Genomic DNA, 57671 nt, shown 5'->3' with positions numbered 1-57671 from the left:
ACCGCCACCCAAATGAAAGGATTCGATAAGGGACTCATTTGGACCGTCAGGCGAGTGTCCGACCGGGCGGCCAGGGCGTGCCCCATCTGGGCCAAACAGAGGGTGGTAAATACCAGCGTTTTCCAGGTGGCAGGGTCACGGGGATAGCCCGCCGCGTGGGTATGCTGGTAGGCCCAACCCATGAGGGCGATCGCCAAAATCGCCAGCAAAATGCCCACCCGCACCATGTAAGACCCTAACCCTCGCGCAAAAATGCTCTCGCGCGGATTATTAGGCGGACGCTGCATGACGTTGGGTTCGCCCGGTTCCATCGCCAGGGCCAGGGCGGGCACCCCGTCCGTCACCAGGTTCATCCACAAAATTTGCAGGGGCGACAGAGGCACGCCACCCAACCCGATCAGGGGCGCGGCGGCAATGGTCAGCACTTCGCCGATGTTGCTGCCCAAAATGTATTTGATGAAGCGGCGAATGTTGTCGTAGACCACCCGCCCTTCTTCCGTCGCGGCGACGATGGTGGTGAAGTTGTCGTCGAGCAGCAGCATGTCGCTGGCTTCTTTGCTGACATCGGTGCCCGTGATGCCCATGGCAATGCCGATGTCGGCTTGTTTTAGCGCCGGGGCATCGTTGACGCCGTCTCCCGTCATGGCGACGAATTCGCCTTGCTTTTGGAGCGCTTGGACGATGCGGAGTTTGTGCTCCGGGGCGACTCGGGCGTACACGCTCACGTGGGGCACGGTCGCTTCCAATTCAGCGGCAGAAAGATGGGTCAGGTCGCGCCCGGTGAGAATGGTGTCGCCCGGTTGGGCGATGCCCAGGTCGTTGGCGATCGCCTGCGCGGTGAGCTGATGGTCGCCCGTAATCATGACTGGACGAATGCCCGCTCGGCGACAGGCTTGCACCGCTGCCCGCACTTCCGGACGCGGCGCGTCTAACATGCCGACCAGTCCTAACCACGTCAGCGCGGCTTCTTCGGCGGCCAAATCTTTGACGGGCAGGGCGTTTAACGGCTTCATGGCTAAGCCCAGCACCCGCAGGCCACCCGCCGCCAGGTCATTGTTGTGGGCCAAGATCTGGTCGCGCCTGGCGGGCGTCAGCGGCTCGACGCCCGCCGCCGTCTGCACCGACTGGCACTGCTCCAGCACCAGCTCTGGCGAGCCCTTGGTGAACATCACCGCTTCATCCACCGGACAGGTGCCGTCCTCACAGGGCCGGATGACCACGCTCATCCGCTTGCGCTCTGAACTGAAGGGAATTTCGTCGATGCGATCGCAGCTCAGGTTCAGCTTATTGGCGTAAAATCCGCCTTTGCCCGCCAGCGCCAGCAACGCCCCCTCCGTCGGGTCACCCAAAATCGTCCACACGCTGCCGGAACGGTGCAGGGTGGCATCGTTGCAAAAGGCACTCGCCATTAGCAGCATTTCTAACCCGGGGGTGGCCTCGATATCCACCGCCTGTCCGTGTGCCAAAATTCGACCTTCAGGTGCGTAGCCTTCCCCCGTGACGTCATACTGGGCGTCCAGAGTTTGCACCCGCTGCACCACCATCTTGTTTTGGGTCAGGGTGCCCGTCTTGTCAGAACAAATGGTGGTGACGGAGCCCAGGGTTTCGACGGCGGGCAATTTGCGAATCAGGGCGTGGCGGCGCACCATGCGCTGGGTACCCAAGGCCAGGGTCACGGTAATGACGGCAGGCAGCCCCTCGGGCACCACCGCCACCGCCATACTCAGGGAGACTTCCAGCAGCTCATCAAATAGGCTTAAATCTCCCGTGCGGAACAGGCCCACGGCCACGACCAAGGCCACCAGCACGAGCGAGCCCGTTACAAGGACGTTCCCCAGTTGCGCCATTCGCTGCTGCAGCGGGGTCGGCTCTACGACCACCGATTGAATCATCGTGGCGATGCGGCCCAGCTCCGTTTGCATGCCCGTTTGGGTGATGAGCACGGTGCCGCGCCCCTGCAACACTTCGGTGCCCTGGAAGACGAGGTTGACGCGATCGCCCAGGGCCGCTTCTTCCGGCAGTTTGGCTTCGGGCTGCTTCATCACCGCTTCGGCTTCCCCCGTGAGGGCCGCCTCCCGGATCTGCAAATTAGCCGCATTCAACAACCGACCGTCCGCCGGTACCTGAACCCCGGCTTCCAGCAGCACAATATCCCCTGGCACCAACTCTTTGGCGTCGATCTCTTGCTCCCGTTCTTGCCGCAGCACGCGCACGCGGGGTGAGGTCATGTTTTTGAGGGCGGCCAGGGCTTTTTCGGCTTTGCTCTCTTGCAAATACCCCAGCCCGCCATTCAGCAGCACGATCGCAAAAATCGCGATCGCATCCTTAGGAAAGCCGCCTTCCTGCAAGTCCAGCACGAGCGACACCAGAGCCACCGCAATCAACATCAGCAGCATGATGTTTTTGAACTGGTCCCACAAAATTGCCAGCGGGCGGCGCGTGGCCCCTTCCTGCAGCTCGTTTAAGCCGTAGATCTGTTGGCGGCGCTCCACTTCGCGGGTGCTCAGTCCTTGAGGACTGCTCTCCAAAAGTGTGACCGCCTGATGGGGCGTCAAGGTCTGCCAGTGAGTAGACACCGGCCCAGCGATCGCGCCGACCGGAGAAGCATCGACTTCAGAATCAGTGAGAGGGCTTTGAACCACGACGATGGTATACCTCAAAAATAGAGTGTTACGATCAAAGAGTACTTAGACAATCATAGTAGCACTAAAAAATAGTGCTGGCCGCAAAATAATTCCTATGCCTCCTTTTGTGCCGCGATCGCTCCCCTGCCGTGAAGCCGAACTCGACATCGTTTCCAGCCTGTTACAACAGGACAGTGATTTTGTGGTGACGGGAGTCCCTGGCATTGGGCGGCGATCGCTCATCCGAGAGGCCGCCAAGCAGGTCGGCTGTCGCTGCCTCGAAATTGACTTTCTGCGATGTCGTAACGCCGGACAGTTTCTGCGGTTTCTGGCCGATGCCCTCACCCAGACCTTTGCCGAGCCTGACGAACTCGCCCAGATTCAACAATGGAGTCTCAACCAACCCCTGACCCTCGACCAAACCCTGGCCGCCCAAGCGCGACTGGTGTGGCCGCCGAATCCGGGTAAAGAATGGCCCTTATTCGCAGGCCTCCTGACCTTGCCGCAATCCTTAGCCGAGTGGCTGAACTGTCAGGTCGTAATCGTGTTTCACAATTTCCCCCACATCCGCTCATGGGATCGGCGCGGCAAGTGGGAAACCTACCTGCGGCAAGAAATTCAGCAGCAAAATCGGGTCAGCTATGCCCTAATTGCCACCGTGGCCGACCCCTGGATGCTCGCCAGTCAGCTGCCGGTGATTGCCTTGTCTCCCCTCGCCGACGATGAACTGCACCCCTGGATTACCGAGAGCATGGGGACAGCAGGGCTGAAGTTTGATTCTGAGAGTCAGGCGTTGGAACTGTACTTGAGTTACGTGCAGGGACATCTGAAAGATGCGATTACGCTGGCCCAGCGCATCTGGCTAGATTGCGCCGCGATCGCCCCCCAACCCCCCACCGGCCTGATCCAGGCCCATCAAGTCCACAGCAGTATGCTCTCTCTCATCCAAGACATGAGCGGCACCTTTGAAGTGCTGCTGCTGCTGCTGCCCCCTACCCAGGCCCGCGTGCTCGAAAGTCTGGCCCTTGATCCCACCGACAGCCCCCAAGCCAGTGCCTACATCAAAAAGCACCAGCTCTCTCGGGGCGGCGGCTTGCAAGGTGCCCTCAACAGCCTGGAACAAAAAGGACTGATCTACGGCCCCCAATTTAGTTATCGCATTGCCTTGCCCCTGCTCAACTTTTGGCTGAAGCAACGGTTGCGGTAAAGACAGCGCTTCAATCGACTGAACTTAAAACTAGAAGGGCTGATTATACTGAGCTCGTCTACCTAATCACCCCAGCAGGGGAGTGATGTGGAATGCGTCAGTCCAATAAATATTTATGCAGCTTGTTTTTTGTCAAAGGAAATGTATTGAGGTTACTTGTAAATGAAACTTGAAGAAGTAGTCCCTTGGGGCAGAACATTAGAAGAATACAAGTCGATGTTTAGTCTATCAGAAACAGATTTAAACGCGAAAATTCTTGGATGCGGCGATGGCCCAGCTAGCTTCAATGCTGAAATGACTGAGCTAGGACACTCTGTTGTGTCTATCGATCCGGTTTATCAATTTTCTGCTGAACAAATTGAGCAGCGTGTTCGAGCTACTTACGAGCCAGTCATTTCGCAGGTGAAGCAAAATTCTAAAAACTATATATGGAAGAACTTCCAAGATGCTGATGAGCTTGGCAAGGCGCGTCTCAACGCAATGGAGAAATTTTTATTAGACTATGAATCCGGGAAAAATGCAAGACGGTATTTATATCAGTCTTTGCCAAGCCTAGAGTTTGTTGATGACCAATTTGAATTATGCGTATGCTCTCATTTACTCTTCTTGTATTCAGAACAGTTATCGCTTGATTTTCATGTTACTTCGATTCATGAACTTCTGAGAATCGCCCCAGAGGTTCGGATTTTCCCCTTACTCAAACTTGATGGTGAGCCATCCTTGTACCTTGAATTAATTTTGAAAGATTTATCAAATAAGGGTTACAGAGCACAAGTTCAATCTGTTGCTTACGAGTTTCAAAAGGACGGGAATCAAATGTTGAGAATTAGTCGTTAAGCGATCACCGCATAACAAACCCCTTGCAACGGACGGTCGGAAATCACTGGTGGTGACGCAAAAGTTTCTAACCGCCGCTGAAGGAGAACGTTATGCGACTAGACTACCGGTGAGGCTATAGTTTGAAGCTAATCTGTTAGGTTTGAGGATTCAGACAAAACTTCTTCGTTCAGTTTTCCCAGCTTGGCAACAAGATAAGTTTTGATCACGTCTAGCTGCCGTGTTTTTTCGACAATTTCTTCAATCTTGCGCTCAACAATTTTGATTTGACCTCGCTTCGAGATTGCATCACTTCCCCATTCATTAAGCAATTGTTTAATTTCATTAAGTGTAAATCCTAGTCCTTTGCCTTGAACAATCATCAGGAGTCGTTCCACTGTTTCTGAGTTATATTCCTTATAAAGTCTTGTTCCTGCACGTCGATCGCTTGCAGCAATTAGTCCCATTTTCTCGTAAAAACGAATTGTGTCTTTTGATAGCCCTGTTTTCTTAGACAGTTCACCGATCAGCATAGGGTATCCATGAGCTTTTATACTCCACTTGACTGTGGAGTATACTCCATAGTTTACGCTGCTGGATATCAGCACTTAGACTTCTGGTAGGGATATCCAAAAATGAGTAAAACTGTTTTGATTACAGGCGCTTCAAGTGGCATTGGCGAGGCAACCGGAAAGTATTTCCTTCAGAAGGGCTGGAATGTGTCAGCCACGATGAGATCGCCCATGAATGCAGGAGATTGGACGAAAGCAGAGAAGGTGATTTGTCCACGTTTGGATGTCACATCTTCTGAGACGATTGAGATTGCAGTTCATGAGACGCTCGTGCAGTTTGGGCGAATTGATGCACTTGTCAATAATGCAGGATATGCACTTATGGGACCGCTTGAAGGCGTGACGTCTGAGCAATTAGAGCGCCAATTTAAAACCAATGTCTTTGGCTTGGTATCTACGATTCAAAAAGTTCTCCCAGTTATGCGCCGACAAGGGAAAGGTTCAATTATCAATGTGGCCTCTATTGGGGGTCGCCTCGCTTTTCCGCTTGCGTCCTCTTACCATGCGACTAAATGGGCTGTAGAAGGTCTTTCTGAGGCTTTGCGTTATGAATTGCGTCGTTTCAATATTCAAGTCAAGATTATTGAGCCAGGTGGAATTAGAACTAACTTCATCAATCATGGTTCAGCTTGGACAAATCACTCAAACTATGCCAATTTAGTTGAGCGCGTGAAGCAGTTCAGTGAAGGATTAAATGATTCGCTGCCTGGTCCTGAAGGAGTTGCTAGAACCATTTATAAGGCTGCAAACGATCGCTCACAGAGATTGCGATATTCTCCACATGGAGAAGCCTTTTTGCTCATGCACAAAATTCTTCCTGACTCATTGTGGCGATCGCTGGTTGCACATATGATGTTTGGAAGCAATAAGTAGACCTTGCGTGACTAAACGCCGCATAACAACCCGGCTGGAGCGGACGGAAAGGACATCTCGGCAAGGATGCGAAAATCTAAGCATCCGCTCAACCGGAACGTTAGCTTTCTCTTTTATAAGGGTGGCAGAAAGGAGCTATTTGGAAACTGAAAACCAGTAAAGGAAACAGACACTTGCACGCAATTTAGGCATAAGTTAGCTTGGGGCAGAAATAGTTTCTGAGGTATAGGATTCTATGAGTATTGATGCCAGTAGTAATCGCCCCCATTCAGAAACGGTTTATTTAGAGTTGTCAGACGGCCAATCTCACAAATTCTATGAAGTGACTGTAGCTCAGGCAGAGGTGACGATCCGCTACGGTCGGATTGGCACGTCAGGACAGTTGTCCAGCACGGCTTATGAAACGACTGAAAAAGCGCAAGCCGAAGCAACAAAGAAAATCAATGAAAAGTTGAGAAAAGGCTATGTGCAAGTTTCATCGGGAGACGATCGCCCAATCTCGTCAGAGCAGTTGCTTACCGATCCACGGCACTACTGGGTTTACGGAAGCGCGTGGTTCGCTGCGGATGGGCAGGGTGGCTGGGAAGAGGTGAACGAGGAGACTCGTCGCCAGAGCCAGTCGTGGCGGTTTCGGGAGACGACCCGAACCGAAGAGTACGTTGAGCTGTACGACCAGTCCCGCCGGGTGAAGGTTCGACTGACGGCAGTAGCCATGCTCGTCCGATGGGATCGCGATGGAACCGACGCCAGGTGGGAGGAGTATCACAAAGGACAATGGCAGGAACCCAGCCGCGATCGCCCTGCTTCCGAATCTCCAACGGACAGTGAAATCAGCCTGAGTCAGGAGCCAACCAGTCCACCAGTCGCTGCGCCGCCACTGCCAGCGATTGATCCAACCATTCCTGTCCCCAGCATTGAGCTTTTGAATCAGTCTCCGCTCTATCCGCCTCGCGTTGCGCGAAACCTTCTTCCTGCCGTCAAGCATCAGCTAGGGTTTAGTTTCCGCGAGTTGCAGTATTGCAACTACAGCATCCCTTTACCGCGATCGCTCACATGTATTCAGATGGTTGGCACCTTTCACGATCTGGCGTGTGGCGGTTTTACCATTCGGTTATCGGCAAACCAGGGTCGAGAGACAGTTTACATCTATGGGTTTGACTTTCAACCTAATCAAAGACAAATGATGCAATGGTCTGCTGTCGGGAGCGTAAAGCGGGAAGAACGGCTCGAACTTCCTAGTGCAATTGCGTCAGGTCAAATCTTTCACTATGTTCTGGTGCTAACCCCAGCGAGAGACATCGTTTTTTATTTGAATAATCAACCGTTCTCCTACCCTCTCGAACCATCTGGCCCACCGGATACGTTGCACCTAAACTACGACACCACTGGCTTACACCTGCAACAGTTCAGAGTATTAGGAGCACCAACGGTTGAAAAACAGATTTCTCGTTCAAGTCCAGCGGTCGTTACTCCAGTGCCCCCTCCGGACCAACGCCCACCAGTACCCCAAGCAACAACCGATATGCCGCCGTTTTTGGTGGATTTGCCATCTCAGTTTGAGCCGTTGCGATCGTTCCTCCAACAAAATTTAGTGCCTTATGTCCAAATTCAGGTTGGAGAAAAAGTTGGCAACATGGACTATTACGACAGAGGCCCTGGCGACCCGCTGACGGTATGGCGGAGTAAGATTGGCGGCAACCCTTATTTCCCTAAGACTGCAGAGTATCCCATTGATCCAGGGACGGGTAAAGCGATGCCTCTAGTGATGCAAATTAACTGTGCTGAAGTTCCACCGATTGCTGGGTTTGATTTTCCTCAAGCGGGCATTTTACAATTTTATCTGGGGTTTGAACCCGCTGATGCAAGCGCAACCCCTGGCAAATATCGGGTTCTCTATTTTCCAGAGATATCGACCAATCCCAGTGACTTAATGACAGATTTCAGCTTTATTGAAAGCGAAACGACGATCCGGGAGTTTTATCCTGAAGTTTATCCAATTGCCTTCTCTCCGAGTCGAGATTTGTTTTGGGAGTCACGGTACGGCGAAGAGTTTAGTCGTCCTGAAGAACTTAAACAACTGTGTAGAACCTTTGACGAATGGCTGTGGGATTACCTGCATGACAGCGAAACCCGCATTCGAGGCAATAAACTGGGTGGATATGTGGACCTTCATGCCGACACTGATGAAATCGCCGCGTCTACGAATGGCAGACTGCTACTGGAGTTGGGCTATCCAGACTCTGACGAATCTTTTCTCTTTTTCATTCCCGATGAGCAACTCAGCGATCGCAATTTTAGTGAAGTCGAGTTTTATCATGTGTGCGATTAAGCCACGCAAGATTAGAGTGCGCCAAGAAAAAAGACATCCACTCGCTAGACAGGCATCGGAGGGATTTCGACAAACCACTTTTCTAAATCTGGCAATCGGCGCAGTTTCTGTTCGAGTTGCCTCATGGCCTTTTGGGTGAGTTTGACGCCGTTATGATAAGTCTGTGCAACCAGATTAACGGTGGGATGATGCCCTTTAAAAGTCAGCGATTCAGCAAAGCCGATAACGGTTTCGACTGAGTCCAAGAGGCTGCCGCGCCAATGCTGTTCGAGCCAACCAAAGGTGCGCTCCACAGGATTATATTTGCTGTGATAGGGCGGATAGTAGACCAATTGAATGGTGAGTTGCTCTCGTTGAGCCAGCGCCACTAATCGCGCCATCAATTGGGTGCGTCGGGAGTGATTTTCAGGACCATTGTCAGCATTCATCACCCACCGACGGATGTGGGGCAATCGCGCTTTGACCTGTTGCACCAATTTTCCAAGCAATCCACGATGGCATCGGCGGTCAGTTTGGATCTCACGAAGCTGAGCCAAAGCTCATGCGTCGTCGGCAGAAAAATGCCGAAGGGGGTCAGTGTGTCAGTGGGCTGGAAATCATGGTCAGTCGCGGGGATGAGCACGCGATTTTTCCCCCCTCGGTCATAATCGCCGATTTTGACCGTCGCTTTAGCATCTATCGAGAGCCGCAAGGTGTGTTCATCCTCATCGGGGGCCTGATTGACTCGATTGACTGCCGCAAAAATCGCCTCGGTTTCGGCAATCACTTTCTGAGGTTTGGTTTTAGCCACGCGCTGGAGACGATAACCTAACTGATTCAACCGTTGCCGGATCACTTCCTCCGTGGGTAACTCAGCATCCTGGTAGCCGTTTTGAGCGATCAGTTGACGGCGCACGGCGGCGGCACTGAGACGGGTATAGAGTCGCTGACTGGTTAAGGACGGGTCGGCCTGAGTTTGCGGTTCCGCAATGGCCCGGATGTCATCCAGCAACTGCGGTAAACGGGCCTCGGTCGGTTTCCGTCCCCGTTTGCTCAAAGGCATCACGGATGGGACTGTGGGCCAGTTCCTGCCAACCTTTGCGAATCGTGCCTCGGTTCCATCCCAATTCCCGTTCCGCTTACGCTTGACCACCTGGGCCTAAGGCTTGGACGACTTGCGCCATAAATTGAAGGCGCTCAGTGCCTTTGAGACATTTGGCAGTGTCTTGGAAAATCCCTCTCAGAGGGTCGGTTAGTTCTAGAGCAGTACCTGACATCATCACCCGAAGACGCTCAATACAGGTTTCCGATCTGAACGGATGATTAATAGCGGCCAGCAATTCCACCATTTCAGTCATTCCCAACTTGAGTTGGATTCAAACCCAGACCCTTGCCAACGTCCAACTCGCCAACCAACTACAACGAGAACGAGGACTCGATGCTGGCGAATTGTAGTGAGCTCAACCAAATGCGATGGGGAAAAGCAGTATCGTTGCAAGCTACTCAAGATTAAGGTTGCCCCATGAGCCCTTTGAATATGGTTGTCGAGCAACTGGTGGCCCAAAATGCCTCGCTACCCGAAGGCGTCGCCGAGCTGACGGAATTGTTGGAAATTCTGCAACTGCTGATTCGAGAACCCTCCGTAGTGGGGAGCGAAGACTCCTTCTTTCGGGTGCTGCGGCGCGAGCTAGAAGAAGTTGGGGCTGAGGTTACCTACTATCACGGCGTCTTAGTCGCCCAGGGCGATCGCCCCCACGACCTGATGCTGTCGGCCCACATCGATCGCCACGGCCTCCTCTGCACCGGCCCCAACGAGTTTCAATACGCAGCGTTTATCGCGGGCAACCAAAGCGAACTCACGGGGGATTCGGTCTCTGAACAAATGCTCAACACCATTGAGCATCGCTTTCAAGGGCAACGGGTGCAGGCTCATCTCCCCTACACTGGCACCTACATCGGCCAGGGACACATCACCCGCTCCTATATTTGCCCAGAGCGCAAAAACTTGATCTTTGAAGTCGATGGCCTAGAGCACCTGCAACCGGGAACCCCGATCGCCTTTCTCGATCGCCTGCAATTTAACGATGGCTACATCTCCGCCCAGTTGGATAACGTGCTGAGTGCCGCGATCATCCTCTTTCTATTTCGCTGTGGCTTTGCGGGTACGGCCCTCTTCACCGCCCAAGAAGAATCGGGTCGCAGTTGGCGCTATGCCCTGTCCTGGTTTCAGCGGCAGCAACTCACTACCCAGCGATTAGTCGCCCTCGATACCAGCCCTTACCACGATCGCGCCGCCGCCGATCAGCAGTTAGTCACCTTGCGTCGCAAGGATGCCAGCGCTGACTTTGCCACAGGCATCACCCAAGAACTCGCCGATCGCTGCACCCAGCTTGACATCCCCTACAGCTACAAAGACGATTACATCACCGCCCAAAACCGCACCCGCACCAAACCCTACTCTCTGGGCCGCACCGAAATGGGTCGCTTAACTGCCGCCACCGACGGAGCCATCAGTGGCACTACCCTGCAAGTGCCTACTACGGAATACCATACCCCCAATGAAACCGCCTCCCTGGCCTCGGTCGGGGCCATGATTCGGCTCTTACAAACCTATATTTGAGTGGCTCTGAGGGACTAAACGCGCGATCGCCCCTCACTCACTATCCATCAACAAAGAAGACAACCCTCTGGACAAGGAATCGTCACAGCGGGGCAGCAAGAGCGATCGCGCTGATTCGCGAGTTATCATGCCGCCTAATTGTCAGCTCTAAAAATTAGTGCTATTGTCGGAGAAATTTATCTGAGCCATCGGCCTAGTTTGGTCTATGACCAAAGCGGAGGACCCATCTTTGGGGCAAACCTTGCAGTTGCAAGGGGGCGAACTCTCACGCCCAGCCCGTCAGCTAACTTCGTCGGCCTTGAGAGGAGACGTGTGATCTCCTGGTATCTGGCTCAATCGTCTCACTATCCAGGAGATTCCCATGGGAAGCTTTGCCGCTGTTTCATCCCTCAGCGTCTTTGTCGGCGTCCTCGTCTGCATCATGACCGAGCGCTTGCAGCTGACGATCGCCGCCATGCTGGGCGCTATGCTGTTGCTCTTTCTCAACGTGCTCACCCTCACCGAAGCCGTTGACTACATTGCTCAAAGCTACGCCACCCTGGCCCTCTTTTTTGGGGTCATGGTGATGGTGCGCGCCTTCGAACCGACAGGTATCTTCGAATATTTGGCTACGCAAATAGTGCACATGTCGGGCGGCCAGGGCAAGCGCTTGCTGCTGGGCATTGTGGTCATCACCACCCCCATTTGCGCGGTGTTGCCCAACGCCACCACCGTCATGCTGCTGGCTCCCCTATTGCCTCCCATTGCGACGGAACTGGGGGTGAACTTTGTGCCGCTGCTGATTTTGCTCGTGTTTGCCGCCAACAGTGCCGGACTGCTGACCCTGGTGGGCGATCCGGCAACCTTTATCGTCGGCGATGCCATCAACATCAGCTTTTTGGACTATCTAAAATCGCTGAGTTTGGGAGGCGCGATCGCGGTGGGGGCGATCGTGGTGCTGCTGCCTGTCCTGTTCCCCAGCATTTGGCACAAGCAGCTGGATAACTTAGCGCAACTGCCCCAGCCCCGCGTCAACCATCCCCGCATGTTGATTTTGGGGGGCATCATTGTGGCGCTAGTGCTAACCCTCTTCGTCGTGGGCGAAACCTTACCCGTGCCGATTTCGCCCGCCACCGGAGCCCTCACCGGGGCGGCCTTATGCTTGCTCATTACCCACCACAGCCGCATCGATACAATCCAAAACATTCTGCGAGATTTAGACTGGAGCACCCTGCTGTTTTTTATGAGCGTGTTTGTGCTGATCGGCAGCCTGGAAAAAACAGGTGTGCTGAGTGCCGCTTCCGGCGTACTAGCGCTCATTCTGGGACGCAACATCGCCCTAGGCTCCATTCTGTTGTTGTTGCTGGTGGGCGGACTGTCGAGCTTGGTGCCCAACATTCCCCTCGTGGTTGCCATGGTGCCCCTGCTCAAGGAATATCTCGTCAACGTGGGGTTAGCGACGCCCGATATTCTCGACCCCAATTTTGCCGGGAGTCTGCCCCTTGAGGTACTGCCGCTCTTTTACGCCATGATGTTTGGCGCGACGTTAGGCGGCAATGGCACACTCATTGGTGCCTCGTCTAACATCGTGGCGGCTGGCGTTGCCGAGCAGCATGGTCAGCGCATCTCGTTTCAGACCTTTTTGCAATACAGTCTGCCGATTACGGCCCTACAGCTAGTTACAGTGGCGCTATTCGTTTTTGTTCGATTTTTAAGGCCGATGATGTGAGGAGGGAAGTTGCCCAGTGGATGGGTCGCTACTGGAACGACTTAGAAGCGCCGACGGTGGCCTGAACAGTTGCGATCGCGCTCAGTGCATTTGGATGATCAGTGCTGTGTAAACCCCCTGCCTTAAAGACCCCTGAGCATTTTCAATTCAGGCAGTGTCATCTCCTAACGCTTAGCCCGAAGTCCAAGGCAGTGTAGTCCGTCATCAACTGCGATTAACTGCAAGGTGAATACCCACGCTTGCCAGCCGCGACCCATCAGCCCTTTTCCTGAGATGGGGAAAAGGCTGTCTGGTTACGATTGCTGCGCCACCCCTTGGCTTTGCAAAAAGTCGCGAATGCTCTGACTCCATAGGGTCTCATCCACCGTGACGAGCAGGCTGTGCCCCGTATTCGGAAAGACCACCAGTTCTTTGGCACCGGGCAGATTGTCGTAAATTTCATCAATTTCTTCCAGGGTCGTCCAGCGGTCATTTTCCCCCTGGAGGATGAGGGTCGGCATCGACATGGACTGGGCATAGTTGACCGGATTATGGAAGAAACCATTGACGCCGTGCTGCACGCTGCCCCAAAACACCAACAGCTCCGCCACGCCCGTGGTGGGAAAATCTTGGGCTTTCATGCGGGTTTTCACCGCTTTCATGAAATGGGCAAAGGGCATTTCTAAAATAGTGGCGTCGGGCTGAAGGCCATCATCCACCGCTTTCATGACGGCGACGCTACCCGCTGACACCCCGTACAGCACGTAGGGACGGGGCAAGCCAATCTGTTCAGCATGGGCCATAGCGGCGGCCACATCTGCCGCTTCGCGCAGGCCCATGGTGGCGCTGTTGCCACTGGACCCACCCTGGCCGCGAAAATCGACCATTAGGGTGTGATAGCCCATTTGGTGAAATTTGCCAGCGGGCCACATGAGCTGGTGGGCTTTGTTGCCGCCATTGCCCGGAAACAGCAGCACCGTGCCCTGGGACTCACCATAGTAGGGAATGCGCCAGGCTTCGAGCCATTCGGTGTCGTTGATGGCAATGCGCTCGGTGGCGTAGTCGAGGCCAAACTCAGCCGGATTACTGGCATTTTCGGGCTTGGGGGCAAAGGCTAATCCCGGCAGCATGGAATCGTTGTAGTGGGTCAGGGTGTACGCGCCAAAATAGGCTAGCCCGTTGACCAAAACCAACAGCACCGCGACAAAAAACAAGATATAAACCCGAGTTTTGCGACTCAGTAGCCCCGCTAACAGAAACGCCACCAAGCCAATGCCCGCAAGCCACAGGGCCATCGTCATCAGCGGCAGTTGACTGATGGCAAATTGACCCTGGGGACGCAGCCACAGGAAGGCCAAAAACCCTAGCAGTAAAGCGCCCCACGAGCAAAAACCGATTTGCAGGAAGACCAGACGGGTTTTAGAACGGGAGCGGATCATGGCACTGTATCTGCACACTAGAGAGGGTCGAGGCGCTGGGCTTTGAGCAAGAGGGAGTTAACGACCACCGTGACGGAACTGAAGGCCATCAGTCCGCCAGCGACGGCGGGACTGAGGCTGACACCATAGGCGGGCAGGAAAACGCCCGCAGCGGCGGGAATGCCAATGAGGTTGTACGCAAAGGCCCAGGCGAGATTTTGCCGAATTTTAGCAACAGTTGCTTGTCCCAAACGCAAAGATTCTAAAATTCCGGTGAGCCGATCGCTCATCAACACTACCCCAGCGGATTCTGCCGCAATATCTGTCCCTGAACTGAGGCTGATGCCGACATCGGCCTGGGCCAAGGCGGGGGCGTCGTTAATGCCATCGCCCACCAGCGCCACGCGATGGCCTTGGGCTTGCAGCGCCGCGATCGCTTGTGACTTATCCATGGGCAGCACTTCGGCGGTAACTTGGGTGGCCGGAATGCCGACGGCGGCGGCGATCGCTTGGGCCACGGGGGCGCGATCGCCCGTCAGTAAGTACACGCTAATACCTTGCTGCTGTAGTGCCGTGACGGTTGCCTGCGCATCCTCCCGTAACTCGTCGGCGACAGCAATGAGCCCCACGACGCGATCGCCCAAGGCGACGTACACGGCGGTTTGCCCTGGGGCAATGGCCGCCATTTGTGCTGTCGCCGTATCCGTCAGCACCACACCTTGTTGCGCCAACCAGTCGGCTTTGCCAATCCACACGGGGTGGGCCTGCTCGCGCCAGGTGACCGTGGCGGCCACGCCGAGTCCCGCTTGGGTCTGAAAGTTGCTAGCGGGGGGCAACTCCAGCGATTGAGCTGCCGCTGCTTGCTGAATGGCGATCGCGAGGGGATGCTGGGTGCCACTTTCGACCGTGGCGGCGAGGCTGAGCAAGTCGCTGTCGGTCAGGTCATCAGCGAGAGATTGGCAGACGGTCACTTGCGGTACCCCTGCGGTGAGGGTGCCCGTCTTGTCAAAAACGACGGTGTCGATCTGGCTGAGCATTTCCAGCACATCGCCGCCGCGAATTAGCAGCCCCCGCTCGGCCCCCATGCCAGAACCGACGAGAATGGCGGTGGGGGTCGCGAGGCCCAACGCACAGGGACAGGCGATAACGAGGACGGCGATCGCTAACTTCAAACTCACCAGCAGTGTCGAAGACTGCATCGTCATCTCGTGATTGGCGTGCATGGCCCCCAGGGCACTATTCATCACGTCGGGCCAGAGGGGCAGACCAACCAAATACCAAAAGAGAAAGGTGAGGGTCGCCAGAGTCAGCACGCCATAGGTGAAGTAGCCCGAAATCACGTCGGCCAGCCGTTGAATCGGGGCTTTGCGGGTTTGGGCCGCTTCCACCAGACGGATCATCTGGGCCAGCATCGTGTCACTGCCCGTTTCGGTGACTTTGAGGGCGATCGCCCCGGTTTGGTTCACCGTGCCCGCAACAACCCCGTCCCCTGGCTGCTTTTCCACGGGCAACGATTCGCCCGTCAGCATCGACTCATCCACCGTGGTCTGCCCGGTTTCGATCACCCCATCAGCGGGGATGGTCTCCCCCGGCAGCACCCGCAACCATTCCCCTGGCTGCACAGCACTCACGGGAATGTCGACCCCCGGTTGAGTGCTGCCATCTGCCGCCGGCATCCCGATCAGGCGAGCTTGGGCAGGCTGTAGGGCAATCAGCGATCGCAGGGCATCCGTGGCCCGAAAGCGCGCCCGCTGCTCCAGCGTGCGGCCCAGCAAGATGAAGCTGAGCAGCATCACCGGCTCATCAAAGAAACATTCCCACCCCAGGGTGGGCCACAGCAGCGCCACGACACTGGCCCCGTAGGCACTCAGCGCCCCCAACGCCACGAGGGTATTCATATTGGGGGTACCGCGCCGCGCCCCTTGCCAGCCATCGACCACAATTTCGCGGGCGGGGAACAGCAGCACCGCCGTCGCCAACCCAAAGTGGAACCACAGGTTGCTCAATACGGGCACCGTGACCCAGCCGAAGTGATGCAGATGCCCCAGCGTCGAGAGGGCTAAAAGGGTGAGGGCGATCGCGAGTCGCCCCGTCTGTGCCCGATTTTCTTGCTGCTTGCGCTCCAGCCAGTCCGTCAGTCCAGCGTTCGTGGCGGTGCCATCCACTGCAATGCGTGGCTGACTCGGAAAGCCGCTTTGGGTCAGGCGATCGGCCAGGGTCTGGGGATCGACTTTGCGATCGGCCAAGGTTTCCACCACCGCCACCTCGGTAATCAGGTTTACCGTGGCGCTCTGGACGCCATCGCAGGCAGTCAGTTGCTTTTCAACGGCTCGCACACACCCGGCACACATCATGCCACTGACATCAAACACCAGAGACTGCGTAGTGGCAGGGACTGGTTCAGGGGGAGCAACCGGGGCTGCCGGAGAGGGTGCTTTAACCATGCAAAAAAAGGAATGTGAGTCTTGATATATCTTGAGCCTAAAAGGCAATCCTGAGAAATATGGAGAACTGTTGAGTTTTCTTTGTGTTTGCCCTGGGGGAGCGGCGAGAAGGTTGTCTCTTGATGAGGGCCGTGGCTGGGTAGTTGGGTGATTGAATGGCTGGGTGTGGCTGGGACTGACCTGGGTCAGGGTTAATTTGATCAGGATTCATGCTGAGAATTGCCCCAGAGCTTTGCACGAGGCCAGCCCTGGAAGCCAAGAGACGAGTGTTCGGTAATCCTGAGCTTAGGAATGAGCACTCAATAAGTTGGGATGACCGTCTCGGCTGTCCCCAGACAGGCAAGATGCCTGCCCTCAAAAATTTGGATGTTGCTGGATCCTCGTCCCTTAGGACTGAGCCCTTAAATAACCGCCCCAAGATGGAAAGGCGGCTGTAAGGGGTTGGGCAATGCCAAGGGATGTGTTTAGCGTCCAGCTAGTGCTGATCCCCCTTCATCTCCTTTGCTCAAGAGGGACTGACCAACCCCTGAGTCAGACGTCGCCGTTCATGCCTACCCTGCGGCGTTCTTGGTCGGCCACTCCCCCACCAAGGACGCGTTTGCGGGCCCACAGCAGACAAAATCCTGATCAGTTGCCTAGAGCGATCGCCTGGGTGAGACAATGTAACCGTTGCAACCCCAAATTTCAGAATGAAGCATCCTCTACTTGCCCTTTGCCTGATTGTCCTACTGTGGCTAGGGTTGGCTCAACCGAGTTGGGCGGCAATTCAAGAAGACATTGATCTCCTCAAAGAGACCAAAGACTGCCCTGTTTGCATTTTGGATGAAGCCGACTTAAGTGGTCTGGACTTGAGCGGTGCTAATCTCAAAATTGCCACCCTGACCGATGCCAATCTCAGTAATGCTGACTTATCAAAAGTCGATTTTATGCTGGCGTTTATGGATCATGCCAACCTTAGCGGGGCGAATCTTCAGGGGGCTCAAATGAATGGAACCCAGTTGGTAAATGCCAATTTTTCAGGAGCTGATTTGCGGGGAGCCGACTTGTCTCAGGCCAATATGCTGGATGCTGACTTGTCGAATGCCGATTTAGAAGGGGCAGTGTTGCTAGCGGTCAAATTGGGCCAGGCCAATCTCAAAGGAGCCAATCTCAAAGATGCCAATTTGCGAGGGGTTAACCGCAGCCAGGTGCTGTTTTGCAACACCGTGATGCCCGATGGTTCTCTGGCCAACCGCGACTGCGATTAATGGCCTCCGGTCACGATGGGCGGCATTCCGGCAGCGCAATTTTACGATCCCCTGCCGACAGATTGCTCAGCCTGGGGGTAAGCGTTAGTCGACTGTGGCCCAGGCTCCAGGGTGAGTGGGCCAGCTTTATGATGGATTTAATCGACAGACGTTCAGACCCGCTGAGGCAAGAGGGATTGTAGCCATGACCACGACCCAACCGCGCGATGTGCAAACACTCACCATCGCTGCTGATACTGAAGTGATGCGATCGCGCAGTTGGCAACGACTTCGTTTCGAAATCGAGTATGCCTTAGAGCGGGGCACGACCTCTAATAGCTATCTGATTCGGGGCGATCGCGCCGCGCTCATCGACTTTCCCGGCGAGTCATTTACCGACAGCTTTGTGGCGACGTTGGAACAGCAGATCGATCCTGCCGCGTTAGATTACATCATCTTGGGACACATCAACCCCAACCGCGTCAAGACCCTACAGGTGCTGCTGGCGAAAGCCCCCAACGCCACCATCGTCTGTTCCAACCCCGCCGCCCAAGCCCTGGAAGATTTGCTGGAAAACCAGACGCCCCGCATTCAGGTTGTGAAAGGCGGCGAAGCCGAAATTGATCTGGGCAAAGGCCATCAGCTGCGATTTTTGCCCGTGCCGACCCCCCGCTGGCCTGAAGGTCTGTGGACCTACGACGAATATACCCAGATACTTTTTAGCAATAAGTTCTTTGGCATGCACCTGTGCGACAACTCGGTGTACGACCTGAATTGGCAAGAGTTGCTGAGCGATCGCCGCCACTACTACGACTGCCTCATGGCCCCCAATGCCCGCCAGGTCAGCGTCGCCCTCGAAAAGCTGGAAGCGCTTTCTATCCGAATGTTTGCGCCCGTCCACGGGCCAGCTGTCCGTTACCACACCCGTGACTTGCTCCAGGCCTATCAAACCTGGAGTCAGCAGCAAAAGGGGAAAGAACTTTCCGTCGCCTTAATCTACGCTTCGGCCTACGGCAACACCGCCACCATTGCCCAAACCCTGGCCCACGGCATCACCAAAGCCGGTGTCGCGGTAGAGTCCATCAATGCGGAACAGACGGCTCCCGAGGAGATCAAGGCGGCGCTGGAAAAATCCGCCGGATTTTTGATTGGTTCACCGACCCTCGGCGGACACGCCCCCACGCAGATTCAAACGGCGCTGGGCATCATTCTCTCGACGGCCTCTAAAACTCAACTCGCCGGGGTATTTGGCTCATTTGGCTGGAGTGGGGAAGCGATCGATCTGCTGGAAAGTAAACTCAAAGACGGCGGCTATAGCTTGGCGTTTGACCCCATTCGCGTCAAATTCAAGCCCACCGAATCGACGCTGCAATATTGTGAGGAACTCGGGACTGACTTTGCCCAAGCGCTCAAAAAAGTGAAGCGGGCCAAAGCGCCTCGCACCCCCGCCACTTCGGTGGAACAGGCGGTGGGACGGCTGGTGGGGTCTCTCTGTGTAGTGACCACTCGCAAGGGCGACGCCAGCAGCGCCATGCTGGCATCCTGGGTATCACAAGCCACCTTTACGCCCCCTGGCTTTACTGTGGCCGTGGCTAAGGACCGCGCCATTGAGTCCCTGCTATATCCCGGTAGCCCTTTCGTGCTCAACATTTTGGCCGAGGGGAGCCACCTCGGACCGATGAAGCATTTTTTGAAACCCTTTGGCCCAGGAGAAGACCGCTTTGCCGACATGGATATTCAAGATGCAGAAAATGGTTGCCCGGTGTTGCAAGACGCGATCGCCTTCCTCGAATGCGAAGTCGCCAACCGGATGGAATGCGGGGATCATTGGGTCGTCTATGCCACCATCCAAAATGGCGAAGTGTTGAAGCCCGATGCGAAGACCGCTGTCCACTTCCGCAAAACTGGAACCCATTATTAGCGGCCAGACCGCTGACCAGTAAAATATTCACAGCATTGTGAAGTCAGCGCGATCGCGAATTCTGTAAGGGGACGGGCGGCTATGGAGCGAGAAGAATCGGCACTGCAACCGTTTAAGGTGGGGATCGTGTTAGCCACCTATAATTGTGATCGCACCTACTTTAAGCAACAGATTGACTCCATTAAGCGCCAAACAGTTTCACAGTGGGTTTGCTTCATCACAGATGACGGTTCTGCTCCTGACATTCAGGATTTCATCCGAGCTGAAATTGCTCACGATGCACGGTTTACTTACTATGTTCAGCCACAAAATTTAGGCGCGTATCATAATTTCGAAGCCGGCATTCAATATTTTAGCCATCGACCTGATATTACCCATCTCGCATTTTCTGATCAGGATGATATTTGGCATCACCAGAAGCTAGAAATTCTCTTACGCGAAATCGAATCCCAAGAGGCCCTGTTGGCGCATTCGGATTTGGAACTGATTGACGCTCAGGGCCAGCAACTGCATCCATCCGTTTGGGACTATGAAAAGCGCTGCCCCGAAAATCTGAACACGAAATTGTTGCTGCTGCGGAATTCCGTCACGGGATGCACCGTCATGATTCGGCGAAGCTTAATTTCAGATCTGTTGCCCTTCCCCAAACAATACGGTTCAACTGCCTGGTATCACGACCACTGGATGGCGCTTGTCGCCTCCCATCGAGGGCACATTGCCCATCTCCGGCAACCCCTGGTTAAATATCGACAGCATGGCGATAATGTGGTTGGAGCCCGAGAGTTTGCGGGTACTATTCGGGTTGAACTGGAAGAATGGCTGGCCAAAAAGTGTCGTCTTACCCTCAAGAGCTACTCCATCCATGAAGCGCTAAGTCGGGCATTTTATCAACGATTTTATCCGCCCAAAATCGCGGCAAAGCTAAATCCTATTCCCGAAAATAGAATCGATTTTGGCGTGCCAATTTTGAAACTAGGAATATACAGTGTCATCTGTGGCTATGGAGCCCGAGGCTGTGCGCTGCGTTTATGGGTCAATAAATTTGTGTTGGACTGGTTAAAAGTCAAAGACTGGTTCTTTGATCATGTACTGATATTTAGCTCCAAGTGAGTGATTTAAAAGTTTCAATTATTATCGTCAATTACAACGGTGGTGATGTCATCATCGATTGCCTCGCGTCCATTTTTCAACATCTGGATACGGCGACTGTGGAAGTGATTGTGGTCGACAATGATTCGCGCGATCGCAGTCCTGACCTTATTGAGCAAAAATTCCCTGAGGTTCACCTATTGCGCCAGTCGGAGAATTTAGGGTTTGGCACAGCGAATAATATTGGGGCACATCACGCTCAAGGAACCTACTTATTTTTATTGAATTCTGACACGCTCATCCAGAACAATATTCTGCCCGCTTTGATGAGCAAACTAGATTCAGCCCCCGACATTGGCATCGTGGGGCCACGATTGCTGAATCCTGATGGTAGCTTTCAACTCTCTACGGCCTATGAAATTGGGCTGTGGGGCGAATGGCTTACGCTGCAAGCGGTGCGAAAGTATCGTCAACCGGCTTGCCGACCCGCTTTGGCCCAACAGTATGGCGCTGATCAATACGTCGATATTATTGTGGGGGCGGCGATGCTGATGCGGCGATCGCACTTTTTCGAGATCGGTGGCTTTGACGAAACCTTTTTCATGTATTTCGAAGAGTCGGATTTGTGTCAGCGGTTGCGCGACGCCGGGTATCGACTGCTGTATACTCCAGCCGTTTCGCTCATCCACATTGGCGGTTATTCCGTCGCCCAAGTCGCCGGCAAAATGGCGGCAGAATACCGCCGCAGTCAGCGCTATTACTACCAAAAGCACCGTCCCCCATGGGAGCAGTGGGTGCTGCATCGTTATCTGGCGTTGAAGCAATGGCGGCAGCGGCAGCGCGATCGCGGTTAATCCTCGCCACCTTTTCGCCTGCCAAAGTCCCCGCAGACTGTACTAGGATGAAAGTCTGGAATTGGACATCAAACAGCGTTTCTGTTCGGTTCTATAAACCTCTTTGGCTGGGCAATTTAGGCTTTATGGGCAACACATTTGGACATCTTTTTCGCATTACCACCTTTGGCGAATCCCATGGGGGAGCCGTGGGCGTCATTATCGACGGATGTCCACCGCAAATTGAAATCACCCCCGAAGAAATTCAGGTAGAGCTCGATCGCCGTCGTCCCGGTCAGAGCAAAATCACCACGCCGCGTAAAGAAGCCGATCGCTGCGAGATCATGTCAGGGGTGTTTCAAGGTAAAACGCTGGGTACGCCAATTGCCATCATGGTGCGCAACAAAGACACGCGCCCCCAGGACTACAGTGAGATGGCAACCACCTATCGCCCCTCCCATGCCGATGCCACGTATGACAGCAAGTATGGTTTTCGCAACTACCAGGGCGGCGGACGTTCCTCAGCGCGGGAAACCATTGGCCGAGTCGCCGCCGGGGCGATCGCCAAAAAGATTCTCCAACAATACGCCGGCGTTGAAATTATCGGCTACGTCAAGCGCATCCAAGACATTGAAAGCGTGATTGATCCCGATACCGTGACCCTGGCACAGGTCGAAAGCAATATTGTTCGCTGCCCCGATGCCGAAGCGGCCCAACACATGATCGACCGAATTGAGCAAATCCGCGACCAAGGCGATTCCATCGGCGGCGTGGTAGAGTGTGTGGCTCGCAGCGTCCCCAAAGGACTCGGTGCCCCCGTGTTCGACAAGCTAGAGGCGGATCTAGCCAAAGGCGTGATGTCATTACCGGCGAGTAAAGGCTTTGAGTTGGGTTCTGGCTTTGCCGGTACATTGCTGACAGGCAGCCAACATAATGACGAATATTACACCGACGAAACCGGCAACTGGCGTACCCGCACCAATCGTTCGGGAGGCACCCAAGGCGGCATCAGCAATGGTGAAAACATCATCATTCGTGCGGCTTTTAAGCCCACCGCCACGATTCGTAAAGCGCAAAACACCGTGACCAATGACGGCACTGAAACGGTACTCGCAGCCAAAGGCCGTCACGATCCCTGCGTCTTGCCCCGTGCCGTACCAATGGTAGAAGCGATGATGGCTCTAGTGCTCTGTGATCACTTGCTTCGTCACCATGGGCAATGTCGGCTGTTCAGTTAGCCCTCGCACTCCTATCAGACCAAGCGCCAAAAGCGCTGCAAGGGACTGATAACTTGTCAGCGGGTACCCTTCCTCTTCAGGTTCATGCCATTGGGACGAAGTCACTGTTGCTGAAGTTTACGATGCACCCCAGCCCAGCTTGAGGTGCTGCTCCGCTAAGTCGCTGGGCCGAATTAAACGCCTCATTAAACGATAGCCTGATGGCTGATTTCGGCTCCGCTCAATCAGTGATATTGTTTGGCAGGTCAGAAGTTGAGGGTTGAGCGGAGTCGAAACCCGTCTGTGAAATAGTTGTGCCTACCTACTTATTAACTGTCGAGTACGAAGGTGCTGTGCCCAATGCAGACAGCTGGCCTAAATACTTTTTCTTGTCGGGAGACAATCTGAGGAAGCATTTAGTGCAGGCGCTGCGTATCATGGTTGCAGTTTCACTTTTTTGGGCATCTTAATTGGTGCGTACATTATCCGTACGATTCTGTCGTCTTTGGCATGAGCCAGCTCTATACATAAAAGGCTATGACAATTCTGATTACTGGTGCAGCCGGTTTTATTGGCTTTCACGTGGCTCGAAAGTTATTAGATGCTGGGCAGAAAATCTATGGCATTGACAACCTTAATGATTACTACTCGGTACAGCTGAAGTGCGATCGCTTAGCTCAGCTCAAGAACAGCTCTAATTTCACTTTTCAGCAATTAGACCTAAATGATCATTCTGGCGTAGAAACTTTATTTTCCAAGAATTCTTTTACGCATGTCATTCATTTGGCCGCTCAGGCTGGCGTCCGATATTCTTTACAAAATCCTCATGCCTACGCGGATGGAAACTTATCTGGTTTTCTCAACATTCTAGAAGGTTGCCGTCATAGTTCTAATCTAAAGCACTTGATTTTTGCCTCCTCCAGTTCAGTATATGGGGCCAACACAAAAGTTCCATTTTCAACTCAAGATTCAGTTGATCATCCAGTCTCGTTATATGCAGCCACTAAAAAAGCCAATGAATTAATGGCTCATGCCTACAGCCATTTATATGATTTCCCTGTGACAGGACTGCGCTTTTTTACGGTGTATGGGCCATGGGGGCGTCCTGACATGGCGTACTTCAAATTTGTGGATGCGATCGCCCATGATCGCCCGATAGAAGTCTATAACCAGGGCAAAATGAGGCGTGATTTCACTTATATAGATGATGTCGTGGAAGGCATTATCCGCCTGTTAGATCACTTACCCAGTCAAATATCTACAGGTGAAGAAATCAATTCCAAAGCCCAATACAAAATTTATAACATTGGCAATAATCAGCCCGTGGAACTGATGAAATTTATAGAAGTCATCGAAAAGGCGATGGGAAAATCGGCAGAGAAGATCATGAAGCCAATGCAGCCGGGAGACGTAGTTGCTACCTACGCAGATATCAATGACTTGATGAAGGATATCAACTTCAAGCCACTGACCTCCGTTGAGAATGGTATTCAAAAATTTGTTGAATGGTACCTCAGCTACTATCAAAAAGATCGCTAGTAGACGTTAATCTGTCGCGCTAATGAGTTGATTGATTCAAGAAAATCATGTGAATATAGTTCAGCTTTGAATTTCTGTTCTTGTATTTGGACGATATATTTTCTCTAGTATGAAACTATGATAATTTTCCGCATCTAGAGCACGTAGCTTAGATTTTTTCGATGCCCTCCTGGCTCTGAATCAGAGGATAATTTAAGGCGAAAAATTAATATTGGCCTCACGTTGAGATAGCCCTTTTACTTTTAACGCAATAGAAAAATGCACAAACTGATCAACTATCACGTCCCAGATCAAGGTAATGTTGGCGATCTCCTATCGTCGCCATTGAAGTATTTTGACTTCCCAGGCTTTGATTGTCATGTAGCTGACATCAGAAAAGTGGGTGAATCTGATGTTGATGATGCACATTTGATCATTGGCGGCGGAGGTTTACTGTATAAGAGATTTTTGCCGGGTATTACCAACCTGGCTCAACATAAAAAGCACAAGATGATTTTTTGGGGCGTTGGTCAGCAACGATACGGTAGCCGCATGTATAAGCCTGACGAATTTGACTATAGCCCCTATTTTGAGAAAGCAGATCTTATCGGCATCCGAGATTATAGGGCAGAATATGACTGGCTCCCATGTGTTAGTTGCATGCATCCATCGTTTGATAAGCCACGAGAGATCAAACATGAATTGGTTGTCTTATCCCACAAAAAGTTTAGTCTTTCATTTCCAAGAGTTCCTAGGATGACCAATGAAACCAATGATCTAGAACAGATTTTAGATTTTTTGGGTTCTGGAGAGACCATCTTGACAACTTCTTTTCATGCCGCTTACTGGGGAACATTACTGAACCGTAAGGTTCTAGTTTTCCCTTTTAACAGTAAGTTTATGACTATGAAACATAAGCCAGCTATTTATCCCGTCAGAAGCTGGAATCGAGAACGCTGGCAATTAACTCTAAAAGGGAAAAGAATTTTTAGAATTATGAATCCAGGCGATATTCACACCTGTGATACTCACGGCTGGAAGAAACTTGTCGATTCATTAAAAACTTATCCAGACAGCTTAGCGGAATGTAGAAACCGCAATCGCTGGTTTTATAACCTAGTCATGGAAGAGCTATGTAGAAAATAGCTTGATTAATTAGAAATACTTTTTATCTCAGAGTTCTAAAAGCTTGGGCTTAGCGTTTAACTCAATTCAGGATGCATGAAACTCAATATTTATAATCAGAAGTGTTTTCTATTTTCTCCAGTTTCTTCAACATATCCTCTAAGGATAATGACATCTGCTTGATAATCTTTTCTCTTTCTTCTTCTTCTTCCTCAAGTGCTAAAAGTGACAGCAAGCCAGTTGATTGATTTAAGTTAGAACGGAATTCGTAAGACATTTGTGCCAATTGCTGCTTAGGTTTGTTGGATTCACTAGTCTCGTGAAATTGCAGTTTACATAGCTTGCTATAGGTTCCTCCCTGCTGCAGAAGATTTTCATGGTTACCAAGTTCGACTACTCGCCCTTGCTCCATCACCGCAATTTGATCGGCCTTGCGCACGGTAGAGAGGCGGTGCGCAATCACCAGAGTCGTACGATCACGACTTAACTCATCAATGGCTTCTTGGACGAACCGCTCTGAGACAGTGTCTAATGCACTCGTAGCTTCATCAAGAATCAGAATTTCAGGATTTTGGACTAAGGCTCTGGCGATCGCTAACCGTTGACGTTGTCCACCCGACAGCATGACGCCCCGATCCCCAATCATCGTATCCAATCCCTCTGATAGGTTCATGATGAAATCATAAGCGTTTGCTCTTTTCGCGGCTGCTAGAATCTCATCGTCCGATACTGAGAAATTGCCATAGGCAATGTTGTAGCGCACAGTGTTGTTGAAGAGAAATGTCTCCTGGCCAACAATGCCCATGTTTTCTCTGACTTGGGCAATGTCAAAACTCCTCAAATCCTGACCATCGACTAAAATCGCCCCCGAGCTAGGGTCGAAGAAACGAGGAACTAAATCTGCCAAAGTAGACTTTCCTGCCCCGGATGAGCCGACCAAAGCCAAGGTTGTTCCTTTCGGTAGTTTCAAGCTTATATCTGTCAATACTGGATTATCCGTGCCGGGGTAGCTAAAGCTTACATTTTTGAACTCCAGTCCGTGGTTCAGACCGTAATAAGGTAATGCACCATTTTGCATAAAAGATTTATTATCGGTTCGCAGTAAATCATTCACGATGTCTACAGAAGCAGAAACCTGAGCAAGCTGATTACGACCGCTATTGATCTGAGAGATGTACGGCAATAATCGATTAAGCAGCACCAAGTAGGTGACCATAATTGCTGCTAGTGACGCTATTTGATCTTGAAAGATGACTCGTGCTAGCAATATCAGAATTAACAGCACTGAGATGTTAATCACTTCTCCCAAGGGGGCAACGATCTGTGAGTTCATCTGAATCTTAAGATTGAGCTTTTCGCGATCACCAATATATTTAGAAAAGCGTTCATACTCGACATCTTCAGTTACTGAGGATCTCACCAACCGCATACCACTAATCAACTCAACCAGCCCACCAGAATATCGGCTGTTGATTTGAGTTAGCATTTGGCTATATGCCTTAGATCGCTTGACGATTGTTTGACTGATGAAAGCCGATATGGGTAATAAGATTGTTGCTACTAGCGTCAATTGCACAGAAATTGATAGCAATAGACATAGAAAGACCAAAACAGTGCCAGCAGTTACGTAGAGTTGAATGCTTTTAGTGATTGCGCTGGAAGCACGATTCATTTCACCGCCTAAGCGGTTCATTAACTCACCCACTTGAGCTTTTGAGAAGTATTCTAAGTCAACCCCTAAAATAATGTCTAAACCCTGACGCTGCAGATCGGCTGTCATTGCCCGGTTTAAAGTTCCTGAGGCTAATGCATTAAGATAGTTGCTGATATTTTTGAGGATAATCATTAATAATGCTGCTAGTGCCATCGCAGCATATCGGTAGGCTCCCGGTAGGTCTTCAAAGGGGGACAGCAACAGCTGGAAAATAGGTGGGCCATCTTTTAAGATGGCATCTTGACCTAGTAAGCTGAGCATAATCGGAACAATCAAGGCTGTCCCCACACCGTTAAACAAAGCTCCGGAAAAGCCTGCTACAACGCTTGCAATAATCTTGAAAGGATATCTCTTGGCTACCCTCCACAGCATCTGTCGGGGAGTCAGTTTATTGTCAGATACTGTTGATTTTTCTGAAGAATAAGATTGCATAGTGGCTAGTAGGCGACTGGTTATATGGAATTCTCTGAAGTGTTTTGAGGATGAGGAAAATTTAAGACTGAGACTGAATGATCTCTTCTGAATGGGGACACACAGCGGGTAAGACCTGGTTCTGAAGAGAGTTGGCCATGGCCTCAATGCTGTAATACCGAATACAGCGTTCTCTCGCTCGATAACCCGTAAGTTTAGCGGCTTCCAGGTTGGCCAAAATGTCGGCGATTTTTTGAGCCATTGCTTGGCTATCTCCAGGCGGAACGATGTAGCCAGCGTCGCCCAAAATCCTGGGGATATCACCCACTGCAGTGGCTAAAATCGGCTTTGCCATGGCCATCCCATCTGTGAGTTTGAGCGGAAATTGTGCCTGAGCTGCGGCAGTGTCTCTTTGAGGCACGACGATGATGTCAGCGGCTGAGACAATTTTGGGCATATCGGCATAGGGCAGTTTGGGTAGTTGAATGATGTATTTTCCCCAATGCTTGTGTAGTTGGCGATCATAATCGTCGTAGGGACTGCCGCCCACAATGACTAAGCGTAAGTTTGGTCGATTTAAAATTTCTAGGGCAGTTAGTAAGTCTTCTAAGCCTTTGTAGGGACGTGGAGCCCCTGGAAACATTAAGACCTTATAGTTTTCAAGACCAAACTGTTGACGACTGCTAGTGCTATCATATTTTTCGGGATTAAATTGATGTACATCTTTGCCATTGGGAATGCACATGCCTCCGAATTTTCGTTGTAGGAATGAGGTATGTACTGTGACTGCATCAGCCTGGCTAATTCGCTTTTCCATCCGCTGCAAGTAGATGGGGTGATCAGGTTGCCGTAATGCCCCGTCAGGCTTGACTAAATCTCGATAACGCTGCTTAGGAGAGGGTTGATAACGCCACTGATCGCCACCATGCCAACTCATTTCCCAATCATCAATATCTAAAATTAGTGGGCGCTTGTACCATTTTTTAGCTAGTAGGCTCACGCCAAAGCTACTGGCTTTAGTTTTGTAAGCATAGATAATGTCACCTTCGATCGCTTGTATCAGTCGTCGAGCTGAGTTTAAGAATCGAGGGTATTGAGTCTTAGGAAATCTTTTAATCGAAACTTCGGACGGAACCGACAAAGGAACGTTGTCATTGGCAAAGCCTAGAATCTCGACGGCTATTCCGAGTTGTCGCAGAGCTGTGGTTAAAAGAAATGGCCGGACAGCGCCGCCCCAACGTCCCGCACCTTCTGCGGATAAATCACCCACAATGATCGAAACTTTACCTGGCCAGATTTTGTTGTGGATAGGTGAACTAATTTGTTTTGTATTCAATTCACCTTCTCCCTGAACTTTTACAGGCATGGAACCTCAAAGGGACAAGTAAACTGGAACATTACAACTGCGCCATACAGAACTCGGGCAACATCGGCATGAAGATTTTCCAAAACTCAGCGTGTTAAGCGAACATTGTCCATCTTCCAAACTGAGAACTACTAGATATCAGCAGATTGCCCAATAGCAGATTGCCCAATAGTTGGGTTCGACCCAGCTAACAGTTACGTTTGCCAGAGCGACGGTCCGTGGTCGCCTGATCAATCGGTGGTTCTGCTTAGATGAGAATACCCAGGTCCTGGGAAGAAGCCATGTTTAGTGGTGATTTTCATCGATTTTTTTCATTACTCCTCTTCGGTGGGCCATTCCAGCGGTAGCTGACCTAGGTGACCGATGCGATAGTCGCGGAGTAGAGTGCGGGCGGTGCGCTCGCGATCGCCCTGGTACCTCAGGCTGGCAAGTTGTTGCAAATAGGTCTCTCCCGTTATGTCATGTGCTGAAAGGCCATAGCGTTGGTCGAGAGCGGCCAAGTACGAGGCTTCTTCAGTTTGCCCATCTAACGCTTTGAATAACTCGATTAAGCTGCTAGCAATGCGCTGATTGTCGTAAGCGGCTTGCCCGATGTCATCACAAATAGCCAGTTTCAGGGCGGCCTCTTGATCTGTTAATAAAGCGGGCAAAATTCCGGGTGCATCTAGCAATTCCAGGTCGTCAGTGATGCGGATCCAGCGGAGTTGGCGCGTGACCCCAGGTTTTCGTGCACTCTCAGCCACTTTTTTCTTCACCAAGCGATTGATGAGGGCAGACTTGCCGACATTGGGAAAGCCAATGACCACGGCGCGCACCGCCCGCGGACGCATGCCGCGATCGCGCCGTCGCTGATTCATCTCTTGTCCCGCTGCTTGGGCGGCCTTCGCAATGCCAGCCACCCCTTTGCCCTGTTGGGCATTCGTAAAGTAGGGCACCTGTCCCTGGGCTCTCAGCCAGGTTTCCCACTGGGTGCGGGCGGTCTTTGAGACCATGTCCACGCGGTTTATCACCAGAATGTGCGCTTTCCCAGCAATCCACTGGTGTATTTGGGGATGCTCTGTCGCGAGGGGCACACGAGCATCCCGAACTTCTAAGACGACATCAACCCGTTTCAGTTGTTCTTGGAGGGCTTTTTCGGCCTTGGCAATATGACCGGGATACCACTGGATTGCAGGTGTCATGGCAAGCTGACGGGGGAAACGGGGCCGTGAGTACACATATAACAGTCAAGCGTTGAGGGAAGACTGACTACAGCATGAATCTTTGTGATGCGATGGATTTTGTCTCGAACGGAAGCCGACGGTCACCAGGCCAATTTGCTTGGGTGTGAGACCGCAGTCATCTCATTTGTCATGTTGTCGAGTAGGCCACTTCCAAGCGTTTGGCACGTTTTTCGATAAAGATTCCTGATACGCTGAGAAGCGATGGCATTAGCCTTGCGCATTGTAGAAACGATAGCTTGACCAGTTTCTATCAACACCGTGTCAGAGCGACCTCTGCAATCTGTCTTTCTCGCCATATTCAGCTTGAGGCGACTCGCGGCTCGCGCCATCGATATTGATGACTCGTTTCATGAAGGAAGTTTGAATGCTGACGGCAGAACGTCCTGAAATGCCCACTGTGTATCCTTTGACGGCGGTGGTTGATCAAGAGGCCATTAAGTTGGCTTTACTGCTGGCGGCGGTGGATCCGAAGCTGGGAGGAGTGGTCATTGCGGGACGCCGGGGCACGGCTAAATCAGTCATGGCGCGAGCCATTCACCAGTTATTGCCGCCGATTGAAGTGATTGAGGGCTCTTGTTGTAATGCGGATCCCACCGATCCTCTTTTGTGGGATGACGAAACTTTGGAGCGGTTAGGGACGGCAGCGCGAGACTTAGATGAATTGCCGACCAAGGTGATTCCCGCCCCCTTTGTACAGATTCCGCTGGGCGTGACGGAAGATCGTCTGTTGGGGTCGGTGGATGTGGCGAAGTCGATTCAAGCGGGAGAAACGGTTTTTCAGCCGGGGTTGCTGGCCGAGGCGAATCGCGGGGTACTGTATATCGATGAAATTAACTTGCTGGAAGACCAGGCGAGTAATTTATTGCTGTCAGCGCTGACTGAGCAGCGGAATCAAATTGAGCGGGAGGGGATCAGTTTTCAACATCCCTGCATGCCCTTGTTAATTGCGACCTACAACCCTGAAGAGGGGCCATTGCGCGATCATTTATTGGATCGCATGGCGATCGCCCTCTCCGCCGACCAGTCTCTTTCCCTCGAAAGCCGCGTGGGCGTAGTTGACCAATTCACTCGCTTTGCCAACGATCCCGACGCCTTCTTGGCGGAATATGCCGATGAGATTGATGCGCTCAAGACTCAAATCATTTTGGCGCGGGAATGGCTCAAAGACGTGACCATTACCCGGGAGCAGGTGCAATATCTGGTGACGGAAGCGCTACGGGGCGGCGTTCAAGGCCACCGAGCCGAGCTGTTTGCCGTACGGGTGGCCAAGGCCCACGCGGCGTTGGATGGGCGGGCGACGATCACAGCGGAAGACCTGCGGGTTGCAGTGGAACTGGTAATTTTGCCGCGAGCGGTGCAAATGCCGCCGCCAGACGACGAGCAGCAGCCACCTCCGCCGCCCCCACCGCAAAACCAGAATGAAGATGAGCAACCTGAAGATGCTCAGGATGACGACAACGACGACTCTGAGGACGATCAGGACGAAGACGACGAGCAGACGGAAGAACCGCCCCCGAGTTTGCCCGAAGAATTTGTCTTTGATCCTGAAGGGATCATGATTGATCCGTCGTTGCTGATGTTTGCGCAATCGCTGACGCAGCAGGGCAAGTCGGGCAGCCAGAGTCTCGTGATTTCTGAAGATCGCGGGCGCTACATTAAGCCGATGTTGCCCCAGGGGCCAGTGCGGCGCATTGCGGTGGATGCCACCCTGCGAGCGGCGGCTCCTTACCAAAAATCGCGCCGGGCGCGGGAACCCCATCGCAAGGTCATCGTTGAGCAAGGGGACATGCGGGCGAAAAAGCTAGCGCGTCGGGCCGGTTCTCTGATTGTCTTTGTGGTCGATGCGTCTGGCTCCATGGCGTTGAATCGGATGCAGTCGGCGAAGGGCGCGGTGTTACAGCTACTGAATGATGCTTATCAAAACCGGGATGAGGTGGCGCTGATTCCGTTTCGTGGGGAACAGGCGGAAGTGTTGCTGCCGCCGACTCGCTCGATTTCAATGGCGCGACGGCGACTGGAACGGATGCCCTGCGGGGGGGGATCGCCCCTAGCCCACGGCCTATCGCAAGCGGTGCGCATTGGTACCAATGCGCAGCAGTCGGGGGACATTGGCAATGTGGTGATTGTGGCGATTACCGACGGTCGGGGCAATATTCCGCTGGCGCGATCGCTGGGGGAACCGCTTGATCCTGAGGAGAAACCCGACATCAAACAAGAACTGCTGGATATTGCGGGGCGCATTCGCGCAACTGGATTTCAGCTATTGGTCATTGATACGGAACGCAAGTTTGTGTCCACGGGCTTTGGCAAAGAACTCGCTAAAACCGCTGGGGGCAAATACTATCAGTTGCCCAAGGCGACGGATCAGGCGATCGCCTCGATGGCTCGCAGTGCAATCGCGGACATCAAGTCCTAAGGGTGGGATCGCTGCGATTGACAATGCGATGACGGGGCGATCGCGCCAGGCCAAGTCGCCCAGGCCACATCGTACCGTCCACCAAGCAGGGATATCAATCTAGCGACATTTCTGCACAGACTTGTGAATCAGTTGCTGAATCAGCTTCTGAACTGGGGAAAGCTATGCTTGGTTGCCATTTCCTGCGAATCGAGCACTTGTCAAACACTATGAAGCCCAGCAGTATCCACCAGCCCGCCGAAAGAGCCCTGGCCGCGATCGTCTTGACCGATGCCGTGAGTTTTAGTGCGCGCATGTCGGTGGATGAAGAAGGCACTTTGGCCCTGATTCAGCGTGACCTTGACCTGATTGCTGAGCAGTGTGAATGCTTTGGCGGCAATGTGCTGAAATCCACTGGGGATGGCCTGTTGATGTCGTTTTATAGTGCCGTGCAGGCGGTTTTATGTAGTCAAGAAGTGCAAAAACAACTGACCAAACTCTCGGAAGGGCTACCGCCAGGAGAATATTTGCAGCACCGTATCGGCATCCACCTGGGCGATGTCTTGTTCAGTCAGGATGATGTCCTCGGCAACGGCGTTAACATTGCCGCGCGGCTACAGACCAAATCGGCTCCTGGGGGCATTTGCATTTCTCAAACCGTCCACGATGTGGTGAAGGCCCGACTGGATATTAATGCCAGTTTTTTAGGGCCGCTCAAACTCAAAAATATTCAAGAGCCGGTGACGGCGTATCAAATCCCGCCCTATGGTCAATCGGCCACGATGGTAGTGGCCAACCAGGCTCCAGGGGCGGCGGCCAGTCGCGCCTCCACCCTTGAGGCCGCCGTCACCGTCTTACGGCAAGATCCGCAATATCGGCGCATCCAAAAACTGGTGTTTGGCACCTATCAAGGGGTCTGGGAAAATGACGCCAAGGTTTTAGCCCAGTTTGATCTCCAGATGATGCTGTCACAACTGCGGCAGCGCTATCACACGCTGATCGCGCTGGAAAAAGCTTTTCAAACGATGGCGTCGCGGCTGAACCATAAGGATATTTATCTGACGATCGCGGACACGATTTTGACCGTGTTAGAACCGACGTTCGATCAGCCCGATGAGCCGTCCGAGGGCACGGTCATTGCCGCGCCTGGGTCGCCAGGTAATTGCCAGGAGATGTATCAGCAAGCGGCGCAAAGCCTGATGTCGCATAGCGATCGCCAGCGCATCAAAAAGCTGCTATACGCCGTCTTATACTCCACTTGGGAAAATGACCCGGCGGTGCTGGCGCTGCATACCATTGCTGAACTCATTGCCGAAGTTCACAAAGTTGCCCCCAGCGAGAGCGACCTCAGTTACCATCTGGAGCGCATTATTAAGCGGCTTAATCGCCAAGCACGATACACCCAACTGGCCCTAGTCGTCTCGGAAGCGTTGCATCCCATCTACATGGCGTCGGCCGCCACGATGGTATCGGAGACGGCCCTAGCCGAGCAGTCGGCCACCGGGGATGATGAGGCCACCGTGATGCGGACTGACACGGCTCTGATCCCCAGCGACGATGGCATGACGTCGTTTACGAACTGGGTGAGCTTAGAGGCGTCAGGCGAGCAAACCTGTGCGCATATGCATCCAGCGAACGCCCTGCCGAATTCGGCGATCGCCTCTGAGCATAACGGGTCAGCGCGATCGCGCGATCGGGCCAACTTTTACAGCCTGCGCTTAGAAATCATGCGATACACTAACCCGCTGCGGGCCAAAATCCTGCTGCTCTCGACGGTGAGGAGTCCGTTTACCGCCAGCCGTCAAGACTGGATTGTGCTGAAATCAAAATCTTTGGATGACTTACTGCACGAGACCTTTGCCTACTGCCAGACCTTCTCAGATTTAGAAAGCAAACTGACGATCATGTGCCACTGTGTTGATAATGTCGGCGAAAACGTCCAAACAGCGGGGACAATTTTGCAAGCGATGAAACCGTTTTATCCTTAAGGTCACCAGGTATTGTTTTTTTCCCTTTGACTGGTTTGCCCCGTGCTTCGGCTTTGCGTGATCTGCTGCCATAGTGCCCTTCGCTCATGACCCCACAAGAACTCCTCAAACGCTATGCCGCAGGCAAAACCAACTTTAAGGGCTTTTCCCTCAACGGGATTGATCTATCGGGAGCAGATTTGATTGGGGCGAACCTACAACTGGCCGATTTAGAAAGTGCTAATCTCACCTTTGCCTTTCTCACCCGGGCCAACTTTCAGCAAACCAACCTGTCTAAGGTACAACTGTCGGGGGCCAATCTCAATCAGGCCAATCTGAGTAAAGCCAACCTCAGCGACGCGAATTTGCATGGCGTCAGCTTGCAAGGGGCTGACCTGCGGAGTGCGCAGCTGATGCTGGCCGATCTGATGGATGCCAATTTGATTGAGGCAGATTTACGCAATGCCGACCTCAGTGGGGCGAACCTGACCGGAGCCTGCTTGCGGGGAGCCAACCTACGGCAGGAAGATCGCAAGTATGTCGCGAATTTGCGCGGGGCGAACCTCCATCAGGCCGATCTCGAAGGAGCGAATTTGCGCGGGGCCGATTTGGCCTACGTCGATTTGAGTGAGGCGAACTTGGCAAATGTCACCTTTCAAAACGCCGATTTACATGGTGCCAATTTGTCCAAGGCCTATCTGAAAGAGGCCAACCTGAGTGACGCTAAGCTGGCCGGGGCCAATCTCGCCGAGGCCGATTTGACCAATGCCTCGGTCAATCGAGCGGACTTGTCGGAGGCGACGCTGACCCAGGCGACGATGTATGACATTCGCCTGACGGATGCGATTTTGCGGCAGGCCAATTTGCAGGATGCCGTGTTAACGCGCGGCAACTTGAATCTCGTGGACTTGAGCCGCGCTGATTTGAGTCGCGCCCAATTGCAATCGGCCACGTTGATTGAGGCGTATTTAGGTCGCACCAATTTAACCGGAGCCGACTTGACTGACGCAATTCTCACCCGCGCTGAAATCAGCAGTGCGATCCTCATAGACGCGATTTTGACGGGCACCACCATGCCGGATGATACTATCCACGCTTAATTTTGCTGACCTTAACTGCGGTGAGGAACGATGGATAAACGGACGTTTTTTGACCGTTGGGCACCCATTTACGACGGGTTACTGCCGTCGGTGTTTTATCAGGCGGTGCATGTGCGCCTGCTGGAATATGTGGATCTGCCGGAGCCTGCTCACGTACTGGATGTGGGCTGCGGCACGGGCAAATTGTTGCATCGCCTCGCCCAGCGATCGCCGACCCTGTCCGGCGTCGGGCTGGATTGGTCGCCGGGCATGTTGGCCCAAGCGCGCAAACAGAGTCTTGACCGCGATCGCCTCCAGTTTGTCGAGGGCAATGTGACCGAGGCGGCGTTTGCCCCCCAGACGTTTGATGCCGTGTTTTGCTGCATTAGTTTTTTGCATTATCCCGATCCGGTGGCGGCGCTGCGGGCGATCGCCCCCGTGCTAAAGCCAACGGGACACTTTTATCTAGCCGACTTCACCCCGCCCGCCTGGATGGGCCAAGATATTTCCCATCGGGGTATTACGCCCGCTGGCGTCACCTTTTACACCGCAGCGGCGCGGGCGGCATTGGGGGAACAGGCCGGATTGCAGTGCGATCGCCATGCTTATCTGTTAGGCCCAGTGATGCTGACGCAATTTTCGCCGTCGGTCGTCAGTTATTTATGATGGGGAAGCAGACGCTATCGGTCCCCCCCTATGACGGCCCTCTCTACGCCGGAACAATCTATCGAGTCCCAGGCAGCGGCGCTGCTCCACGCGCAGCGAGCCTACTTTGCCACGGGGGCAACACAGCCCGTTGAGTTTCGGCTGACCCAGCTCAAACGGTTACAAACGGCCATTATTGAGCGCCAGGATGACATCGTTGCCGCCGTGACTGCCGATTTAGGTCGGCCCGAGTTTGAGAGCTATTTTGAAATTGGGGTGCTGGACGAACTGAAATATGTGCTCAAGCGGTTGAAAAAGTGGGCCAAGCCACGACGGGTGGGCCTGCCATTGACGCAACTGCCGGGATCAGCCTGGGTGCAGCCTGATCCCCTGGGCGTGGTGCTCATCATTGGCCCGTGGAATTACCCTTTTCAACTCGTGATTTCGCCGTTGATTGGGGCGATCGCGGCAGGCAACTGTGCGCTGATCAAACCCTCAGAAATTGCCCCGGCGATGTCCAAAGTCGTGGCTGATTTAGTCCGCGACACGTTTCCTCCTGAATATATTGCCGTGATGGAAGGAGGCGCAGAAACGGCGCAGGCGCTGCTGGCTCAAAAGTTTGACCACATTTTCTTCACGGGCGGCACTCGCATCGGCCAGATTGTGATGGCCGCCGCCGCTCAACACCTGACCCCGGTGACGTTGGAGCTGGGCGGCAAAAGTCCCTGCATTGTGGATCAAGACGTTAATATCGCCGTCGCCGCCAAACGGATTGTGTGGGGCAAATTTGTGAATGCGGGGCAAACGTGCATCGCGCCCGATTATTTACTGATCCACGAATCCATCAAAGCGGAATTTTTGGCGGCGCTCAAAGACACCGTCCAGGCATTTTTTGGCGATGATCCGGCCCAGAGTCCTGACCTGGCAAGAATTGTGAGCGATCGCCAATTTGATCGCCTCACCACGCTCATGGCTGATGAGTCGCCCGATCTCGGCGGTGAAACCAATCGCGATGACCGCTACCTGGCCCCCACCATCTTGGCTGCGGTGACGTGGGACAGTCCCATCATGCAGGAAGAAATTTTTGGCCCGATTCTGCCGGTGCTGACCTACCGCAATATTGAGGAGGCGATCGCCCAAATCAACGCCCGCCCCAAACCGCTAGCCCTGTATCTGTTCACCAAAAATGAGGCGCTGCGTCAGCAAGTGCTCGGAACGACTTCATCGGGGGGTGTCTGCCTTAACGATGTCTTTTTGCAAGTGGCGATTTGGGGGCTGCCGTTTGGCGGTGTGGGCGACAGCGGCATCGGGGCCTACCACGGCAAAACCAGTTTCGAGACCTTTTCGCACATGAAAAGCGTGCTCAAAAAGCCGCTTTGGTTTGATCTCGCCTGGCGCTATGCCCCCTATGCGGGTAAGCTCGACTTCTTCAAAAAGGTCATCGGATCGCCATGAGCGATCGCCACGCGGCACTAACCACCCCACCTCCGAGTTCATAGCAGCCTATGCCAGGGTGATGGGTAGCAGGGGCAGCGGCAGCGACTGGATCCGATGAGATGGGCTCAGCAAACAGCCAGCGTTTGCCGGCGAGGTTGGGGACTGGCCGATATTTTTGATTTTCCGCACCAGTGCCAGTGAGAATAGGGAAGCCCTGTTACGTGCTGGAACTGTATGCGTGCTTTGGACTGGATAACGAATCATCGACGGTTGCTATGGGCCGCCGGTATCTTTTGGTTACTGATGGTGCTCAGCATTCTCAACCGTCACTGGGCCATGTACCCGTCGTTTTCTACCCATGATCAGGGCATTTTTAACCAGATTTTCTGGAACGGCACCCACGGTCAATTTTTTCAGGGCACGCTCTCATCGGGCGAGTCGGCGGCGGTGCTCTTTGGCGGGCAAGTTCCGGATGTGACATATCAGCGGTTAGGCCAGCATTTCACCCCGATCCATCTACTGTGGCTACCGCTCTATTATCTGTTTCCCCACTCAGCGACGCTGCTGGTGTTGCAGGTGACGTTGGTGACTGCCGGGGGAGTGGCGCTGTACTGGTTGGCACGACAGCGATTGTCTGAGCAGGTATCACTGTGGATCACGTTGGGCTATTTTTGTGCGCAAGCCGTCATTGCGCCGCATCTGGCGAATTTCCATGACTTTGCCCAGATTCCGCTGGGGATATTTTTGCTGCTGCTAGCCGTGGAGCGCCAACGGTGGGGGTGGGCGATCGCTGCCACGGGGCTCGTTTTCCTCTGCCGCGAAGATGTCGGCATCATCTTGTTTGGCTTTGGGCTATATTTTTTGCTGAGTCGGCGGCATCTCTGGTTTGGCAGTGGCTTGTGTGTGGCGAGTGTGGCCCATCTCGTGATCACCACGACGGTGCTAATGCCCCTGTTTTCAGAGGAGGTGGGCACGAACTTTTTGGCCTTTTCTTACGCTAACTATGTCACGGGCGACGCCTCCACGGTGGATTTATTGGTGGCGTTTCTGCGGCGGCCCGATCGCGTGCTGGTCGATCTCTTTATGCCGTTGGGCAATACCGTGCGGTTCATGTTGGGGCACTGGTTGCCGCTGCTGTTTGTGCCTGCGATTTCTCCCGCTGCTTGGCTTTGCACTGCGCCGCCGTTAGCCACGTTGCTGTTGCGATCGGATACTCATATCGCGCTGTCGATGCAGCTCCGCTATACCGTGATGGTGGTGCCGGGCATGTTTTACGGGGCGGTGGTGTGGTGGAGCCATCATGGGCAAAAGTTGTCCCGACGCACTCGCAGTTTGTGGGCGGCGTGCCTCTGTCTCAGTTTGCTCTTTACCTTCACGCTCAATCCGTCGCGCACGTGGTCGTTCATCATTCCCGATTCGGTGGATCCGTGGGTGCATCTAACGTTGACGAAGCAGTGGGGCCACGCCAACACGGTGCGATCGCTGCTCCCCCAAATTCCCGCCGAGGCGAGCGTCACCGCCACGGATAACTTGCTGCCCCACGTGTCGGGACGGCGAGCGGTGTTGCGCTTTCCAGCGCTCCAGTTTCGGGATGATGTCGGAGCGACCTCCGAGGTGGACTATGTACTGGTGGACTTTTGGCAGTTGCAGCAGTACGCGGGAGCGTTTTCGGGATCTCGCGATCGCCTGCTGGAATGGCTGCCCATCGTGCAAGGGCTACTGGAGGGCGATCGCTACGGGATCGTCGCGGCGGCTCCAGGTATCTTTTTACTACAGCGCGACACCCCCTCGGCACCCACCACCCTGACTGAGTGGCAAGCTTTTCAAGCCGCCATCTGGGAGACCTGGGAAGGTAGCTCAAACCAACCTTGAAAGAATGTTAGCAAAAAAGAAAAACAATCTAAAGAAGGGGAGATTGACGCCTCTAAAAAGGGGTTGGAAATCTGAATGTCAAATTAAGATTTTTAGCCGTAAAAAGTCATGAAGCCGCCGCTCCATGACGAGGCCGATGAATTAGCCCGTGTGTAGTTTGACTTCAGTAATTCTGCGTAAATCAGCGATGAGAATTTTGACCGCGCAAACACATCCAATTTCTCAATCACTTTTCCGAAGTAAAAACTTAAGTCTTGACCACGATTGTCGTTTAATGCAAATAAAAGTCAAGGTTTAATACAGAAGATTGATTTTTTAATATGCCTTCTGTGCAAGGCTTTCAGGCCTTAACTTCAATGAACTGTGAGCGTTGACTGGACTTTTTTGGGGTGTGTTATCAGGGCCTGACATGCGGGGATAAAGTTTAGCTAAAAAGCCGAGCCTAGTTAAGTTTCCAGTGGCAATATGTGAGGTATACAAGGTCCAAAAATCCCTGTCTGCGACTTAGCATTAGCCGATAGAGATAATTTTTGAACATGAAAGATCTTGTATCTTGTCTCAACAAAACAGCGGCTGATTGTCTGTATGAGCTGAAAATAGATTTGCGATGCTGGGGCGATTTGAGCTAATGAGGTTGGCGAAAAGTTGCTCCCGTATTCAGACCTAAGGGTAGATCAGCGCTTGCGGAAATTATCGTTATTTCGTTGCCCAGCACACCTAGAGGGCCCACCATGACAGAACAACTTTTTGCCACCCTAGATGGAAATGAAGCGGTCGCCCGGGTCGCTTATCGCCTCAGCGAGGTCGTCGCTATTTATCCCATCACGCCGTCGTCACCCATGGGGGAATGGTCGGATGCTTGGGCCTCTGCCGAGCGTCCGAATATTTGGGGCACGGTGCCCTCGGTGGTCGAAATGCAGAGTGAAGGCGGGGCGGCGGGGGCTGTGCATGGGGCACTCCAGGCAGGCTCGGTGACCACGACCTTTACGGCCTCCCAGGGACTGATGTTGATGCTCCCCAACCTCTACAAAATTGCGGGGGAATTGACGCCAGCGGTGATCCACGTGGCGGCGCGATCGCTGGCGGCACAAGCCCTATCAATTTTTGGGGATCACGGTGACGTGATGGCGGCGCGCACCACCGGCTGCGCCATGCTGTGTTCGGCCTCGGTGCAAGAAGCGCAAGATTTGGCGGCGATCGCTACCAAGGCCACCCTGCAATCCCGCATTCCCTTTCTCCACTTTTTCGACGGCTTCCGCACCTCCCACGAAGTGCAGAAGGTAGAGCTGATCCCCGATGCGGTTTTGGAAGAATTTGTGCCGCTGGACCTGGTGCTGGCGCACCGGGCGCGATCGCTCACCCCGGATCGCCCCGTGATTCGCGGCACCGCCCAAAACGCCGACGTGTATTTCCAGGGGCGGGAAACGGTGAACCGCTTTTACTACGACTGTGCCGACGCGGTACAGCAGGCGATGGATGAGTTCGCGGCGCTGACTGGACGCCAGTACAAGGTGTACGAATACCACGGTGCCCCCGATGCCGAAAAAGTGGTGGTGCTGATGGGCTCAGGCTGCGAGACCGCCCACGAAACGGTGGACTACCTGACTGCCCAGGGCGAAAAGGTCGGCATTTTGAAGGTGCGGATGTATCGGCCCTTTGACTCCATCGAGTTTATGAAGGCGCTGCCGAAGACGGTAAAGGCGATCGCGGTGCTCGATCGCACCAAGGAACCCGGTGCCCCCGGTGAGCCGCTCTATCTCGATGTCGTTCACGCCGTCCACGAACTGCCGAAGCAAGAAGGCACCGTGCATTTAGAAGGCGACGAAGAACATCCTCACTTTGTTTATCCTCGCGCCTCGTATCCCAAGGTGATCGGTGGCCGCTATGGCCTATCGTCTAAAGAATTCACCCCGGCGATGGTCAAGAGCGTCTTCGACAATTTGGGCCAGGATCATCCCCAAAACCACTTCACCATCGGCATCCACGATGACGTCACGCTGACCTCTCTGGACTGGGATCCCAGCTTCACCATCGAGCCGGATAGCGTGGTGCGCGGCATCTTCTACGGGTTGGGATCGGACGGTACCGTCGGCGCGAACAAAAACTCCATCAAAATCATTGGTGGCGACACTGACAATTACGCCCAGGGCTACTTTGTCTACGATTCCAAAAAGTCTGGCTCGGTCACCGTGTCGCACCTGCGCTTTGGGCCTGAGCCCATTCGCTCCACGTATTTGATCGACAGCGCAAATTTCGTCGCCTGCCACCAGTGGGAATTTTTGCAGCAGTTGGAGATTCTCAAAGAAGCCAAAGTGGGCGGCACATTCCTGATCAACTCGCCCTTTGATGAGGCCCAAGAAACCTGGATGCGCTTGCCCGCCGCGATGCAACAAACGATTGTGGACAAGCAGTTGCAGGTGTACGCCATTAACGCCTTCAAAGTGGCGAATGAAGCGGGAATGCGGGGCCGCATTAATACGGTGATGCAGACCTGTTTCTTTGCGCTGTCGGGGGTGCTGCCGAGGGAGGAGGCGATCGCCGCCATCAAACAGGCCATTCGCAAAACCTACGGCAAAAAAGGCGAAGAAATCGTCAATATGAACATCAGCGCTGTGGATAACACCCTCAGCTACCTGTACGAAGTGCCCGTCGGCCCCCTCTCTACCGAGGGCGCAACCCACCAATGGGTACCCGATACCGCGCCCACTTTTGTCAAAGACGTGCTGGGATCGATCATGGCTCGCCACGGCGACGATCTGCCGGTCAGTGCGCTCCCCTCAGACGGCACCTATCCCACGGGCACCACGCAATATGAAAAGCGGAACGTGGGCCAGGAGATTCCCACCTGGGATCCCGATGTGTGTGTGCAGTGCGGCAAGTGCGTCATGGTGTGTCCCCACGCGGTGATTCGCTCGAAGGTTTACGAACCGGAACAGTTAGAACATGCCCCCACTGCCTTTAAGCACACCGGGGCCAAGGACAAAGCCTGGTCAGATCTGCAATTCACCATTCAAGTGGCGGCGGAAGACTGCACTGGCTGCGCCATCTGTGTCGAAGTCTGTCCCGCGAAGAACAAGGCAGAACCCAGCAAAAAAGCCATCAACATGGAGGCCCAACTGCCCCTGCGGGCACAAGAGCGGGAAAACTGGGACTTCTTCCTCGACTTGCCCAATCCCGCGCGGGATGGCCTGAATTTGAACAAAATCTCCCACCAGCAAATGCAGGAGCCGCTGTTTGAGTTTTCCGGGGCGTGCGCGGGCTGTGGCGAAACGCCCTACATCAAGCTGGCGACGCAGTTGTTTGGCGATCGCATGTTGATTGCCAACGCCACGGGCTGTTCCTCCATTTACGGCGGCAACCTGCCCACCACCCCCTACACCAAAAATGCTGAGGGTCGCGGCCCCGCCTGGTCGAACTCTCTGTTTGAAGACAACGCCGAATTTGGCATGGGCTTCCGCCTGTCCGTCGATAAGCAAAGCGAGCAGGCCGTCGAACTGCTGCAATATCTCGCCTTCGAACTCAACGGCTCCTCCCGGATTCCTGGTGACCTGGCGACTCATTTGCTGAACAACACGCAAAAAGATGAAGCTGACATTGTCGAACAGCGGGAATGGGTCGAGGCGTTGCAAGGGCATCTGGACAACTGGCTGGTCGGACTCGACACCGATCCTGAGAGCCGCGCGCCGGGACTGCGCAACCGCCTGCTCAACCTGAAGTCGCTCGCTAATTACCTGGTGCGTAAGAGCGTGTGGATTGTTGGCGGTGACGGCTGGGCCTACGACATCGGCTACGGCGGTTTGGATCATGTCCTCGCCAGCGGTCGCAACGTGAACGTGCTGGTGATGGATACCGAGGTGTATTCCAACACGGGCGGGCAAATGTCCAAGGCAACCCCGCGCGGAGCCGTGGCCAAGTTCGCAGCGGGTGGCAAACCGGCTCCCAAGAAGGATCTGGGGCTGATGGCGATGACCTATGGCAATGTATACGTCGCCAGCGTGGCGATGGGGGCGCGCAACGAGCACACCCTCAAAGCCTTCCTGGAAGCGGAATCCTACGAAGGCCCGTCGCTGATTATGGCTTACTCCCACTGCATCGCCCACGGCATCAATATGGCGAAGGGCATGGGCCAACAACAACTCGCGGTGGAGTCTGGGCGCTGGCTGCTGTATCGCTATGATCCCCGCAAGGGGGAACAGGGCGAGAATCCGCTAATGCTGGATAGCAAGACGCCGAAGAAGTCGCTGGAAGAAGCCATGTACAGCGAAAACCGCTTCAAGATGCTGCTCCGCAGCGATCCCGCAGCGGCGAAGACGCTCTTGAAACAGGCTCGCGAAGATGTCTCGACCCGCTGGCACATGTATCAGTATCTGGCGGCTCGCAATCCCGCCGATGAACCGGAGATGCCAGTCCGCAAGGCCTATCAGCCCCGCAAAGAGGCCGCCGCCGGCAACGTTAAGGCGGTGAAGTCGCCAGGGGAACCAAAGACCGACTCGCAAGATTCCGGCTCGAATCCCGCTAATACGTCGGCTTAGAGGCTGCCAGAACTCCGGCTTCTGGCAGAAGCCGGAGTTCTTCACCCAACTCACCTTTGATGGAGAACAACGATGGACTTAACCACGACCTATCTGGGCCTGACGCTGAAATCCCCCTTGGTGGTGGGCGCGGCTGCCCCGTTGACGGAAGAGCTGAGTAACATTCGGTGGCTCGAAGATTCAGGAGCAGCGGCGATCGTGCTGCATTCCTTATTTGAAGAGCAGATCCGCCGGGAGCGGATGGAGCTCCATCACCATATGGAATACGGCACTGAGAGCTTTGCCGAAGCCCTGACCTATTTTCCGGAACCGGAAGTTTTTCATGTCGGCACTGAGGCCTATCTCGACCACATTCGGATCGCCAAGACCATGGTCGATGTGCCCATCATTGGCAGCTTGAATGGTTTTACCCTCGGCGGCTGGACGGATTACGCCCAGCAGATGGAGGAGGCCGGGGCAGATGCGATCGAGCTGAACATCTACTGGATTCCGACTGACCTGGATATGTCCGGCGCGGATGTAGAGCAGCATTACTTCGATGTGGTTCACGCTGTCAAAGCAGCGGTGAACATTCCCCTCGCGGTGAAGCTCAGCCCCTATTTCAGCAATACGGCGTACATGGCGAAGCGACTGTGCGCAGCGGGGGCCGATGGGCTGGTGCTGTTCAACCGCTTCTATGAGCCGGATATTGATATTGAAAATCTGGAAGTGCAGCCCAGCCTGATTCTCAGCCATCACTCGGATATGCTGCTGCCGCTGAACTGGATTGCCCTGCTGCACGATCGCATTCCCGCTAGCCTAGCCGCGACGACGGGCATCAACAAGGCGGAAGACGTGATCAAAATGCTGATGGCAGGGGCGGACGTAACGATGCTGGTGGCCACCCTACTGCGCCACGGCATCGGCCATCTCAAAACCATTGAGGAAGACCTCATCACCTGGCTGCACGATCACGAGTACGAATCCCTCGACATTCTGCGGGGCAGCATGAGCCAGGGCAATAGCCCCAACCCCAGTGAGTTTGAGCGGGTGCAGTACATGCGGGCGGTGCAGTCCTATCATCCGATTTGGGAAGCGAACGTGCCGTCCACATAACGCTCAGCGACGATTTTCAAATCGGCCTGTCGGCTGGCAAACCGCTGCTCTTAACATTGGGGCGGCGTTTTTTATGCCCAAAACCGCGATCGCGTTGCGTTTGCTAACAGAGATTTTGGTCAAAGCAGATAACCCGTTATCCTCAGCCAATAGACGTGCCAACCATCCGACACCGTTGAAGGTGGTGGGTGGGCGATCGCTCACTCCCCTATCTCCGGTATCCCATGCACCCGATTTCGCTGATTTTTCTTGGACTCTGCGCTTTTCTATTGGGTTTTTGGCTCGTGCGCAAGCTGGAAAGGCGCAAAGTGAAATCATCTGGCCCATCGGGCACCCTTACCCCCGCTTATTCTGCCCCGACTAGGCCCACCCACAAGGCTGATCAGCCATGGGAAGCAGACGCGGCCCCCGCATCGCTCGCCATCGAGCCACCTCAGACTGCTGACGCTAATCAAGGAACCGTTTCAGCCGAGAGTCGCGATATTCGGGATCTGATTTTAGAAAATCGTCAGTCAGAAGCCATCAACTACCTTCATGAGCAACAAGGCTGGGATCTTCAACACGCTAAAGACTACATCGACCAGCAGGAGCAGCAGCAATCGTCCAGAGACCTCGACCCTGAGGTGATCGCTACAGCCCGAAAACTGCTGGCCGAACATCGAAAAGTGACGGCGGTCAAGCTCATCTATGACCACACTGGATGGAGCTTGAAAGCCGCCAAAGATTACGTGGAAAATTCCCTGTAGGGGCGAGGCAGGCTCGGAATGACGCATCGGATCAGCCAGATTGTGGCATCGAGCCTGCCTCGCCCCTACGGTCAGGGTTTGATTAACCAGGTCGGCGTGATGGGTTTGATGAAATCCCAAACATTAATTCTGCAACTGCCGCGCCCCTACGGCAATGGTTTGGTCAGCCAGAGAGACTGGGTTTGATAGCCCAATTGGCGATACAGGGCGATCGCCCCCTCATTATCGGCAAAGACTTGCAGCGCAATTTGGCGATCGCCCCGCGTCTGTGCCCAGTCTTGCGCGTGGTTTAACAATGCCGTGGCAATGCCCTGGCGACGGTGTTCTGGGGCAACGTATACCGCCAGTACATAGCCGTGGCGATCGCCCTGCTGTTGGTCAATGGCATGGCCTAACCACAAAAATCCCACCGTTTGGCTGGGCTGGGCCTCCGTTTGCACCCACCACAGGGGAGTCTCTGGCGAAAAATGCTGTTCTACCGTCGCCGCCAAATGCTGAAGGCGATCGTTCCCCGTCGCGTCGCGATAGGTCTTGCCGAGAAATTTCACCAGCAGCGCCCGATCTTTGTCCGATCCCACTCGAAGTTGGTAGCCCGCGATCGCAAAGATCATTAATTCAAGCCTCGTTAGCTCAAGTCATCGGGCTGTCCGGTTAACAACCAGGAAATTTCGGGCGACTCGCTAGTGCTAGCGCCATCCCCTTGTCCCACGGGCTCCTCAATGGGGGCTGGGGCTCGCATGTCACCAGGCAAAAAGATCCGCGCACTCACCGCCAACATGGCAATTAAAAACGTGAGCACAATCAACAACGGCGCAATGTAAGCACGAAAAAATGACATGGCGTTTGAGAATAGAAGAACACTGGCGACCAACAGGTATCCGACCGTAGTAGGGGCGAGGCATTCTCGGAAGAACGTTTTGGATTAACCAGAGTGTTTCATCGAGAATGCCTCGCCCCTACCGGATCGCCCAATTCTCATCCTACCTGCTATCACAAACCATCCCCGATATCATCTAGGCCAGGGCGCGGCATGGGGGCAATGCGGGCGCGCTGCAACCGCCGCAGCCACACGCCACCGAGCACGGCAATGCTCAATCCCCACCAGCCCACCAGCGGTTGCAGTAGCAAAAAGCCGCCGATCGCAAACATCGTGCCAAACAGCAGCCCAATGGCCGCAATTACCTGACGCCCCTGCAACAGCAAATCCTGCTCTGGCAAAATGCCCGGTTGATCAAAACCAAGCTGCGGCCAGCCCCCCGCAAAGGAAATCAGGCGAATCGGCTGTTCGCCGACGGCAAGGCGCTGACGGTTCCAACCGGGGCCACCGGGCCGCACTTTTTGATAAAACTGGGCCAGTGTCTCGGGACTTTCCGCCGGGGTGAGATACATCGCGGCCACCCAAATCACCGTGGTGATGCTCGCAATCACCAGCAGCCGCTGCCCAAAATCGCTGGTCTGCAAAATGGTGACCCGCGACTGCACTGCCGCCAGCCAAATCACCAGGGGATTTTGCGCCGTTGCCGGATCGGCGATCGGCATCGTCAATAACCCAATGCAAAATCCTGCCAGCATAGAGGCCAACTCAGCCGCGGCGTTGATGCGCCACCAAAACCAGCGCAAAATCAGCACCAGGCCAGGCCCCGTACCGATCGCAATCACCAGGCGAAAAATCGTCGTCACATCTTGGGCAAAAAACGCCGCCGTCGCGCCCACCGCTGTCACCACCACCGACGCCACCCGACCGGCAAACACCAACTCCTCATCAGCCGCATCGCGATTGATAAACCGACCATATAAGTCATTGGTGAGATAAGACGCGCCCCAGTTAATCAGCGTCGACACCGTACTCATAAACGCCGCAATCAACGACGCCACCACTAAGCCCAACAGCACCGGGGGCAAAAAATCGAGCATCAGTAACGGATATCCTAGCTCCCGATCTTCCAGCGTGGGATAAACCACCAGGGCGACCAAGGCGACCACCACCCAAGGCCAGGTCCGCACGACATAATGCAAAATGTTGAAAAACCAAGCCGCCTTCTCCGCCTCGGCTTCATCTTTCGATGCGGCTAATCGCTGAATGAATTCGCCCCCCCCGTCACTGCGGCGAAAGGCCCACCATTGCAGGCCAATGTAAGCCAGGAAGGTGTTGACCGAAATTCCGGCGGTCTCGCTCCACCGAATCCCCCCGTCGCCCCATTTCAGCGGCACCAGCGCCAACGTATCGGGGCCAAACTGGGTATTGACTTGATCCACCAGGGAACCCATGCCGCCAATCTTGATGAGCGCGGCTCCGGCCACCACCATCGCGCCAAACAGCGCCAGAAAGAACTGAAAAAAGTCCGTGGCGACGACCCCCCACAGTCCCGAAAATCCCGCATAAACCAGCACAAATAGACTGACGCCGATGACGCTCCACAGCTTGGCATCGTCTCCCGGCTCAAAGCCCAGACTTTCCCACAGTTGCAGCGCTGTAATTACCTTGACCATCGCCAACATGGCATATCCGATCCCGATGCAGTTGATCGGCACGGCAAAGAGAAAGGCTTTGATGCCCCGCAGCCAAGCGCCCATATTCCCGCCATAGCGGAGCTCCGTCAGTTCGGCATCGGTGACGATTTCCGATCGCCGCCACAGCCGCGAGAATACGTAAATCATCACCACATGGGCGATGCCAAAGCTCCACCATTCCCAATTGCCCGCAATGCCCCGACTGCCGACGACTCCTGCAATGTAGAGCGGCGTATCGATGGAAAACGTGGTGGCGGCCATACTGGTGCCCGCCAGCCACCACGGCAGCGATCGCCCCGACACAAAAAAGTCCACCAGCGACCCCGACGCCCGACGTGATAAATACAGCCCCAGCCAGAGGGTCAACAGCAAATACGCCAAGACAATGAGCCAGTCAATCCAAATCATGGGTCGCCACGCATGAGAAACTCCTGGCTATCTTCTCACAAGGGTGGAAGGGGGGAGGGGGAGTTGATGGGGTAAGGGGAGGGGGTGAAGTAGATGGAGTTGATGGGGTAGGTGAGGTGGAGGGGGTAAGTGGAGTTGGTGAGAACAGGGGGGAGAGACGAGATGAGTTGTTGCGGCTCAGTGCCAAGACCCGCTTCACCTACCCTCACACCCTGCCACCCTGCCACCCGGCTTCGGCAGTATCAATCCCAGACAATCGATGAGACTTTGCAATCAGTGCGCGATCGCTACTGAAATTTCGAGAAACCCGACTAAACTCTTATCAACCTGATCAGATGCACTCGTTATCCTATGGCCTACCAGCGTGATTTCGCCTCAGCCCCCGTCAGCACTGCCCCCATTGGTATTTTTGATAGCGGTGTCGGTGGGTTGACCGTACTGCGAGAGATCGACCGTCAACTCCCGCACGAATCCATCTTGTATGTGGGCGATACGGCGCGCTTGCCCTATGGCGATCGCAGCCCCGACGAGATTTTGCAGTTCGTCCGCGAAATCATGACCTGGATGATGGCCCAGGGCGTCAAGATGGTGATGATGGCCTGTAACACCAGTTCCGCCCTCGCCTTAGAGCAGGTGCAAGCCGAATTTCCCATTCCCATTTTGGGCCTCATCCATCCCGGTGCTCGCGCCGCCGCCCAAGCCGGACAGCGCATCGGCGTTATTGCTACCCCCGCCACGGTTGCCAGCGATGCCTATCGTCAAGCCATTTTAGAAGTCGATGCCACGAAACAAGTTTGGCAAGTCGGGTGCCCAAAATTTGTACCCCTAATTGAGCAAAATCGGCTGCAACATCTAGAAACGGTTGAAGTGGCTAAGACCTATTTGCAACCCTTGATCGCGGCCAATATCGATACCCTCATTTACGGCTGCACTCACTATCCGCATTTGGCCCCGGTCTTCAAAACCTTCTTACCTGCCACCATTCAGCGGATTGATCCAGCCCAGTCAATGGTCAAAGCTGCGGTCAAAGAACTCGAACTCTTAGACCTGAAAAGCACGGTTCCTGGTCGCCCCACGCAATTTTTTGTGAGCGGTTGCCCCGACCAGTTTGCCCATTTGGCCGCCCGCCTGTTGGGGCCGACGCCCATGGTTGAACAGGTCAATTTTGAGCTCGCGGTGCAACCTTCCCAGCCCGGGCGGCGAGGGTAACGCGATCCCCTGTCACGGGTGGAGGCATCCAATTCATTCGTCTCCCAGGGCGGCGATCGTTCGCCTAATAATTTGTCGGATTGGGGAGTTAGGGCGATCGCATCTGCGATATAGTCATGCTGTCATGAGTCCGGCGCTGCGCTCTACAGGTCAGGGCTCTCCTCGCAAAGTAAAGGAGTACGGCCTTGGCCCGCCCGCGCAAGGAATCCTCTCCCCGTATCTTAGCTGTGCTCAACGGCAAAGGCGGCGTCGGTAAAACCACCACCGCTGTCAACATGGCTGCGATTTTGTCTGAGGCCCAACCCGTTTTGCTCGTGGATGCAGACCCCCAAGGTTCGGCCAGCTGGTGGGTGTCACGCAATCCTCAACCCGTGACGTTTGATATCACAACCGAGACAGACGCGACCCTGCTAGGCAAACTAAAGAAGGTTAACAATTATTCTTTGATCGTGGTGGACACCCCTCCGGCATTAAACTCGGATGCTTTAGCGGCAGTCGTACCCGTAGCAGATTACATTTTGCTGCCCACGCCCCCGGCCCCGATGGATCTGGCCGCTTTAGTCAATACAATCAAAACAGCGATCGCGCCTTCGGGGGTGGCCCATCGGGTCTTGCTCACCAAAGTGGACTCCCGTAGTTTGGCCGAGGCGGTCGAGGCGCAGCAAACCTTGAATAGCCTCAACATTCCCGCTTGTGCAACGGTCATTCGCACCTACAAAGCCCATGAACGGGCGGCCTTAGAGGGGGTACCTATCACCCAATGGCGCGGCCCTAACGGCAAAGAAGCCCGAGCCGATTATTACCGAGTTGCCGAAGAAATACAGCAAGACTGGAGCCTATCATGACCAAGAAAAACCTATCTGACTTGCTGAAAGAAGAGGCCAACGGTCCCGAAACCGCCGCTGATACATCGGCGAAAGAAAGTACGGCAAAAGCGGCTCCCGCCAAATCGGCACAGGCGAAAAAACCAACCGCTCGGACTTCTGCATCGCGGGCCAAATCGACCGCAGCGTCGAACAAGTCAGCCGCCCCCCGCAAGGCCACAACAACCAAAAGCACGACCCAGTCCACCAGTGCCAACAGTCGTACCGTCACCAAGGCCGAGCTAGAAAAGCAGGTGGCTCAACTCACCGCTGACCTGACCGCCGCCCAGAAAAAAGAAGCCGCTTTGGACAAGCAGGTGCAAGGGCTGCAAGAAGATTTGAACAACCAGCAAGAGCGTCTGTTTGAACTGAAAGACACGCTCGAAAAAGCCCAAAATGCGGCTAAGGCCGATGCCGACAAACTGCAGCAAGTCACCAAGGAATTAGAGGATGCTAAATCAGTCATTCTCAAGATGACCGAGACGGCTGAAGCAGCGCCGGTGGCTAAGCCCACGCCACCGGCTTCGACTCCGGCTCCCACGGCAGCTTCGCCAGAACTCGAACCTAAACCCGCACTGACCGTCAAACTTCCGCCTGGCGGGGGTGATATTTATCGCGGTCAGCGATTGCCCGCTTACAAATCTAGCGGGGGCGACATTTCCCGGGGTCGACGCTTGCCGGCCTACAAATCAGTGCCGGATTATGCGATCGATCACGGTGAGCAAAAGAACAAAATGCTCTCCGATGAAGAAATTGGCTGGGTCGATTAGCCCTGGGCGGGCAGCGTCCGCCCAGGTGACTTAGGGTTCACGATTACACGAACCCGGCTCTGACCGAATCAACCTGGTACCTAACAGTGAACAGCCGAGACGGCTGTTCCAGCTTCGTTCAATCTTCATTCATTAGCGACTTCAACACTCCATAGCGAAGTCAATTAAAGTTTGCCCCGGCAAGGAAAGCTCATGATTTCTCAGGGTTAGCTACCTGGCCGCTAGCCAATTCAGTCACTGAATTGACAACATTTATGAAGAAGCGGCTACAAGCAGCGACCTAACCAAAATCTTTGTGAAGCGGTTAGTGCCGTTGAGTGACGAATCAATCAAAACATATTGATTTTTGCCGAAATGAGACTTCGCTGCTAGCCGATCTGGATTGCGGAGATCTGTAAAGTTTTGGTGACTAACAAAAAAAATCAAGTCTGCGGAATCTAAATCCTTGGTGGGATGACACACAATATAAAGAGCGTCTGCTCAGTGTCTTCACTGTGGATAAGTTGCCTAGGTTGATTCCGAGATGCTTTTTTCCGTATTATCCCAGACTGACGACAGGGTGAATCAGGTCTTTGCATGTCTGACCGAAACGACCTTGCAGCTGCGCCATTGTGATGAGATGAAGTCGCTGCTGAATGTGGGAGTGCAGCAGATTCAACAGCTCTTTGAGGGCGATCGCGTTCTGATTTGTCGGGCCTCTACGGCGGCGCATGGCACCGTCATCGCCGAAGTGGTGGAGGACGGCTGGCGATCGCTGCTGGACACAACGCTTGCCATGCCCCCATTTACAGGTTCCCCGACGGTTGCTTACCTGGATACAGGGTGCGTGGCGATTGACCAGGTCGTGGACAGTCAGCTCGATGCCGCAGCGATCGCCGAGTTGACTCAGCACCAGGTCAAAGCCTGCTTGATCACCGGCATTTGGACCAATCCGCCCCCGACCGCAACGGCGGATGCGCCGCCGCAATTGTGGGGGTGGCTTGCGGTTCATCTATGTCGATCAAGCTGCTCCTGGCAGTTGGTGCATGGCTATGTGCTGCAACAAATTGGCGCATCTTTGGGAGCCGCCTTAGAGCAGTTGCAGTGGCGCGCACACCTGGAATCGGTGCAAAGTCAGGCGGCGACCACCGTGGCTAAAACGGCAGCCCAATATCAACAGGCGACCCAAGCTTGCTCTATCGGGGTTTGGGACTGGGATCTGCAAACCAACGACATCTTTCTCGACCCATTGCTGAAACACATGCTGGGCTATCGAGACGATGAGATTCGCAACCATATTGACGATTGGGCGCAGTATGTCTACGAGGCCGATCTGTCAGCGGTGATGGCGGCGGCAACCGAACATTTGGAGGGGCGATCGCCGGAATATCGGATAGAGCATCGTATGGTGCACCGCGATGGCCATCTCGTGTGGGTACTGGCCCAGGGGGTGGCGCTGCGATCGCCCGACGGCACCCCTTACCGCATGTTAGGCACCGACATTGACATTACCGATCGCAAGCGGTCGGAGCTCGCCTTAGCCCAGCAAACGCAGCAAGAGCGTGCCTTCAACGAGGTGGTGCAGGCGGTGCGCAATTCCCTCGATTTAGACACGATTTTTGTAGAAGCGGCGGCGGCAATTTCTGACTTGCTTAAGGGCGCGGTGTCGATTGTTCAATACCTGCCCACCGAAGGCTGTTGGCGGCATCAAGTGGTGTTTAACCAGGGCACCCGTCAGGCCATCAAGCTACATGTGGATGTGCCCGATGCCGACAATCCGTTTGCCGCGCAGCTCAAACGTTTGGCAGTGGTGCAAGTGGACAACACGGCAACCATTAAGGACCCCATTAACCGTCACCTGGCTGAAAATAGCCCCTATCAAGCTTGGCTGATGGTGCCCATCAGTGTGGAAGGGGTGATCTGGGGCGCTCTCACCCTCGCGCGTTCGCCCCAACCGCTGCCCTGGTTGGCCGAAGAGGTGCAGCTGGCGCAGCGGGTGGCTGACCAACTCGCGATCGCCATTCATCAAGCCAGTTTGTATCAACAATTGCAAGCGGCCCACGAGCGCGATGCCCTGGTGTTGCAAAGTATCGGCGAAGGCATTTGGGATTGGGAACCTAACGACGACGTCATCCTGGATTCCGACCGCTATTGGGAAATTCTCGGCTATGACCCGCAAATGCAAGGACTGAATAGTTTTGTGCGGGAGCTAGAACGCATCCATCCCGATGATCGAGCCATGGTGCGCGACACCGCGTATCGGCATCTATCTACGGGTGAGCCGTTTGCGATGGAATTTCGCATGCAGCATCGGCAGGGGCATTATCTCTGGATCCGGGCGCGGGGCCAGGCGGTGTGGAATGAGCAGGTGCACCCCATCCGGATGCTCGGCACCATTGAGGATATTAGCGATCGCAAGCAGGCAGAACTCGACCTGCAAGCCAGCGAAGCCTTCCGCCGCCAGGTCATGGAACTCGCCCCCATTCCCCTCTACATCTACAACCTTGAACAAGGGCAATTGACCTACTGCAACCCGGCCTACGAAGCCAATCTGGGCTATACCTTGGCAGAAATCAAAGCGCTGGGCCAAGACTTTTTACCGACCATCTTTCCCCGTGACGAATGCGACAAGATTGCCGCCTATGGCCGAGAGCTGCTCGCCGATCGCATGAACGAAATTTATGAATGGGAACATACCTGCCTTGGTAAAGATGGCAGCACCCAGTTTCTGCAAAACCGGGAAGTCATCTTGACCCGACAACCTGACGGCACACCGAAGGAGATATTGGGATTTGACATTAATCTGACTGAGCTCAAAGCCACCGAGGCCGCACTGCGAGAAAGCAACGCGCTCTATCAATCCTTGACTGCGGTCATGCCTCAATACCTCTATCGGCAAGACCAACAAGGGCGCATGGTATATGCTAATCCGGCGATGTTGCGCTGGTTGCAGATGTCGGCAGCGGAGATCATCGGTAAAACGGTCTATGATCTCTACCCCCTGGACTGGGCGACCCAGTATGACGCTGAAGATTGCCAAGTGTTCACGACGGGAAATACTTTTGACCAGATTGAGGAATTTCCACTCGCCGGGCAGGTTCCCCCCCTCTATTTACAAGTAGTGAAATCTCCGGTGCGTGATGGCGACGGCAATATTGTCGGGACTCAAGGCATCTTTTGGGATGTGACCGATCGCTGCCGTTTAGAGCAAGCACTGCAAGAATCCCGCGACGAACTGGCGATGATTTTGAACGGTTTGCACGCTGCCGTCGCCAAATTCCGCTTATCTGGTGACCTTCACGACTCGATTAATTACGATTACTACTCGCCCGGCACCGAAGCCGTCTTTGGTTACCCACCAGCCATGTTGCAGAGTCAGTCCCAACTCTGGCGATCGCGGGTAATTCCCGAAGATTTGGACAACATCATTGCCCCGGCGGTGCAAGACTTGCGCTCGGGCCAGCCCTACAAAACGATCGAATACCGCTTCCGGCATCCGGACGACTCGGTTCACTGGATTCAAGAAACGATCTCGGCCACCCAGCCAGCGGGACAGGACGATTGGATTTTCACTATCATCGCGACAGACATCAGCGATCGTAAACAGGCCGAAGTTGATCTCCAACAGACCCGTACCCTCCTGCAACAAGTGTTGAATCACTTGCCGGTCGGCGTTTTCGCCAAAACCGCTGACACCCTGCAATACACAGTCTGGAACGCAGCTTGCACTCAGTTGCTCGGTCTGACCGGCGATGAAGTACTGGGGCGCACAGATAATGAGTTGTGGCCCCCAGCCCTAGCGGAGCGCTGTATTGCCAATGATCGAGAGGCCATTGCCAGGCGTCAGCTTTGGGAACGTCCGGAAGAAGTCGTTTGCCTCGAATCTGGAGAACCGCTGATTATTCACAACCGCAAGGTCGCTGTTTATGATGCCGCTGGCGAAGCACAACTTGTCATCGGCATTGTCGACGACATTACCGCCCGCGTCACAGCGGAAACGGCCCTGCGTCAGCGAGAAGAGGAGTTTCGCACCCTCGCCGAAAACTCCCCGGATGGCATTTTGCGGCTAGATGCAGCGTGGCAAATTCAGTATGTCAACCCCACTGTCGAACGTCGCATGGCGATGCCACGGACTGAATTACTTGGCAAAAAACTAGCAGAACTGGGCTTTTCGGCTGATTTTTTAGGGTCGTGGCAAACAGCGATCGCTGAGGCCTTTGACTCTGGTCAAGAGCAGCTGTTGGAAACGCAGGAATCGCTCCCCGCCGGTATCTATGCATTTCAGTCGCGCATCGTCCCCGAGCGTAACGACCAGGGACACATCACCTCAGTGCTCATTGTGTCTCGTGACATTACCTCCCTCAAGCAAGCGCAAACCGCGCTGTTACGGCGTGCCAATCAAGAACATTCCCTGCGGATGATTACGCAGCATATGCGGGAATCGCTAGATTTTGATGCCCTGCTGGTAACGGCGGTGACAGAAGTGCAGCAGGCGCTCCATGCTGATCGCACCTTAATTTTTCAACTCACATCGAACCATGCTGGCGTAGTGATACAGGAAAGCGTTTGCCCAGAGTACCCCACAACCTTAGAAATGGGATGGGAAGATGAGCACTTTCCGCCCGACTGTTATGAGTTTTATCGGCAGGGGCAGGGGCGCATCGTCGCCGATATTACTCAAGATACTTGGGGTGCTTGTTTGACGGAGTTTATGCAGTCGGTGGGGGTGCAATCCAAAATGGTGGCACCCATCACGCAAACACAACTCGATGGCACGGTCTGCGTGTGGGGGTTGCTAATCACCCATGCCTGCAGGCATGGTCGTCATTGGGAGCCGGATGAATTGGAACTGTTGCAGCAGGTGGCACAGCAACTCGCAATTGCGCTGCAACAATGTGAACTGCATCAGCAACTGTTGGCGGCCAATCAAGAACTGGAGCATCTTTCTCGCACGGACGGGCTTACCCGCATTGCTAATCGCCGTCGGTTTGACGACACTCTGACTGTGGAGTGGCAACACGCCCAGCGAGCGCAGCAAGAACTCACGCTGATTCTGTGCGACATCGATTACTTCAAACAATATAACGACACCTATGGGCATCCGGCGGGGGATGATTGTCTGGTGGCGGTGGCCCAGGCGCTACAGGGCTGTGTCAATCGCGCCACGGACTGCGTGGCCCGCTACGGTGGCGAAGAATTTGCCATCATTTTGCCCCACACCAATCTGTCGGGGGCGATCGCGGTGGTGGAGCAGATGCAGGCGGCGATCGCTGCCCTCAATCTCACCCATGACACACATCCCACTGTCGACCGAATAACCCTCAGCTTCGGCATTACGGTGGCTCTGCCCACCCAGGTGCCCACTGCTAAAGACTTACTGGGGCGCGCCGACCTCGCCCTTTATCAAGCCAAGCAAGCAGGGCGCGATCGCTATGCGGTAGTGCCGCCCACCACCCTACATTCCTAATCGTCGTAACGGACTGTGCGGCAATATGTCCCTCATCTTTGCAACCTGCTTCCCTCTTCTGGGCCGTTCGATACATCAAAGGAGATGATCAAAGTTGAAAACTGGAGTTGTGCTTGCTTAGGAAAACCTCTCCTCACCTCTCCTTCGCAAAGCTACTGTGTATACATAACTCATCGGCCTCACGGATGGGCAAGTTTCCACCCCAGAAAGATGCCCTCACAGGTCTGTAATCCTCAATAGAAGGTGACGAGACCTGGCGGTCTTTGGCTTTGATACCCCGACCATCCGCCGAGCCGGACCATCAGCCAAGCGGCCCGCGCCAACGAGAACCGGGGATGGGGATTTTGCTGTTTGCGAGTCCGTCCGTTGAGGCTAGGGGACAACGGCTCTAGACAAGCCTGGTGTTGGGGACCTTAGTGGTGCAGAAAAGTCCTGAGAGTATTGATGTAGCTAGATTCTCAGATTGAGAAGGGGAGCCATCTGT

At 54.1% G+C, this 57671-nt stretch carries 36 protein-coding genes, 1 pseudogene and 1 riboswitch (1 of these 38 running past the window's edge); of the genes and pseudogenes, 26 read left to right on the top strand and 11 right to left on the bottom strand.

Going from position 1 to position 57671, the window contains the following annotated elements:
• Positions 1 to 2588, bottom strand: partial view of a cation-translocating P-type ATPase gene (locus JUK32_RS21655; RefSeq protein ID WP_204140964.1) — the 5' portion only. It extends 184 nt beyond the left edge of the window; 2588 of the gene's 2772 nt are visible here — the first part of the coding sequence; its start codon is at positions 2586 to 2588; its stop codon lies beyond the left edge, outside the window.
• 151 nt (positions 2589 to 2739) lie between these two features.
• Here JUK32_RS21655 and JUK32_RS21650 point away from each other — a divergent pair, with 151 nt between their 5' ends.
• Together JUK32_RS21650 and JUK32_RS21645 are read left to right on the top strand one after the other, a co-directional pair.
• The gene (locus JUK32_RS21650) at positions 2740 to 3831 is read left to right on the top strand and encodes an ATP-binding protein (RefSeq protein WP_239112935.1); all 1092 of its coding nucleotides are present in this window, start codon (positions 2740 to 2742) and stop codon (positions 3829 to 3831) included.
• Between the two features lie 162 nt (positions 3832 to 3993).
• Positions 3994 to 4668 (top strand): SAM-dependent methyltransferase, encoded by a 675-nt coding sequence (locus JUK32_RS21645; protein ID WP_204140948.1) that lies wholly within the window; start codon positions 3994 to 3996, stop codon positions 4666 to 4668.
• A 128-nt stretch (positions 4669 to 4796) separates the two neighbouring features.
• Here the strand turns inward: JUK32_RS21645 and JUK32_RS21640 are convergent, their stop codons facing one another.
• Complete coding sequence (locus tag JUK32_RS21640) at positions 4797 to 5180, bottom strand: MerR family transcriptional regulator (RefSeq protein WP_204140947.1); 384 nt, start codon at positions 5178 to 5180, stop codon at positions 4797 to 4799.
• Positions 5181 to 5282: 102 nt separating this feature from the next.
• Between JUK32_RS21640 and JUK32_RS21635 the strand changes: the two genes are divergently transcribed.
• Entirely contained in the window at positions 5283 to 6092 is an 810-nt protein-coding gene (locus tag JUK32_RS21635) for an SDR family oxidoreductase (protein ID WP_204140946.1), read from the top strand.
• Between the two features lie 235 nt (positions 6093 to 6327).
• Positions 6328 to 8421, top strand: a complete 2094-nt coding sequence (locus JUK32_RS21630) for a DUF1963 domain-containing protein (RefSeq protein WP_204140945.1) — start codon at positions 6328 to 6330, stop codon at positions 8419 to 8421.
• Between the two features lie 44 nt (positions 8422 to 8465).
• Here the strand turns inward: JUK32_RS21630 and JUK32_RS21625 are convergent.
• Positions 8466 to 9527: pseudogene (locus JUK32_RS21625) on the bottom strand (ISAzo13 family transposase).
• A 395-nt stretch (positions 9528 to 9922) separates the two neighbouring features.
• On the opposite strand from JUK32_RS21625, the gene JUK32_RS21620 reads away from it, so the two are divergent.
• Together JUK32_RS21620 and JUK32_RS21615 are read left to right on the top strand one after the other, a co-directional pair.
• Positions 9923 to 11020 (top strand): peptidase M42, encoded by a 1098-nt coding sequence (locus tag JUK32_RS21620; RefSeq protein WP_204140944.1) that lies wholly within the window; start codon positions 9923 to 9925, stop codon positions 11018 to 11020.
• 180 nt (positions 11021 to 11200) lie between these two features.
• Positions 11201 to 11332, top strand: a riboswitch (cyclic di-AMP (ydaO/yuaA leader).
• A 49-nt stretch (positions 11333 to 11381) separates the two neighbouring features.
• Entirely contained in the window at positions 11382 to 12728 is a 1347-nt protein-coding gene (locus JUK32_RS21615) for an SLC13 family permease (protein ID WP_204140943.1), read from the top strand.
• Positions 12729 to 13021: 293 nt separating this feature from the next.
• Here the strand turns inward: JUK32_RS21615 and JUK32_RS21610 are convergent, their stop codons facing one another.
• Together JUK32_RS21610 and JUK32_RS21605 are read right to left on the bottom strand one after the other, a co-directional pair.
• Positions 13022 to 14146, bottom strand: a complete 1125-nt coding sequence (locus JUK32_RS21610; protein ID WP_239112934.1) for an alpha/beta hydrolase — start codon at positions 14144 to 14146, stop codon at positions 13022 to 13024.
• A 17-nt stretch (positions 14147 to 14163) separates the two neighbouring features.
• Entirely contained in the window at positions 14164 to 16569 is a 2406-nt protein-coding gene (locus JUK32_RS21605; RefSeq protein WP_204140942.1) for a cation-translocating P-type ATPase, read from the bottom strand.
• Positions 16570 to 17258: 689 nt separating this feature from the next.
• On the opposite strand from JUK32_RS21605, the gene JUK32_RS21600 reads away from it, so the two are divergent.
• From JUK32_RS21600 to JUK32_RS21570, 7 genes are all read left to right on the top strand, one after another.
• On the top strand, positions 17259 to 17816 hold the full coding sequence (locus tag JUK32_RS21600) for a pentapeptide repeat-containing protein (protein ID WP_204140941.1): 558 nt from the start codon (positions 17259 to 17261) through the stop codon (positions 17814 to 17816).
• A gap of 184 nt (positions 17817 to 18000) precedes the next feature.
• On the top strand, positions 18001 to 19716 hold the full coding sequence (locus JUK32_RS21595; RefSeq protein ID WP_204140940.1) for a diflavin flavoprotein: 1716 nt from the start codon (positions 18001 to 18003) through the stop codon (positions 19714 to 19716).
• Positions 19717 to 19797: 81 nt separating this feature from the next.
• Positions 19798 to 20826: a glycosyltransferase family 2 protein gene (locus JUK32_RS21590; RefSeq protein ID WP_204140939.1), complete on the top strand. Its 1029-nt coding sequence runs from the start codon at positions 19798 to 19800 to the stop codon at positions 20824 to 20826.
• A complete protein-coding gene (locus tag JUK32_RS21585; protein WP_204140938.1) occupies positions 20823 to 21659 on the top strand; it encodes a glycosyltransferase family 2 protein in 837 nt (278 codons plus the stop codon). Before JUK32_RS21590 ends, JUK32_RS21585 begins: the two co-directional genes overlap by 4 nt.
• Before the next feature lie 125 nt (positions 21660 to 21784).
• Positions 21785 to 22876, top strand: coding sequence for a chorismate synthase (aroC, locus tag JUK32_RS21580; protein WP_204140961.1), 1092 nt, complete (start codon positions 21785 to 21787; stop codon positions 22874 to 22876).
• Positions 22877 to 23392: 516 nt separating this feature from the next.
• A complete protein-coding gene (locus JUK32_RS21575; protein ID WP_204140937.1) occupies positions 23393 to 24394 on the top strand; it encodes an NAD-dependent epimerase in 1002 nt (333 codons plus the stop codon).
• Positions 24395 to 24652: 258 nt separating this feature from the next.
• Positions 24653 to 25519, top strand: coding sequence for a hypothetical protein (locus JUK32_RS21570; RefSeq protein WP_204140936.1), 867 nt, complete (start codon positions 24653 to 24655; stop codon positions 25517 to 25519).
• A gap of 82 nt (positions 25520 to 25601) precedes the next feature.
• Here the strand turns inward: JUK32_RS21570 and JUK32_RS21565 are convergent, their stop codons facing one another.
• The 3 genes from JUK32_RS21565 to ylqF form a co-directional block, all read right to left on the bottom strand.
• Positions 25602 to 27644, bottom strand: coding sequence for an ABC transporter ATP-binding protein (locus tag JUK32_RS21565; protein WP_204140935.1), 2043 nt, complete (start codon positions 27642 to 27644; stop codon positions 25602 to 25604).
• A 61-nt stretch (positions 27645 to 27705) separates the two neighbouring features.
• Positions 27706 to 28989, bottom strand: a complete 1284-nt coding sequence (locus JUK32_RS21560) for a glycosyltransferase family 4 protein (protein ID WP_204140934.1) — start codon at positions 28987 to 28989, stop codon at positions 27706 to 27708.
• Positions 28990 to 29303: 314 nt separating this feature from the next.
• The gene (gene ylqF, locus JUK32_RS21555) at positions 29304 to 30170 is read right to left on the bottom strand and encodes a ribosome biogenesis GTPase YlqF (RefSeq protein WP_204140933.1); all 867 of its coding nucleotides are present in this window, start codon (positions 30168 to 30170) and stop codon (positions 29304 to 29306) included.
• A 406-nt stretch (positions 30171 to 30576) separates the two neighbouring features.
• On the opposite strand from ylqF, the gene bchD reads away from it, so the two are divergent.
• The 9 genes from bchD to JUK32_RS21510 all read left to right on the top strand — a co-directional run bounded on the left by bchD (position 30577) and on the right by JUK32_RS21510 (position 45980).
• Positions 30577 to 32628: a magnesium chelatase ATPase subunit D gene (gene bchD, locus JUK32_RS21550; protein WP_204140932.1), complete on the top strand. Its 2052-nt coding sequence runs from the start codon at positions 30577 to 30579 to the stop codon at positions 32626 to 32628.
• A gap of 209 nt (positions 32629 to 32837) precedes the next feature.
• Complete coding sequence (locus JUK32_RS21545) at positions 32838 to 34595, top strand: adenylate/guanylate cyclase domain-containing protein (RefSeq protein ID WP_204140931.1); 1758 nt, start codon at positions 32838 to 32840, stop codon at positions 34593 to 34595.
• Between the two features lie 86 nt (positions 34596 to 34681).
• Positions 34682 to 35674, top strand: a complete 993-nt coding sequence (locus tag JUK32_RS21540) for a pentapeptide repeat-containing protein (protein WP_204140930.1) — start codon at positions 34682 to 34684, stop codon at positions 35672 to 35674.
• A 30-nt stretch (positions 35675 to 35704) separates the two neighbouring features.
• Positions 35705 to 36319 (top strand): class I SAM-dependent methyltransferase, encoded by a 615-nt coding sequence (locus JUK32_RS21535; protein WP_204140929.1) that lies wholly within the window; start codon positions 35705 to 35707, stop codon positions 36317 to 36319.
• A 30-nt stretch (positions 36320 to 36349) separates the two neighbouring features.
• Positions 36350 to 37753: an aldehyde dehydrogenase gene (locus JUK32_RS21530; RefSeq protein WP_204140928.1), complete on the top strand. Its 1404-nt coding sequence runs from the start codon at positions 36350 to 36352 to the stop codon at positions 37751 to 37753.
• A 216-nt stretch (positions 37754 to 37969) separates the two neighbouring features.
• Entirely contained in the window at positions 37970 to 39607 is a 1638-nt protein-coding gene (locus tag JUK32_RS21525; RefSeq protein WP_204140927.1) for a DUF2079 domain-containing protein, read from the top strand.
• A 731-nt stretch (positions 39608 to 40338) separates the two neighbouring features.
• Complete coding sequence (nifJ, locus tag JUK32_RS21520; RefSeq protein ID WP_204140926.1) at positions 40339 to 44139, top strand: pyruvate:ferredoxin (flavodoxin) oxidoreductase; 3801 nt, start codon at positions 40339 to 40341, stop codon at positions 44137 to 44139.
• 72 nt (positions 44140 to 44211) lie between these two features.
• Positions 44212 to 45234 (top strand): dihydroorotate dehydrogenase-like protein, encoded by a 1023-nt coding sequence (locus tag JUK32_RS21515; protein WP_204140925.1) that lies wholly within the window; start codon positions 44212 to 44214, stop codon positions 45232 to 45234.
• A 308-nt stretch (positions 45235 to 45542) separates the two neighbouring features.
• Positions 45543 to 45980 carry a hypothetical protein gene (locus tag JUK32_RS21510; protein ID WP_204140924.1) on the top strand — a complete coding sequence of 146 codons (438 nt, stop codon included), beginning with the start codon at positions 45543 to 45545 and terminating at the stop codon, positions 45978 to 45980.
• A 146-nt stretch (positions 45981 to 46126) separates the two neighbouring features.
• Here JUK32_RS21510 and JUK32_RS21505 read toward each other — a convergent pair whose 3' ends face one another.
• From JUK32_RS21505 to JUK32_RS21495, 3 genes are all read right to left on the bottom strand, one after another.
• Complete coding sequence (locus JUK32_RS21505; RefSeq protein WP_239112932.1) at positions 46127 to 46591, bottom strand: N-acetyltransferase; 465 nt, start codon at positions 46589 to 46591, stop codon at positions 46127 to 46129.
• 14 nt (positions 46592 to 46605) lie between these two features.
• Positions 46606 to 46818: a hypothetical protein gene (locus JUK32_RS21500; RefSeq protein WP_204140923.1), complete on the bottom strand. Its 213-nt coding sequence runs from the start codon at positions 46816 to 46818 to the stop codon at positions 46606 to 46608.
• A 152-nt stretch (positions 46819 to 46970) separates the two neighbouring features.
• Positions 46971 to 48899, bottom strand: a complete 1929-nt coding sequence (locus JUK32_RS21495) for a sodium:solute symporter family protein (RefSeq protein WP_204140922.1) — start codon at positions 48897 to 48899, stop codon at positions 46971 to 46973.
• Positions 48900 to 49250: 351 nt separating this feature from the next.
• Here JUK32_RS21495 and murI point away from each other — a divergent pair, with 351 nt between their 5' ends.
• From murI to JUK32_RS21475, 4 genes are all read left to right on the top strand, one after another.
• Positions 49251 to 50108, top strand: coding sequence for a glutamate racemase (gene murI, locus JUK32_RS21490; RefSeq protein ID WP_204140921.1), 858 nt, complete (start codon positions 49251 to 49253; stop codon positions 50106 to 50108).
• A 185-nt stretch (positions 50109 to 50293) separates the two neighbouring features.
• Entirely contained in the window at positions 50294 to 50953 is a 660-nt protein-coding gene (locus JUK32_RS21485; RefSeq protein WP_204140920.1) for a ParA family protein, read from the top strand.
• Positions 50950 to 51741, top strand: a complete 792-nt coding sequence (locus tag JUK32_RS21480) for a hypothetical protein (RefSeq protein WP_204140919.1) — start codon at positions 50950 to 50952, stop codon at positions 51739 to 51741. The genes JUK32_RS21485 and JUK32_RS21480 overlap by 4 nt, the downstream gene beginning before the upstream one ends.
• Before the next feature lie 523 nt (positions 51742 to 52264).
• Positions 52265 to 57187 carry a PAS domain S-box protein gene (locus JUK32_RS21475; protein WP_204140918.1) on the top strand — a complete coding sequence of 1641 codons (4923 nt, stop codon included), beginning with the start codon at positions 52265 to 52267 and terminating at the stop codon, positions 57185 to 57187.
• The last annotated feature ends 484 nt before the right edge of the window (positions 57188 to 57671 follow it).

The sequence above is a fragment of the Halomicronema sp. CCY15110 genome, from assembly GCF_016888165.1.
In the GTDB taxonomy this organism is placed as follows: Bacteria; Cyanobacteriota; Cyanobacteriia; order Phormidesmidales; family Phormidesmidaceae; genus Halomicronema.
The sequence above is the reverse complement of the archived record's forward strand: the minus strand, read 5'-3'. Positions and strand labels throughout refer to the sequence as shown.

What these genes read in the sequence shown, in the direction of transcription:
- JUK32_RS21650 (WP_239112935.1), top strand. Translation starts at nt 2,740, where the DNA reads ATGCCTCCTTTTGTGCCGCGATCGCTCCCCTGCCGTGAAGCCGAACTC.
- JUK32_RS21645 (WP_204140948.1), top strand. Translation starts at nt 3,994, where the DNA reads ATGAAACTTGAAGAAGTAGTCCCTTGGGGCAGAACATTAGAAGAATAC.
- JUK32_RS21640 (WP_204140947.1), bottom strand. Translation starts at nt 5,180, where the DNA reads ATGCTGATCGGTGAACTGTCTAAGAAAACAGGGCTATCAAAAGACACA.
- JUK32_RS21635 (WP_204140946.1), top strand. Translation starts at nt 5,283, where the DNA reads ATGAGTAAAACTGTTTTGATTACAGGCGCTTCAAGTGGCATTGGCGAG.
- JUK32_RS21630 (WP_204140945.1), top strand. Translation starts at nt 6,328, where the DNA reads ATGAGTATTGATGCCAGTAGTAATCGCCCCCATTCAGAAACGGTTTAT.
- JUK32_RS21620 (WP_204140944.1), top strand. Translation starts at nt 9,923, where the DNA reads ATGAGCCCTTTGAATATGGTTGTCGAGCAACTGGTGGCCCAAAATGCC.
- JUK32_RS21615 (WP_204140943.1), top strand. Translation starts at nt 11,382, where the DNA reads ATGGGAAGCTTTGCCGCTGTTTCATCCCTCAGCGTCTTTGTCGGCGTC.
- JUK32_RS21610 (WP_239112934.1), bottom strand. Translation starts at nt 14,146, where the DNA reads ATGATCCGCTCCCGTTCTAAAACCCGTCTGGTCTTCCTGCAAATCGGT.
- JUK32_RS21605 (WP_204140942.1), bottom strand. Translation starts at nt 16,569, where the DNA reads ATGGTTAAAGCACCCTCTCCGGCAGCCCCGGTTGCTCCCCCTGAACCA.
- JUK32_RS21600 (WP_204140941.1), top strand. Translation starts at nt 17,259, where the DNA reads ATGAAGCATCCTCTACTTGCCCTTTGCCTGATTGTCCTACTGTGGCTA.
- JUK32_RS21595 (WP_204140940.1), top strand. Translation starts at nt 18,001, where the DNA reads ATGACCACGACCCAACCGCGCGATGTGCAAACACTCACCATCGCTGCT.
- JUK32_RS21590 (WP_204140939.1), top strand. Translation starts at nt 19,798, where the DNA reads ATGGAGCGAGAAGAATCGGCACTGCAACCGTTTAAGGTGGGGATCGTG.
- aroC (WP_204140961.1), top strand. Translation starts at nt 21,785, where the DNA reads ATGGGCAACACATTTGGACATCTTTTTCGCATTACCACCTTTGGCGAA.
- JUK32_RS21575 (WP_204140937.1), top strand. Translation starts at nt 23,393, where the DNA reads ATGACAATTCTGATTACTGGTGCAGCCGGTTTTATTGGCTTTCACGTG.
- JUK32_RS21570 (WP_204140936.1), top strand. Translation starts at nt 24,653, where the DNA reads ATGCACAAACTGATCAACTATCACGTCCCAGATCAAGGTAATGTTGGC.
- JUK32_RS21565 (WP_204140935.1), bottom strand. Translation starts at nt 27,644, where the DNA reads ATGCAATCTTATTCTTCAGAAAAATCAACAGTATCTGACAATAAACTG.
- JUK32_RS21560 (WP_204140934.1), bottom strand. Translation starts at nt 28,989, where the DNA reads ATGCCTGTAAAAGTTCAGGGAGAAGGTGAATTGAATACAAAACAAATT.
- ylqF (WP_204140933.1), bottom strand. Translation starts at nt 30,170, where the DNA reads ATGACACCTGCAATCCAGTGGTATCCCGGTCATATTGCCAAGGCCGAA.
- bchD (WP_204140932.1), top strand. Translation starts at nt 30,577, where the DNA reads ATGCTGACGGCAGAACGTCCTGAAATGCCCACTGTGTATCCTTTGACG.
- JUK32_RS21545 (WP_204140931.1), top strand. Translation starts at nt 32,838, where the DNA reads ATGAAGCCCAGCAGTATCCACCAGCCCGCCGAAAGAGCCCTGGCCGCG.
- JUK32_RS21540 (WP_204140930.1), top strand. Translation starts at nt 34,682, where the DNA reads ATGACCCCACAAGAACTCCTCAAACGCTATGCCGCAGGCAAAACCAAC.
- JUK32_RS21535 (WP_204140929.1), top strand. Translation starts at nt 35,705, where the DNA reads ATGGATAAACGGACGTTTTTTGACCGTTGGGCACCCATTTACGACGGG.
- JUK32_RS21530 (WP_204140928.1), top strand. Translation starts at nt 36,350, where the DNA reads ATGACGGCCCTCTCTACGCCGGAACAATCTATCGAGTCCCAGGCAGCG.
- JUK32_RS21525 (WP_204140927.1), top strand. Translation starts at nt 37,970, where the DNA reads ATGCGTGCTTTGGACTGGATAACGAATCATCGACGGTTGCTATGGGCC.
- nifJ (WP_204140926.1), top strand. Translation starts at nt 40,339, where the DNA reads ATGACAGAACAACTTTTTGCCACCCTAGATGGAAATGAAGCGGTCGCC.
- JUK32_RS21515 (WP_204140925.1), top strand. Translation starts at nt 44,212, where the DNA reads ATGGACTTAACCACGACCTATCTGGGCCTGACGCTGAAATCCCCCTTG.
- JUK32_RS21505 (WP_239112932.1), bottom strand. Translation starts at nt 46,591, where the DNA reads ATGATCTTTGCGATCGCGGGCTACCAACTTCGAGTGGGATCGGACAAA.
- JUK32_RS21500 (WP_204140923.1), bottom strand. Translation starts at nt 46,818, where the DNA reads ATGTCATTTTTTCGTGCTTACATTGCGCCGTTGTTGATTGTGCTCACG.
- JUK32_RS21495 (WP_204140922.1), bottom strand. Translation starts at nt 48,899, where the DNA reads ATGATTTGGATTGACTGGCTCATTGTCTTGGCGTATTTGCTGTTGACC.
- murI (WP_204140921.1), top strand. Translation starts at nt 49,251, where the DNA reads ATGGCCTACCAGCGTGATTTCGCCTCAGCCCCCGTCAGCACTGCCCCC.
- JUK32_RS21480 (WP_204140919.1), top strand. Translation starts at nt 50,950, where the DNA reads ATGACCAAGAAAAACCTATCTGACTTGCTGAAAGAAGAGGCCAACGGT.
- JUK32_RS21475 (WP_204140918.1), top strand. Translation starts at nt 52,265, where the DNA reads ATGCTTTTTTCCGTATTATCCCAGACTGACGACAGGGTGAATCAGGTC.